The 57,671-nt window shown below is 50.6% G+C and carries 51 protein-coding genes and 1 pseudogene (1 of these 52 running past the window's edge); 34 read left to right on the forward strand and 18 right to left on the reverse strand.

Annotation, left to right across the window (positions count from 1 at the left end; all coding sequences use genetic code 11):
* Positions 1-93: 93 nt before the first annotated feature.
* Positions 94-387 carry a NadS family protein gene (gene nadS, locus QYE77_RS00005; protein WP_315623043.1) on the reverse strand — a complete coding sequence of 98 codons (294 nt, stop codon included), beginning with the start codon at positions 385-387 and terminating at the stop codon, positions 94-96.
* Positions 380-700: a type II toxin-antitoxin system RelE/ParE family toxin gene (locus tag QYE77_RS00010; RefSeq protein ID WP_315623044.1), complete on the reverse strand. Its 321-nt coding sequence runs from the start codon at positions 698-700 to the stop codon at positions 380-382. Before QYE77_RS00010 ends, nadS begins: the two co-directional genes overlap by 8 nt.
* A gap of 114 nt (positions 701-814) precedes the next feature.
* Here QYE77_RS00010 and QYE77_RS00015 point away from each other — a divergent pair, with 114 nt between their 5' ends.
* Positions 815-1,171: an A24 family peptidase gene (locus QYE77_RS00015; RefSeq protein WP_315623046.1), complete on the forward strand. Its 357-nt coding sequence runs from the start codon at positions 815-817 to the stop codon at positions 1,169-1,171.
* An 80-nt stretch (positions 1,172-1,251) separates the two neighbouring features.
* On the opposite strand, the gene QYE77_RS00020 is transcribed toward QYE77_RS00015, so the two are convergent.
* The 3 genes from QYE77_RS00020 to QYE77_RS00030 all read right to left on the reverse strand — a co-directional run bounded on the left by QYE77_RS00020 (position 1,252) and on the right by QYE77_RS00030 (position 3,143).
* On the reverse strand, positions 1,252-1,482 hold the full coding sequence (locus QYE77_RS00020; RefSeq protein WP_315623048.1) for a hypothetical protein: 231 nt from the start codon (positions 1,480-1,482) through the stop codon (positions 1,252-1,254).
* Positions 1,483-1,664: 182 nt separating this feature from the next.
* On the reverse strand, positions 1,665-2,252 hold the full coding sequence (locus QYE77_RS00025) for a DUF3267 domain-containing protein (RefSeq protein WP_315623050.1): 588 nt from the start codon (positions 2,250-2,252) through the stop codon (positions 1,665-1,667).
* Between the two features lie 126 nt (positions 2,253-2,378).
* Complete coding sequence (locus tag QYE77_RS00030) at positions 2,379-3,143, reverse strand: hypothetical protein (protein ID WP_315623051.1); 765 nt, start codon at positions 3,141-3,143, stop codon at positions 2,379-2,381.
* A gap of 225 nt (positions 3,144-3,368) precedes the next feature.
* Between QYE77_RS00030 and QYE77_RS15290 the strand changes: the two genes are divergently transcribed.
* From QYE77_RS15290 to QYE77_RS00070, 9 genes are all read left to right on the forward strand, one after another.
* Positions 3,369-3,572 carry a phage integrase N-terminal SAM-like domain-containing protein gene (locus QYE77_RS15290; RefSeq protein ID WP_399389862.1) on the forward strand — a complete coding sequence of 68 codons (204 nt, stop codon included), beginning with the start codon at positions 3,369-3,371 and terminating at the stop codon, positions 3,570-3,572.
* Positions 3,573-3,792: 220 nt separating this feature from the next.
* Positions 3,793-3,972: a hypothetical protein gene (locus QYE77_RS00035; protein WP_315623052.1), complete on the forward strand. Its 180-nt coding sequence runs from the start codon at positions 3,793-3,795 to the stop codon at positions 3,970-3,972.
* Positions 3,973-3,982: 10 nt separating this feature from the next.
* Positions 3,983-4,387, forward strand: a complete 405-nt coding sequence (locus QYE77_RS00040) for a hypothetical protein (protein WP_315623054.1) — start codon at positions 3,983-3,985, stop codon at positions 4,385-4,387.
* Positions 4,387-4,827, forward strand: a complete 441-nt coding sequence (locus tag QYE77_RS00045; RefSeq protein ID WP_315623056.1) for a pilus assembly protein TadG-related protein — start codon at positions 4,387-4,389, stop codon at positions 4,825-4,827. Before QYE77_RS00040 ends, QYE77_RS00045 begins: the two co-directional genes overlap by 1 nt.
* Positions 4,828-4,902: 75 nt before the next feature.
* A complete protein-coding gene (locus QYE77_RS00050; protein ID WP_315623057.1) occupies positions 4,903-5,043 on the forward strand; it encodes a hypothetical protein in 141 nt (46 codons plus the stop codon).
* Positions 5,044-5,112: 69 nt separating this feature from the next.
* Positions 5,113-5,547, forward strand: coding sequence for a hypothetical protein (locus tag QYE77_RS00055; protein WP_315623059.1), 435 nt, complete (start codon positions 5,113-5,115; stop codon positions 5,545-5,547).
* Positions 5,537-6,730 (forward strand): hypothetical protein, encoded by a 1,194-nt coding sequence (locus tag QYE77_RS00060; protein WP_315623060.1) that lies wholly within the window; start codon positions 5,537-5,539, stop codon positions 6,728-6,730. Before QYE77_RS00055 ends, QYE77_RS00060 begins: the two co-directional genes overlap by 11 nt.
* 319 nt (positions 6,731-7,049) lie before the next feature.
* Positions 7,050-7,226 carry a hypothetical protein gene (locus tag QYE77_RS00065; RefSeq protein WP_315623061.1) on the forward strand — a complete coding sequence of 59 codons (177 nt, stop codon included), beginning with the start codon at positions 7,050-7,052 and terminating at the stop codon, positions 7,224-7,226.
* 221 nt (positions 7,227-7,447) lie between these two features.
* Positions 7,448-7,681, forward strand: a complete 234-nt coding sequence (locus tag QYE77_RS00070; protein ID WP_315623062.1) for a hypothetical protein — start codon at positions 7,448-7,450, stop codon at positions 7,679-7,681.
* 20 nt (positions 7,682-7,701) lie between these two features.
* Here QYE77_RS00070 and QYE77_RS00075 read toward each other — a convergent pair whose 3' ends face one another.
* The gene (locus tag QYE77_RS00075) at positions 7,702-8,115 is read right to left on the reverse strand and encodes a ribbon-helix-helix domain-containing protein (protein ID WP_315623064.1); all 414 of its coding nucleotides are present in this window, start codon (positions 8,113-8,115) and stop codon (positions 7,702-7,704) included.
* A 183-nt stretch (positions 8,116-8,298) separates the two neighbouring features.
* Here QYE77_RS00075 and QYE77_RS00080 point away from each other — a divergent pair, with 183 nt between their 5' ends.
* The 5 genes and pseudogenes from QYE77_RS00080 to QYE77_RS00100 form a co-directional block, all read left to right on the forward strand.
* On the forward strand, positions 8,299-8,511 hold the full coding sequence (locus QYE77_RS00080) for a hypothetical protein (RefSeq protein WP_315623066.1): 213 nt from the start codon (positions 8,299-8,301) through the stop codon (positions 8,509-8,511).
* A gap of 81 nt (positions 8,512-8,592) precedes the next feature.
* On the forward strand, positions 8,593-8,868 hold the full coding sequence (locus QYE77_RS00085; RefSeq protein ID WP_315623068.1) for an SWIM zinc finger family protein: 276 nt from the start codon (positions 8,593-8,595) through the stop codon (positions 8,866-8,868).
* A gap of 1 nt (position 8,869) precedes the next feature.
* Positions 8,870-9,142 carry a hypothetical protein gene (locus tag QYE77_RS00090; RefSeq protein ID WP_315623070.1) on the forward strand — a complete coding sequence of 91 codons (273 nt, stop codon included), beginning with the start codon at positions 8,870-8,872 and terminating at the stop codon, positions 9,140-9,142.
* Between the two features lie 281 nt (positions 9,143-9,423).
* Complete coding sequence (locus QYE77_RS00095; RefSeq protein WP_315623072.1) at positions 9,424-10,206, forward strand: Rad52/Rad22 family DNA repair protein; 783 nt, start codon at positions 9,424-9,426, stop codon at positions 10,204-10,206.
* A gap of 675 nt (positions 10,207-10,881) precedes the next feature.
* Positions 10,882-11,301: pseudogene (locus QYE77_RS00100) on the forward strand (beta/alpha barrel domain-containing protein); the annotation flags it as partial.
* 295 nt (positions 11,302-11,596) lie between these two features.
* On the opposite strand, the gene QYE77_RS00105 reads toward QYE77_RS00100, so the two are convergent.
* From QYE77_RS00105 to QYE77_RS00130, 6 genes are all read right to left on the reverse strand, one after another.
* Positions 11,597-16,543, reverse strand: a complete 4,947-nt coding sequence (locus QYE77_RS00105; RefSeq protein ID WP_315623076.1) for a hypothetical protein — start codon at positions 16,541-16,543, stop codon at positions 11,597-11,599.
* 41 nt (positions 16,544-16,584) lie between these two features.
* Positions 16,585-19,329, reverse strand: a complete 2,745-nt coding sequence (locus QYE77_RS00110) for a phospholipase D-like domain-containing anti-phage protein (RefSeq protein ID WP_315623078.1) — start codon at positions 19,327-19,329, stop codon at positions 16,585-16,587.
* Positions 19,316-22,204 (reverse strand): anti-phage-associated DUF1156 domain-containing protein, encoded by a 2,889-nt coding sequence (locus tag QYE77_RS00115; protein ID WP_315623080.1) that lies wholly within the window; start codon positions 22,202-22,204, stop codon positions 19,316-19,318. Before QYE77_RS00115 ends, QYE77_RS00110 begins: the two co-directional genes overlap by 14 nt.
* 88 nt (positions 22,205-22,292) lie before the next feature.
* Positions 22,293-22,952 (reverse strand): DUF3780 domain-containing protein, encoded by a 660-nt coding sequence (locus QYE77_RS00120; protein ID WP_315623082.1) that lies wholly within the window; start codon positions 22,950-22,952, stop codon positions 22,293-22,295.
* Complete coding sequence (locus QYE77_RS00125) at positions 22,949-26,035, reverse strand: DUF499 domain-containing protein (RefSeq protein WP_315623084.1); 3,087 nt, start codon at positions 26,033-26,035, stop codon at positions 22,949-22,951. Before QYE77_RS00125 ends, QYE77_RS00120 begins: the two co-directional genes overlap by 4 nt.
* 14 nt (positions 26,036-26,049) lie before the next feature.
* Positions 26,050-26,955, reverse strand: a complete 906-nt coding sequence (locus tag QYE77_RS00130) for a DUF5655 domain-containing protein (RefSeq protein WP_315623087.1) — start codon at positions 26,953-26,955, stop codon at positions 26,050-26,052.
* Positions 26,956-27,212: 257 nt separating this feature from the next.
* Here QYE77_RS00130 and QYE77_RS00135 point away from each other — a divergent pair, with 257 nt between their 5' ends.
* From QYE77_RS00135 to QYE77_RS00175, 9 genes are all read left to right on the forward strand, one after another.
* The gene (locus QYE77_RS00135) at positions 27,213-28,160 is read left to right on the forward strand and encodes a tyrosine-type recombinase/integrase (protein WP_315623089.1); all 948 of its coding nucleotides are present in this window, start codon (positions 27,213-27,215) and stop codon (positions 28,158-28,160) included.
* 245 nt (positions 28,161-28,405) lie between these two features.
* Positions 28,406-28,825, forward strand: coding sequence for a succinate dehydrogenase/fumarate reductase transmembrane subunit (locus QYE77_RS00140; RefSeq protein ID WP_315623091.1), 420 nt, complete (start codon positions 28,406-28,408; stop codon positions 28,823-28,825).
* Positions 28,826-28,834: 9 nt separating this feature from the next.
* Complete coding sequence (locus tag QYE77_RS00145) at positions 28,835-29,233, forward strand: succinate dehydrogenase, hydrophobic membrane anchor protein (protein WP_315623093.1); 399 nt, start codon at positions 28,835-28,837, stop codon at positions 29,231-29,233.
* Positions 29,234-29,251: 18 nt separating this feature from the next.
* The gene (locus QYE77_RS00150) at positions 29,252-31,045 is read left to right on the forward strand and encodes an FAD-dependent oxidoreductase (protein ID WP_315623095.1); all 1,794 of its coding nucleotides are present in this window, start codon (positions 29,252-29,254) and stop codon (positions 31,043-31,045) included.
* Positions 31,046-31,065: 20 nt separating this feature from the next.
* Positions 31,066-31,776 (forward strand): succinate dehydrogenase iron-sulfur subunit, encoded by a 711-nt coding sequence (locus QYE77_RS00155; protein ID WP_315623097.1) that lies wholly within the window; start codon positions 31,066-31,068, stop codon positions 31,774-31,776.
* 474 nt (positions 31,777-32,250) lie between these two features.
* Positions 32,251-33,858, forward strand: a complete 1,608-nt coding sequence (locus QYE77_RS00160; protein ID WP_315623098.1) for an APC family permease — start codon at positions 32,251-32,253, stop codon at positions 33,856-33,858.
* Between the two features lie 122 nt (positions 33,859-33,980).
* Positions 33,981-34,946, forward strand: a complete 966-nt coding sequence (gene pdhA, locus QYE77_RS00165; protein ID WP_315623100.1) for a pyruvate dehydrogenase (acetyl-transferring) E1 component subunit alpha — start codon at positions 33,981-33,983, stop codon at positions 34,944-34,946.
* Positions 34,947-34,961: 15 nt separating this feature from the next.
* Complete coding sequence (locus tag QYE77_RS00170) at positions 34,962-35,933, forward strand: alpha-ketoacid dehydrogenase subunit beta (protein WP_315623102.1); 972 nt, start codon at positions 34,962-34,964, stop codon at positions 35,931-35,933.
* A complete protein-coding gene (locus tag QYE77_RS00175) occupies positions 35,933-37,225 on the forward strand; it encodes a dihydrolipoamide acetyltransferase family protein (RefSeq protein WP_315623103.1) in 1,293 nt (430 codons plus the stop codon). The genes QYE77_RS00170 and QYE77_RS00175 overlap by 1 nt, the downstream gene beginning before the upstream one ends.
* Before the next feature lie 67 nt (positions 37,226-37,292).
* Here QYE77_RS00175 and QYE77_RS00180 read toward each other — a convergent pair whose 3' ends face one another.
* Positions 37,293-39,560 carry a tetratricopeptide repeat protein gene (locus QYE77_RS00180; RefSeq protein ID WP_315623105.1) on the reverse strand — a complete coding sequence of 756 codons (2,268 nt, stop codon included), beginning with the start codon at positions 39,558-39,560 and terminating at the stop codon, positions 37,293-37,295.
* Positions 39,561-39,918: 358 nt separating this feature from the next.
* Here QYE77_RS00180 and QYE77_RS00185 point away from each other — a divergent pair, with 358 nt between their 5' ends.
* From QYE77_RS00185 to QYE77_RS00225, 9 genes are all read left to right on the forward strand, one after another.
* Positions 39,919-41,304, forward strand: a complete 1,386-nt coding sequence (locus QYE77_RS00185; RefSeq protein WP_315623106.1) for a cytochrome ubiquinol oxidase subunit I — start codon at positions 39,919-39,921, stop codon at positions 41,302-41,304.
* 18 nt (positions 41,305-41,322) lie between these two features.
* On the forward strand, positions 41,323-42,339 hold the full coding sequence (gene cydB, locus QYE77_RS00190) for a cytochrome d ubiquinol oxidase subunit II (protein WP_315623108.1): 1,017 nt from the start codon (positions 41,323-41,325) through the stop codon (positions 42,337-42,339).
* A 98-nt stretch (positions 42,340-42,437) separates the two neighbouring features.
* Positions 42,438-42,842 carry a RidA family protein gene (locus QYE77_RS00195; protein ID WP_315623109.1) on the forward strand — a complete coding sequence of 135 codons (405 nt, stop codon included), beginning with the start codon at positions 42,438-42,440 and terminating at the stop codon, positions 42,840-42,842.
* A 66-nt stretch (positions 42,843-42,908) separates the two neighbouring features.
* Entirely contained in the window at positions 42,909-43,910 is a 1,002-nt protein-coding gene (locus QYE77_RS00200) for a glycosyltransferase family 2 protein (RefSeq protein ID WP_315623110.1), read from the forward strand.
* 3 nt (positions 43,911-43,913) lie between these two features.
* Positions 43,914-45,344, forward strand: coding sequence for a sugar transferase (locus QYE77_RS00205; protein ID WP_315623112.1), 1,431 nt, complete (start codon positions 43,914-43,916; stop codon positions 45,342-45,344).
* Between the two features lie 3 nt (positions 45,345-45,347).
* Positions 45,348-47,234: a polysaccharide biosynthesis protein gene (locus QYE77_RS00210; protein WP_315623114.1), complete on the forward strand. Its 1,887-nt coding sequence runs from the start codon at positions 45,348-45,350 to the stop codon at positions 47,232-47,234.
* Positions 47,234-48,229 (forward strand): lipid II:glycine glycyltransferase FemX, encoded by a 996-nt coding sequence (locus tag QYE77_RS00215; protein WP_315623116.1) that lies wholly within the window; start codon positions 47,234-47,236, stop codon positions 48,227-48,229. Before QYE77_RS00210 ends, QYE77_RS00215 begins: the two co-directional genes overlap by 1 nt.
* Positions 48,226-49,344 carry a lipid II:glycine glycyltransferase FemX gene (locus tag QYE77_RS00220; RefSeq protein WP_315623117.1) on the forward strand — a complete coding sequence of 373 codons (1,119 nt, stop codon included), beginning with the start codon at positions 48,226-48,228 and terminating at the stop codon, positions 49,342-49,344. The genes QYE77_RS00215 and QYE77_RS00220 overlap by 4 nt, the downstream gene beginning before the upstream one ends.
* Positions 49,341-50,300, forward strand: a complete 960-nt coding sequence (locus QYE77_RS00225; protein ID WP_315623118.1) for a D-cysteine desulfhydrase family protein — start codon at positions 49,341-49,343, stop codon at positions 50,298-50,300. The genes QYE77_RS00220 and QYE77_RS00225 overlap by 4 nt, the downstream gene beginning before the upstream one ends.
* Positions 50,301-50,312: 12 nt before the next feature.
* Here the strand turns inward: QYE77_RS00225 and QYE77_RS00230 are convergent, their stop codons facing one another.
* Complete coding sequence (locus tag QYE77_RS00230) at positions 50,313-52,490, reverse strand: WD40 repeat domain-containing serine/threonine protein kinase (RefSeq protein ID WP_315623119.1); 2,178 nt, start codon at positions 52,488-52,490, stop codon at positions 50,313-50,315.
* 134 nt (positions 52,491-52,624) lie between these two features.
* Here QYE77_RS00230 and QYE77_RS00235 point away from each other — a divergent pair, with 134 nt between their 5' ends.
* The gene (locus tag QYE77_RS00235) at positions 52,625-53,620 is read left to right on the forward strand and encodes a hypothetical protein (RefSeq protein ID WP_315623120.1); all 996 of its coding nucleotides are present in this window, start codon (positions 52,625-52,627) and stop codon (positions 53,618-53,620) included.
* Positions 53,621-53,644: 24 nt separating this feature from the next.
* On the opposite strand, the gene QYE77_RS00240 is transcribed toward QYE77_RS00235, so the two are convergent.
* From QYE77_RS00240 to QYE77_RS00255, 4 genes are all read right to left on the reverse strand, one after another.
* Positions 53,645-54,568, reverse strand: a complete 924-nt coding sequence (locus tag QYE77_RS00240) for a pseudouridine-5'-phosphate glycosidase (RefSeq protein WP_315623121.1) — start codon at positions 54,566-54,568, stop codon at positions 53,645-53,647.
* 2 nt (positions 54,569-54,570) lie between these two features.
* A complete protein-coding gene (locus QYE77_RS00245; RefSeq protein ID WP_315623122.1) occupies positions 54,571-55,518 on the reverse strand; it encodes a carbohydrate kinase family protein in 948 nt (315 codons plus the stop codon).
* Entirely contained in the window at positions 55,515-56,753 is a 1,239-nt protein-coding gene (locus QYE77_RS00250; RefSeq protein ID WP_315623124.1) for a hypothetical protein, read from the reverse strand. The genes QYE77_RS00245 and QYE77_RS00250 overlap by 4 nt, the downstream gene beginning before the upstream one ends.
* A gap of 149 nt (positions 56,754-56,902) precedes the next feature.
* On the reverse strand, positions 56,903-57,671 hold the 3' portion of the coding sequence (locus tag QYE77_RS00255; RefSeq protein ID WP_315623126.1) for a hypothetical protein. Its footprint extends 305 nt past the window's final position; only the last 769 of its 1,074 coding nucleotides appear in the window; its start codon lies beyond the right edge, outside the window; it ends in the stop codon at positions 56,903-56,905.

A 57,671-nucleotide genomic window follows, 5' to 3' on the forward strand; every position in this document is an offset into this window, starting at 1 on the left:
GCGTGCAGGGCAAGCGCGACCCGGGTCCGGCGCTCAACCTGTTCTGGGAGCGCAACGGCAATCCGCCCAGGGAGGCGGTGTTCCCGTGAGGCTTCAGGCAGTTTTCAGAATGTCCAGAATGGTTTCGGGATGCTTGGCGGCAATGAGAAGGAGTGTCCTGGCCGCTCCGCGGGGTTTGCGGCGGTTTTGTTCCCAGTTTTGCAGGGTGTCAATGCTCACGCCCATCAATGCGGCAAATTGGCGCTGTGAAAGCCCCAGGCGCTCACGGATCGCCTTGACGTCCTGAAAGGTAATATCAAACTCGCGAGAAGGCGGGCGTCGTCCGCGAAGAATGTCAGCCCCTTCCTGGACACTGGAGAGTAATTCGGTAAAAGTATCGTTATTCATGGTATTCCTCCTCGACAATCCGGCGTAAGATACGGAGTTGATCGGGGGTAAGGTCAGAGCGCTCGTTCTTTCGGAAAGCAAATAAGAAAAGGATGGTTTCTCGATGGACAACCCAGTAATAGATCAGCCGAACGCCGCCACGTTTGCCTGTTGTGCCGCTCCGCCATCGCACTTTGCGCAATCCACCGCTTCCCGGAATGATATCGCCTGCATCTGGCTTGGCACTCAGAAAGATTTGCAGGGCCCGATATTCATCATCGCTCATTAATTCCAGGATACGGCGGGTGAAGACGGTGGTTTCGATGAAGTGCATCGCGGTCTTGGAACAAAGGGATGAAGTTTCTGTACTGCAGATTATACGCCAATGGCGTATGAAGGTCAAGGCGTTTGCAGAAGCGCTATGTCGGTTGATGGGATTGTTCGAATCATGATTCTCCTGTGGCTTTTGGTCTGCGCACGGTATGATCTGCGCAGGCGGGAGGTGCCGGACTGGCTGACGCTGCCTGCGGTTGGGCTGGCACTGGTGTACCGCCTGCTGACGCCTGAGGGCTGGCTGCCGTGGGTGCTGGCGGGGGTGAGCGTCCTGCTCACCCTGGCGGGAGCATTGCCCGGCGGGGACATGAAGGGGCTGGTGGCGATGGCATTCTTCGACCCGCGCCTGTATCTACTGGCATGGCTGGAGGCGGGGGTGGTGTATCTGCTCTGGCGGGTGTTGCGGCGTGAGCGCAGGATGCCGGGCTATGTGGGGTTTGTGGTGGGGGGAGTGGCCTGGATGTTCGTTTGACGGCTTGCGCTTGATCTGTGGCGCATAGTGCGGCGGAGTGGCGTCAGGGGCAAGCGCATGTTGGGCAGCGTTTTTGTTCTTCAAGAAGCATTCGCTGTCGTCAATGCACGTTCCGCTATCTCTGGCAACTCAATGGGCACAAAAATAGACGCGGGATAAAGATAGCCATCAGGTTCTGACTTGTCTTCATCCACGATGCGATACAAATTGTGTGGCTCGGCTTCAGGGTCGGGCAACCGACGGTAAACTTTATCCACGATCAGGCTAACCGGATTGCTTGCGTTATTGATACAAAGCACAAACTTGTTCATCGAATCAATCTTTATTGGCAATACAACAACGGCAATGCGATAAGTCGCCTAACGGTGTGCGTTACCCGCGGGTGGGCAGGAGGAGACAACGCCGTTTTGACTGAAGCAGCTTCGAGCCATGCAAACTGCCCAAAAACGCGCAGGTTCCCATCCGTTGGGTGCACACTGTGTTGGGTGGCTGCCTATTGAGCAGGTTTCCAATAGGTCCTCCAACCTTTATTGCGCACAACCGCTGAACGTGGTATTTGGAAGAAAATTATTCCCACGCATACCAAATCGCCAGATGCCAAAATCGTTCCAAACAGGGAGATCCATAAGAGGCTTTGTGTCCATTCCGGTCTCATCATTATTAGGAGCGTTGGCAAAACCCCTAAAACAATTAGGGGCATTACAAACACTAACAAGAAGCGATTTCGGGACATCTCACCTTCATAATGAGCATAAAACAAACCTTTCGATAGCCATAAACCAATAATTGAATTTGATGATGTTCCCCAGCCGGGATGAGTAAAGGCATGAAGGAGTTCGTGCACCGGGATAATCAACAATAAAATGAGCAAGGTATTAATGTCGGCTCTGAAAGCTTGAAAGGGAGGCAAATCTTGTTGAATTGAAAAAAGACAAACTGCCCAAACGGCAAGGAGAATCAATGCTACAGGAATGGCAATGACCTGCATGGCGATAGGTCCGGGTTCACGAATACTAAGCCATCCTTCTGCTTCAGGGTTGAAATCTTTGTTTTCGGGTATGCTTCCATAGTGAAAACGCATGATTTACCTCGTTAATTTTGTTCAAAAAATCATCCAAACACATTTTCAAACAGCGAGCCGCCCCAACGGAACGCGCTTCAGCCGCAGCGCCGGAGCGAGCGGAGCGCTCTCGGCTCCACGCGCGGGTTAGCCAGCGCCCTTTTCATCTTTAGAGGTACAGTCTACCGATGTAATAGCAAGTTCTCTTAGGGAAGCAATGTTATTCCAGAGTGGTTTGAATCCCCAGAACAGAAGTTCTAGACCCAAGAAACCAAAACCAATAATCATATTGATTGCGGAGACTAGACGTTCTCCCCTACTCACTGGGAGAATTTGGTCAGGTGCTCCCCATAGTATTGCCATCGCCGCAGCGAGGGCACTGGCAAGTGCTGTTGCTGCTGTAAACGCCTTATCAAGGTAGGCCTTACATTCCTCAAAACAGAAGTTAATCGCAAAGTTACGAGCCGAAGGGTTGTTCAATCGTCGAATTTGCGCAATAGCGTGCTCAAGGAAGCTAAAGTTATCTAGGAAAATAATGCCAGCCGCTGCACTCCCTAAGATAAAGTACCAGGCTGTTGCAATAATGCTGAGATCATACGCGATCGCCTGTTTGACTAGGGTTGCTGTAAGGAAAGCGGTTAAAGTTACAATGGATCGCCACAGTAAGGAACGGTTCAAAACAAGAAGGAAGGTGGCTATCAATGTCGCAATGACTGGAATTAGCTGCCGCACGAGATGAGCACTTGTAATCGGTGCTACACCGATGAAGTAGAAGCCCAAGATTGCTACAAAATCAAAGATCTCCACTGCCAGAAGCGTGAACCAGAGTACCCGATAGTGAAAAGGGCATCTAAGCCTAATGCTGATGTGCAATTTTGGCCTTTGTTTGTTCTGCTTGCTTACTCTACCCATAATTGCTCCCTAGATAAGGTATTTCGAAAAGATCTGCGCTCGTGAAGCGCTGGCTAACTATTAATATACAGACTTCTGATCCACTGCATTTTTGCTGTATATCAAGACCAATGAAGTGGGTTATATACCGCGATTATGCCTGGTTATCAGAGACCCCCCGATAGAATAAATGCTAGAAAAATTATATATTCAACCAGGGAAAAAGTTTAACTGCTTTTATCCCTGATCCATCCTCTCCAAAACCCGAAAAAACTTCTCGACCGATTTCGAGATGCCATTCGCCTGAAGCACTATTATCCATACAGCACTGAGAAAACCTATCTTCACTGGGTCAGGTGCTATATTCTTTATCAAAACAAACGCCATCCGGCTGAAATGGGTATCGTTGAGATCGAAGCCTTCCCCCATCTTGTGAACCTCCAGGGCTGAAACCCGCAATACAAGACGTATTGTATTGCGTAAATTGCCCAAAAACGCACGAAAACTGCGCGTTTTCAGCCCCGTAAGGGGCAAAAAACACGCAATACAACTGAACGGCTTGCACCGGCGGTTTGATTCTGGTATGCTACGGGCAGACGTGCACCGCAAGCCCTGCCCCGGGGAGGTGTGCGTTTTGCTTTAATTCAATCTTTACACGAGGAGGTGCAAAATGACACTTACAGATCGCTTGACGCTGATGTATCTGCGGCTGCGCAACCGCACCGCCGAACTGGACGAGAAGGCACTGCTGATCGCCCTGTTCGTGCTCGCGGCTGTCGTGGGCTTGTCCCCACTGGGACAGGCCATCGCCGCCAAGTTCCAGCAGATGGCGGCGCAATTAGGCAGTTAAGGGGACGGAGATGTTCCGACGGCTGTGCCGCAGGACGGCCGAATTGGACGAAGCAGCGCTGGCCCTGCCCGTCCTGCTCCTGGTCAGCCTGGCGCTGGTGAACCTGGCACTTTTGGGCTTTGCGGCGGTGAACGCCGGGAATGCCGCCGAATACGGGGCGCGGATGGGCAGCGTAGCCCTGGCGAACCAGCCCGGTGCAGCCTACTCGGCCGCGCTCACGAAAGTCAACGCCGTGCGGGTCGGCAGTTACACGGTGAGCGTGAGCGGCGGCGGACGTCCGGGGGCACGCATCGAGGTGGCGGTGACCTACCGCGTGCCGAACTACTTCGGCGGACTGGCAAGCCTGTTCGGAGTGAGCACGCCATCCCAATTCCAGGGGACGGCGCGGGCGTATTTCCGTCAGGAGGGCTGGTGATGTGTTTTCACAAGCCTGAGCGAGGGTCAAGCCTGGCCTGGGCAGCGGTGTTCCTGGCGGTGGTGGTGGTTCCGCTGATGCTGCTGGTGGGCGACGGGACGCGGCTGTGGTACGTGCGCACGCGGCTTGCTCAGGCGGCCGATGCCGCGTGTGCGGACGTCTCGTGGAGCGTGGGCGACCGGCTGACCTGGCAGCGGTTGCGGGACGACCGCTACCTGGCGAACTGGTATCTGGTGGGGCGGGCGCAGAACACCTTCTACCAGATGCTGGCGGAGAGGACGGCGGTTGAGTATGTGCCGTCGTTGGCGCTCAGCCTGGACTGGGACAACGCGCGGGTGCAGTGTCGGGCGCAAGCGCGGGCGCGGCTGACGATGATCCCGAATCAGGAGGTGGCCGTCCGAGCCACGATATACGCCAGGATGCGCTTTGCCACACCCTGATGTCAGACCGTTCCCCGGGGCAGTCTGACGTCACTGGGGCGTCGGATGCTCACACTCCCGACGTGGAGGTGAGCGATGACAAAGGCGCTGGCAGGCGCGATGTGGGCGCTGCTGGTTCGGATGGCGCTCACGGTGATCGTGGGACGGTTGATTGTCGAGGCGCTGATGGGCTACTATGCGGGCATTACCCGCACCCTGATGCGGTTGCTACAGTGACCGGCAAGGGAGGGTCGGCGCTCACTGGGGGCGCACCCCTCGACCACGACCGTATCGGCAGGAGGTGCAATGGAGATTGACGTGAGTGAGATCAAGAAGGGTAACCTGATTCTGGTCGGAATCGGGCTGGCGCTTTTGCTGGGGCTGATGTTCCTCGGACGGGCGTTCACGCCCGAGGGCAACCGCCTGCTGACGTGGCAGGAATGGCAGGTGCGCAAACTCCGGCAAGCCTATCGCGCGGAACGTTTGCGGCTGCTGGAGGACACCAATCGCTTGGCGGAACTGCTGGAAAGCGGTGTGCCCGACCCGGCGCGGGCGCAGGTTGTGGTGCAGGGCGTACGCCATGACCTGGCGGAGGGAAAGGTGGAAACGCTGGCGGATGAGCGACAGCGGGTGGCGGACGCGGCGCAGGCGGTGCTGGATTGGGCGAGCGGGATCGGTGATTACAACGCCGCGGTGGAAGCGGTGCAGAAGGCGTTAGAGGTGCTGGACGATGGTGGATGACCTGCGGCTGCGGATGCTGGACGATTTGCTCGCGGCGGAGCGCAATTTTCGCGACCTGGCGGAGCGCAAGGTACGGGCGCTGACGGGGGTGCTGACCGAACTGGCGTACCGCCTGGCAGGGGAGAAGCTGGAGCAGATGCGGCAGTTGGACCCGTCCGCGCCGAGCAGTTGGAAGCCGGAGGAGTGGCGCAGTTTCTTCCTCTCGATCTCGCTTACTTCGCAGGGGGAAGGCTGGGGCAAGGCCAACGGCAGCGGACAGGCGGCGGAGATTGCCGCTTTGCAGGCGAAGATCGCCGCGCTGGAGCGGGAACTGGCGCGGGTGCGGGAAAGGGGGTATGAGGTGCCGCCGGTAGAGCGGGTGGCGCAGGTGAACCCGCTGCTGGTATCCGCCGGGGAAGGACGGCTGGCGGGCTTCACGCTGCCGAAAATCCCAAAAGCCTGGGAGCACCGCTGGCAGGTGCGGGCGGAGATGAGCAAGGCGGATGCCGAACTGCACCTGAAGCGGCGAGGGATGGTGCTGAAGTGCCTGGCAGAGGGCTTGAGCGTGCAGGTGGAAATCGGGCGGTATGTGGGCGGTGCCACCGGAGCGCAGTACCGCAGCGGGGCGATCCGCAGGGTGTTCGAGGCGCTGGAGGAGAGCGGGCTGATCGTGCGCCAAACGCTCACCCTGCAGGTGACGGGCAGCCTGCCGACGCGCCTGGCGGTGGCGCGGCTGAGCGAGGAGGGGAAGCGGTTTTGTCGGGCGCTGGGCTGGCCGGTGGTGGAAAGCGATTGGGAGCGCCTGATCCGCTTGCATGAAGGCGAGAAGCAGGAGGGGCACACCCTGGCGGTGCTGCTGTTCGCGTCCGCTGCGCGGCTGCGGGGCTGGACGGTGGAGGTGCTGCCCGAGGTGCAGGGCAAAGCCCGTCCCGACATGGTGATCACCAGGGGAGAGCAGCGCTTGTATGTCGAGGTGGAGACCGGGACACGCCTGCACGACGGCAATGCCAAATGGCGGATGAATGCGGAACTGAACGGCGGGCGGGTGGCACTGGTGGCGCGCAACGTGGAAGAGCGCGGGGTGCTGGTGGCGGACTGCCGTCATGCGGCAGAACACGGACACGCCACGGATGTGGAGACGTTGATCGCGGGCAGGCTGGTCGCGGTGAGCGAGGGTGATCCGCTGTGGGCGGAAGAGTGGTGAGTTGCATGAAGCGAAAAGTTTGTTATAATCTGGTTAGCAGATTAGGGACGACCACAAGTCTCCCCGATGCGCTGGCTACCCGCCAGAGCCTGCCCTGTCCGCTTGAGGGCGTGATCAAAGGCTCTGGCGTATTTCATTTTAGGCCCGGCAGAGTGCCGGAATGCGGTGCAAGTCCGCACGGGTCAACTCCGCACGGTGGCCACAAGCCCTGTGAGGACGTGGAACGTTAACAACGGGTGACGCGGGCGCTCCGCTTTGGGATCCCCGCCTGCGGTGAGGGGGGACGGCGGACGGGGATCCCAAAGACAGGAGGTGAACCGTGAATCCCCAAATGGCGTTTGCGCTTGCGGCGCTGTTGCTGGTCGTCACGCCGATACTGTTCCTGGGCGGCTTGCTGGCGCTCAAGGTGCTGCTCATCCTGGCACTGAGCCGGGATAACGAAGAGCGCAGAGCGGCGCTGGTGAGCGTGCTGGCTGGGGCGCTGAAGCGCAGATAGTTTGTTCCACGAGATGGGCTACCCGCTCATCTCTCTCTTCACTCCGCACAGTGCCCTGTGCGGGTGCAAATCCCGCAGGAGTGACCTGCCCGCAAGGGCGCAGCACATTAACAAGTGAGATCGAGGCTTTTTCAAGGTGATCTTTCGCCGCCTGATTACTTGGGCGGGGGAAGGTCACCCGCCAGGACGGTTGCCGCCCCAATTCCTTCTGGAGGTGCGGTATGCCTAAGAACCGGGACTGGCAAGAGCGTGGGGTGCGCATCGGTGGACGTGTCCTTTCGGAGAAAGAGGCGCATGAACTCGTCCGTGAGCTTCGCAAGCGCATTCGAGACCCGAAGGTCAGGAGGGAGGTGGAAGAGTTTCTTGCAGGTCAGAAGGTCGAGATTTCGCCCGAAGGACTGGAGACCCTCCGCCTTATCCTGGTGTCCATCGAGATGATGCGCCCCAAGACGTGACTCTTGCCCCATGAGGGGCGCTACCCGCGCCCCTCATCCTGATGGCTTTCGTTGTTTGTTAGGGACGGGAGCGACCAACCGATCAGGTCATTCAGAGCCTGTTCATCCATTTGGACGGGCTCACCGACGCGGGCAATGGTGAAGATGAGATAGATCATCGTCTCCATGGGGTCAGCGGTACCGTGCTCTAATTGGAGCAGAAGCGCTTCGGGGAGTTCGGTCAGCAAGCGGTCGGTGCAATACACCACAGGGCGGTCGTTGAGATATAGAACCCGTTCATGTAACCGGAAGCGGGGGAGCTGTGCAATTTCCTGCTGGAACATTTCGGCGACGGCCATGCGAACGATGTCGGTGGCCGTTACTCCCTTACGTTTGGCCAGCCAGGCAATCTGGGACTGGGTTTCTTCTGAAAGCCTAAAGCCTTTGATCTTCATGAGAATGTCTCCAAGCTGTTGTTTGTTGTAACAATGTTATAACAAACAATTACGAATGTCAACATCCGCACCTTAACAAGGTTATATCGCTCGCCTCAAGTCCGACTTCGGGCAGCCGCACCTGCCCGCCGATCCATACCCCATGGGTCGGCGGTGCGGCGCCGACCCGAAGGAGGATAAACTATGGGCACTTGGTTCTGCCGCGTCTGTGGCAAATGGCATCGCCACGCGGTCATGGCGAGACGCGAGGATACCGGGCAGGACGAGGATATGTGCGTCAAGCAGTGGCAAAAACGCTGCCCGCACGAGTATCCCAAAACCGTGCAATCGGGAAACAGCGTGTTCACCTATTGCCCGTATTGCTTCAAAGTCCTCTCGCGCAAGCGTCTCCGCTAATCCTTTCCAACCCTGCCACTCCAGGGAGATCACACAAATCTCCCTGGCGGGGTGGCGCCAGGGAGAGAAAGGAGAATGACCATGAACGGCGAAATAGCCAAGCGATTACTCAAAGCCGCTCGGGGCGCTGAAACCGGCGACATCCGCTTGCGGGATCGCTTCACGGTGCGCCACAACGGTCAACCGGTCACGATTTTTGAAGTCTGGTCGTGCCAGACCAACCGGCGCAATCCGCGCACCTACCAGGTCGTCCATCTTCCAAAAGGCTGGCGCTGCACCTGCCCGGACTTCGAGAAACACGGGGAAAAATTCCCGTGCAAGCACATTCTATATGTGCAGGCGCTGGGGGAGGTGTGACATGCCCAGGATTGTTTTGTGGAACCCACCCGCACATCGCCCGGCATACCGCCTGATGGACTGGGATGGCAACGTCCTGGAAGAGGGTCCAATGCTGACCGCGGACGAGGTGTATTGCGACTTGTGTAACAAACATGTACCGCTGAATCCGGCGCCGATGGTCGGCAGTTATGTTCTGTGTCTCGACTGTCTGGAAAAGGTCGAACCGGGCTGGCGGGAGCAGATCACTCCATTGCTGGAGACGATCTGGCGAGATCAAATGGCGAGCGAGTAACACCCCGGCAGGGCCTAAGGCCCTGCCCATCCGCAAACTCCACCCTGCAGAGTGCCTGTGGGCGGTGCAAGTCCGCCGGGGTGATGTCCCGCAAGGGGTAGCACTTTAACAATCGCATAGGCGGAACGGACATGATCACCTCAGGCCGCACGGTTCCTCTCCGTCCATGACCGCGGTCATGGGTGGAAGGGAGCCGTGTGGTCTCCCCCTGACGCCGCAGGGCAAACACCCATTGCCCCCGGCGGCGGACGGGGGCTCGAAACCATTCGTGGAGGTGGATCATGTTCAAAGACCTTTTGGCACAATTAGCCGTCCCATTCCACAGCGGACTGGTGGAATGGAAACCGCAGGCGATCAGTGCGGACAAGCAACGCGCCCTGGCCGCCGCCTACGTGGATATGCGCGATTATGAAGACCGCCTGGATAAGGTCTTCCCCCAATGGACCTCCTCGGCGCAGTTCCTGCTGACGGGCGACAAGGTGGCGGCAGTTGTATCGCTGACATTGGACGGTGTGACGCGGGTGAACGTGGGTGAGGCCAAACTGAGCGATGAAAACGCCTTCACCAGCGCTTTTGCGCAGGCATTCAAACGCGTCTGTTCCGACTTTGGTCTCGGGCGCTATCTCTATCGCTTGCCCCAAGAGTGGTGCACGTATGACGAGAAGCGTCGAGCGATCATCAACCCACCCGAGTTGCCGGTGTGGGCACGTCACCCTGATGAGATCGCCGTCGAGACTCAGGTTACCGCGCCCGCCAAGCCTGCCGATGAGACGCTGGCCGAAAACCTGTGCAAACTGGGCTTTGAGCCTGAGCCAGCGGAAGCCGAAACTGAGCAGGCGGAAGTCGCCGCAGCCGAGCCCGGGTCAACGGTCGTCCACTTTGGACGATACAACGGCAAGAGCCTGGCGGAGATCTGGGCGTTGGGCAAGGAAGGTCAGGGCTGGGTGCGCTGGTGTGCATCGTTGGACGGCAAAGGGTTCAACACCAAGAACGACACGAAGAACGTCCATTTGCAGCGCATGGCGCGGACGTTCCTCAGCCTGCAATCCGCCTATGCGGGCTAGTCCCTGCGGGAATAGAGCCGGGCTTACCCAGCCCGGCTCTAGTAATTTACACATTACTCAAGGAAAAGTTTGTTTTCGGGACCTTTGCTAGAGATCAAATAACACCAGCCTGTAATAAAGCCCATATTGACTGCAATTATAATTTGAGGCAACAGCGTTTGTCGTAGAGTTTTGCGGAAAGTATCGAAGCTTATGTGCTGAAGTTGATCTGCTCGATTAACCCGGAACACAAGCGGATGGTCATCTCCCCATGCCCTTTTGGGGCTGAGGGCAATAATTGGAACGGCACGATATTAAATTGAGGTAAACGGTTCAAAGTAGATCAGATTGGAGAGGTTATCTCGTTTGGAGGCGTTGACGAATTTAAGCGTAGGAACGAGCTTCCCATAGGTTACACAACGCTAAGGTAGAAAGTGATTCAGTCGAAAAATATCTTGCAGGATTTTTATTCTGGAGAAAATACCACGAGGGGCCCGGCCTGGGCGGTAATAAAATATCAGAAATCCCTTGTTATATGGATGCCACGGTCCTAGTGCTCGACCAGTTTATATTCGATGTTCGGCACATTGGGGTTGTTTTGCTGAAAATAGTAAACCATGTGCCATTGACAAAATCCCATCAGGATGTGGATTTGCTGTTTGATGTTACCAATCCAAGCCAGATGAATTTGAATAATCCACCCTAGACGATCTTCGTGAGATGGTAGAGATATGCCATAAGTACGGGCTTCTGGTGGATGCCTATATTGCTCATCCGTCAGATCGCCACTTGTTTGGTATACCTGCGGAAACACCAGCACAAGTGGGGGAAATCGCCAAACAAATGCAGGATATCGGGGTGGATATGATCGGGTTGATGACGGGTATGAGTTATGAAGGGGTCGCCGCGGGTGAAATTCATCCCGAAGTAAGGCGGCGCTTAGAAGCCCTTCTGAAATCTGTCAATGTACCAACGTTAGCCGAGGGTGGGATTAACGATAAGAATTTTCGCGCCTTTATAGGTACGGGTGTCAACATTTTGGTTGTTGGGACCGCTTTCGATGATGTTGCTAGAAATGCCGTTAGAGAGATGGTGAAAACGTTTTTGGGTAGATGAGTTGTAGGTACGTCCAAAAGATCTTTGGTTAGGGTTACGCCAAGGTTGCGTAACCCTAATTTTTCCGTTTTCTGTTGGAGTCGAAAACCGGAATTTTGACATTTTGATTCTCCAGGGCTTGCATGCGCATCCAGCCGAAATTATTTAGGACATTCGACGTAAATTAACGTGGCTCAATGTATGGCCAGTTGAAAGATTGCTGTATGGAGGCGGCAATGACAAAAGTTAGCCTCTGTGCTGCCACTCGTATGGTTGCATACTCCTTTATATCGGTTTCCACCAACACGCCACGGCTCTAAAGAGTAAATGAGTTATACAAGATTTTCTCTCCGTTATACATAGGTTCTTTTTCAATCACAAATCGACGGATTTGGACCTCCCTCTCATTAGCCTCAGACCGACTTAGTTCCGTTATTTCGGAAATTCTGGTCTCTCCAATGCTGTGCAAGGAAGTGCCAATTCGTAACCCCGAATCCCTTGTGATCAACCAACGATCGTGGATGGGGGATTTTCCGCTCGATTTCAAACCCACTATGACTATTTCCGTTGGAGGAGGCTCCTGTTGAGAAATATGGAGGCGCCAATAATTCATGTATTCTTCTTGCCATGGTTGGCGATATTGCTCATTATGTTCCTTGCTGGTCAGAATGTAAACGCGGCAATTCGGATTAACAGCATTTATTTCGTGCAGTATCCAAAGATCCTCGATTCCAAAATAACCGTCAGCGATAAAGAGAAAATCAGAGAGTTTTTCTTTTAACCAACGAATGATTATCTCCCTTGCTTCATGTGTGCTTGCTCCCTCTAAGACTCTGCTAAATTTTTCTGTTTCGTCTTTTAGGGAGACAAACAAGGTTTTTTCCTTTGAGATAGAGAGTTTTTCCGATATCTGAAGGATTAAGTTGCAACTGGTTATGGCGGCTTCAAACAATGGCCGAATATACTCACTAGCGTGAGGTGTGTTCTGATAAAATGATACGCCGTTTTGGATCAGCCAAGCGAATATAGGGTAAGATTGAGTAATGGGGAGCCTTAACCCTTTTAGGGTGTAATCGCGTGCTCGCTCAAAGCGGATAGGCGCAATTTTGCCAGCATTTAGAGAACCTAATAACTGCCATGCCACTTGGATGTAAAGGTCATCATCTTGCTTGGCGACCTCATCGTTTGAAACTTCAGACTTAATAATTTTATCTTTTAGTTTTGCGGCTTCCAATCTTCTTTGTATCATTAATCGCCGTGCTTCTTGCCGCGCTGGATCATCATCGGCGAGAGATGCTAAAGAAGCCGCTAGATCGGGATCTATTTTGTAAGCAAAATCTATGAGTTCCCTTAGTTGATCTGTGGCATCCACCTCTTTTGAAGTATAACCTAATTGATAACCGAACTGGATATACTTTTTTGCCAATGTAGAGGAGAACTCAGCAGCGATGGAGGCAAGCACCTCACAACGACCAATTTGGTCGTGTATACTGGGAATTGACTCGATTTGATGAAAGGCTTCTTCAAGAATCTCTTCTTTTCTCTTGAATTCCTTGTTAGGTAACGATTCGGCAATCTGGGAAAGGATGAATACTCGATCGGCAGTATTTTCGATCTTTCGCGCACGTTCTAGTAAATTAAGCCAATCCAAGGTTTTAGCCGATGGCTTTATTCTAAGCACTTGGGCCTGGGAAACCAGAATGTATCCCTCATGACATATATATTTCGGATTGGGAAATTTTTGAGGAATTATCTGTTCAATTCTTCGGGCGATCTCTGAACGTTGCTGACTAGTGAATTTATTACGGTCTTTGGTAACACTTTCTGCTATTGCATGGACAAAATGAAAGATTCTTGCATCTTGATCAATCTTTTCAAGCAAAGCGATTACATCTACAATATCTTCGTAGGTCAATTTTAGCCAGGGTTCTGGCTTGATTTCGTTATAAGGCTCATCGTCAAGTCTGCGAAATAGGATGAAATTGGCTATTCGAGACAAAGCACCATCCCTATAATCGTCCGGTAATTTTTCAAGTTCAATCAGCGCAGAAGAGGGATGAGAAAGGTAGAGCGCTGGTGCTGCCACATAGATGGCAATCCATCGCTCATGGTCATTTTCCGCAGGAATATTTTGGATTTCGGGTTTTATTCTTGTTCTTACGATTTCTGAGAACTTATCCCCTTCTTCATTAATCTTGAATCGCAAGGCAAGTTCACTATAAAGTGCAATCCGATGCAGCCTTGATGTAACGGCGCCAATGGTTTTGAGTACACGATTTAGGTCATCTCTCGTGTCCAGGTTTTCGGGTAGAAGTCCACTGAAGGCTCTTAATGCTAAATAAACGGATAATAAATAGGCTTTAGCCGTTGAGTCCGCGGACAATTTACCTGTCTGGAAAGAGTTTGTTACATTTTCCAAGAATTTATGAGCCAGATGAGGGGTATCTTTTAAGGCTTCAACGATCTTATACCCGATATTGATCTTTTCCCATTGGGTTTCGATTTGGTTCCAGCTGGCCTCTAATAATTCTAGAATGCGATTTTGATACGAATCTCGGTGTTCTTCAAATAACTTCAGGGATGAAAGGGCCAAAGTGCAAACATTACAACGAATTGCTGGATTTTTTATCACTCTGATATTTTCCAGTAAAAACCGAGCAATTTTTCTATTTTCCTCTGACCCTAAAGCATCTAAATCGCTGAGGCGCGAGATCATCTCTAGATATGCTCTATCTTGATAGTCTGGGTTAGTAAGTTGATCAAAGCACTGCTTTATGAACAAAAGATTAAGTCTCTCATCCGGCACATTCAAGTAGAGGGTAATCAAATCGAGGATTGCTTGGTTTCTCCTCTCCACACCATTTAAAGCGGTGGCGATCTTGAGGGCTTTTTCTGGCCTTCTCTTTGACAAAGCCCGAATAATACCCCGGGTGACTGTGTAATGATCGGCACTCTCGCTCAATAATTTATTTACTGCGTTATCCAAATCGGTTTCCACTAAACTATGGAAACCATCATTCTCTTCTAATTTTCTTTCCGGATCAATGAATTGCAGGGCGCTAACCAATCGGGCGAAACAGATACTTTTAGTTTCCAGGTTTTTTATATCGCTTATATACAGGTACGCCTCTTCAAGTCGCGCTTTACATGCAATAAAGTCTATCCTTTTCTCAGCAGCTGCAAGGGTGAGCAACAATCGAACATAATCTTCAATCGGGCCTAAACGCTCAACAGTTCCTTTCTGACCATCAAAGATTTTGATCAGAGTTCTAAGTCTTTCCGTATCCTTGATGTAAGGCAGTGGTGTGGCTAATTCTCGATAGTCTCGCGCGCTGGGGGCGTATTCGGTTGTGCTGATAGCAACGTTTAGCGCATATTCCACTACCTCTGCCGCATCGTTAGATTCGCGGTTTTTTAAGACCCACGGACGAAGAATGAATAGTTTTTCACTGGCACGTTCAGCTTTTTCTGCTTCGTAGATAATCTGTGAGGCGGAATAATCTAGAAAGGTGATGTTGGAATTACAAAATCTTCTTAACTCCGGATTCTTGATCCGGTTTTGGATTTTATCCATCAAATCAGACCTGGAGGATGTTTCACCTTGGGTTCGACTGGCCTTAAGCGACAATTTTAGAAAGGCAATATCGAGGGCATGCTCATCATCCTCGGAATCGGTGGTCTTTTCGACGATCTCAAACGCCATATTTGGCAAGACATGGATCAGATTTGCGGCAATATCAATAGCCCGATCTCCAAGTTTCGACACCTCAATTTGTTCATAGAGTCCTTTTATTTGATCTTCGATACCAGGTATATCCAACTGATGCCGTTGTTTGGCATTAGCCAGAACGGATAAAAGGAAAAATCTTTCTTCTCTTGAGGGTGCTCTCTCAACAAGCGCAATGGCAGATTGCACGTCTCTTAACGCAATTAGGGCATTGATTTCTGACTCAAGCACATCAGATTGCAGCATCTGAAGAAAAACAGACGTATTAAGTGCATATCCGACAAAATCACCATCCTTGTTGAGTTTTTGGGCAGCGAGAGCACAGTGTTTGGCTGCTTCGCTTAATAGAATAATTGACTGACTTGCATCTAATACTTTAGCCAAGTCTGAAGGAGGTAGAAGATCCAGCAGTTCATTATATTTCCCGGTTTGGCTGTAAAGGACTGGTAAGTAAGCAAACGCGCGCGGGTCATCACGCTTATTGCTTAAGAACTCTATAATCTTGCTCTCAATAGCGTCTTTTATCCGCGAAAGTTGAGCCGACGCAAACTTGCGGAAATGTTCATTCACATAATAAATATGAGTGGCATCTTCACTTAATACCAAAAAGCCGAGGGCCGAGACCATGTCTCCGATTTTGTCGGCCCCAATTCCTACAATTTCAGCAATGTCCTTGACTGTGAGATCAATGCGAGAAAAAGCTAGAACCGCGAGTAAGTTCAAAAGGTCTTTGTTTGAGGTGTCCACTTTTTTCCATTCAAACTCAAATGCCTCCGGGCAGTTTTTTGGCAGATCTGCCATTATTTCTTCGATGGTCCGCCCTGAAGACAATATGCGTCGGATACTGGCAAAAAAACCAGGCATTTTATTAATTTGGTATAAGCGCTTTATGTCATCGCGCTCTAATTCAAAATCTGCCAAAAATTGAGTGGCTTCTTCAAGACCTAACCCTGGTAGTGGGAAGGCTTTATAGTTCGTTTTTTCCAATGCTTTTTTCAATTTAGGGGAGAGTTTATTTTCGTCACACGAAATTAAGAATTTGAAAACATCCCCGCTTTCAAAGGGTAATAGATCAAATATCATGTCTTGATATTGAATATCTTCGTCTGGGATCTCGGTTAAACCATCAAGAATGAAGTAATAGGTACGACGGTAGTTTCTAGCATGCTGATGCAGTTTCCACTTCGTTTTGCCCCACGCTTCTTTTGGGTCTATCTCTTCGAGGTTTTCGATCTCTTTTTTGGTCAGGATCCAATTCGCCTGATTAAGCAAATCCAAGCGAATTTGATCTGGGTCGTAGGAAGAACGTGTTATAGGCTTGATAAACACGGAAAGGGTACACTCTGGATTCTCACGTGCAAATTGAGCCAAAAGCGTAGTCTTCCCTATCCCCTCTTCTCCCTCAACGATAACAACAGAATAATCTGTGAACAGTCTTTTTATCATATCTAGGAAACTCTCGCGGATGATCTCAGGTTGGGGAGTAGGTGGAAAATAACGACATAGTTTTGTGGTATCCATCACTTCAACGAGCATCCTTGTATCCTCCTGCGGTTGCTGAGATTCCGTCCCATCATTTACTTCTCTCGCCACCCTTTTTGTAAAACCTCTCTGCGGGCTTTTTCATAAAGGACCTCGGCGCAGGTTTCCCAATCTACTTTTTGTACTTTCGTGTACCTGATTTCAAATGGGTGTTTCTTAGGCACGGCGTCTATGATTTGTTTGGCTCTTTCCTGCTCTCCATAAGCCATAGCCACCCAAACATCTTCAAGAAAATCGGGTAATTGGCCAAATATGTTGTAAATGACTTCCAATCGTTCCGAAAGTAAATTGTGTACTCGGTCTTCTACCGAGTCTCGATAACGTAGGTTACAGATGTACACCTCGTCAAATCGCTGACCAATGCGTTGAATGCGCCCTTTTCTTTGTTCCAGTCGAGTTGGATTCCATGGCAAGTCCAGATTGATTAGGCTTCCCAACCTCTGCAAGTTCAAGCCTTCGCTGGCAGCATCTGTTCCCAGCATTAAACGAACTCGTCCTTGCATAACCAGTTTCTTCAACTCTTCGCGTGGCATAGGAAGCCATTTCTTCTGATGATATATTCCTGAAGATTGAGCCCCCGAATACACGGCAATAAACTCGTTGGGAATCTCCTCCATTAACCGAGAAGCGAGCCATTCAATTGAGTCGCGGTACTGGCTAAAAATGATGCAACCACGTTCCTCCAACCAACCTTCGTCGAACAAATACTTGCGCACTCTTTCATACTTGGGATCGCCATCACGGTTGTTCTGTAATGCCTTCCATAATCTCCGCAAGATCTCAGTTTCCCGATCGCTAATCTTTTCCGCCAATTTGGAAATATTATCATCCGTTTCTTCTTCCTCTTCCTCCGCTACTTCTTGTAATCTCTGCCCTAAGATTCTTTCCACGGTCTTTTGTCCGGCATAAATTGAACTTCCAATCCGCCGTAAAAGCAGAGTTTCCAGAAAACCTCTGGCCCCATGCAACTCGCGGTATACTTGGCAGAACTCTTCTGCCATTTGATAAGCCTGACGCAAGTACCCCGATAAGGGAATAGCGTCCTCGCTGGCTTCGCCAAACAATTTGACCGTAATTTTTCGAAGATAGGGTTCTTTTGTTTCTGGGTCTATTTCATTTTCCAATTGTTCACGCGTACGACGCACCACGTGACGAATGAGGGGGTTGTAATATTTAACAAAATTTTCAAAGTGATTCTTAATCCGCTGTTGGTCTGAATGCCTTAGTGAGGTGATTCGGTCGCCAGGTACAACTGCTTGATGGTTTGCTAATTCAAGCCTTTGACGTAGAATTTCAAATGTATGCTCTTCACTTGCGGGGGGTAAAGGATTTCGAATCCACTCCCATTGCTCTTCTAGAGTTTGGGGTAAAGGTTCCTGACCGGTGATCAGATTGATGGCTTTTTGAGCATTTCGCCATGGGCTGTGACTATTTCCTAACACAAACTCATTTCCTTCTGCCAATACCTCCAGTAGATCCCAAACTTCCACAGGGTGCAATTGCACGGGAGTTGCCGTTGCTAAAAGCAGGCTGCGCGTGCACCGGGCAATTTTGTGCATAAATGCCAGCAAGTTATTCATCTCCGGCGCGTCTTCAGGGCTTTGAGGATTCTTCCGCCGCGCGCGATGGGCTTCATCCAAGATCACACACTCATAGCGCTGTTTCAACAATAATTCTGCTGCGTAGGAGCCTCTAGTCACCAGTCCAGTGGAGATAACGCCTACCTTGCGTGGGCATTTGAGGATATCATCTTCTCCATTGGATGGATACTGAAGCCCATTCTCATCCACCCATTGCCGCCCATTCCAGACTGCCGATGGCATATCCAGCAAATCGCGCATTTCTGTTTGCCATTGCCAAAGTAGGGTTTTAGGGGCAAGGATAAGGATGGGGTTCTCCCCAGTTAAAGCCATAAGCAGAGCTGAGGTTGCCAACTGCAAGGTTTTCCCTAACCCTACTTGATCGGCAAGGATAAAGCGTGCCTGTTGATAAGGACCATGATGAGCTTCATATGCCAACCGGATGAAGTATTTTTGATGTTCCCAAAAACCCTGATCCTGCCGGTAAATGGGGAGTTCTACTACGACGGGTGCAGGTTCGGGGGCTTTTTCCTTTACGTTCTTTTGCCACTCTGGAATTTCATAAATCACTTGTCGGTGGGACAAGCGTTGTATATCCTCAATAATCGCTTCTGCCAGCGGAATGGCAAAAGGTGAGCCCCACAGGGCGTCAAATTCTTCCTGCACCCACTGCACCCCTTCCGGAGAAGAATCTTCCCAAAGCAATTCGTAATTGAGTTGCCACCCCTCGCGCGATTCGTTTACGCTCCCCAGGAAACTGGTTTTTGTCCCATCGGCTAAGGTGATGACGCCCGCCTTACCATGGATGAGCCCGAATGCAGAATCGGGCAGAACCTTCACCTGCATTTTTCCTTCTCTCAAAAGGCGGTACAGTTTTTCATAGCGCTTTTTCAATGGCTCACTGTCAGGACTGTTTAAAGACAGTTCGGGGCGCGCACTGGTCCATGCCAAACGCAAATTGTCGCGGGCGGCTTGGGCGGTGATGACATCACCGGGCATCAGGGAAGAGTTGCAGACGATGCGCGCCACCCCCTGCATACTTTCTAGTTCCTCTCCAGCGACTTCCAAGAGAGAGGACGTAAAATAACCCGCAATGCGGTCATAAGCCAGCGCACCGCGCAATCTCTCCGTTAGGAATGAGCGGTCCAGCCGCTGGCGCCGTGAAGAAAATCGTCGAATTGGGGACTCAGAGGGTATCATGGCGCACACGGACGCTTAACAATTCTGCCATTTCTCCCGTCTCCCGCCAGTGAGGCATGCCGCTTACTCGGCGGAATTTGGAGAGATAGTTGAGCAGTGCAACGATTTTCTCGCGCTGTTTCCAATAATCCGAGAGTTCGGTTTTCAGGTAGTTCAATCCTGCTCCGGGGTCCTCCTGTTCTATGCTCTGGAAGATGGCAAAAAGCACGTGGCGCAACACTGTCCCGCCAAAGCCGCTGCCACCGAGCATACGGCGGCCAAATTCGCGCGCGGTTTTCAGACGGGTCTGGTTGGCAACTTTATTTGCTAATAGAGCCGTGTAATCGGCGACGCCAAAGCCGCGTGCCAGTTCCTGATATACGCCGTTGCGGTACTCACCATGGGATTCGATCTCCAAGCCCTTGAGGTAAAAGCGTTCTTCCGGGGTGAGCGTGCGCCACACATACCCCTCAATCCCCTGTGGAACCAGGTAATCACAGGCGATTTTTACCGCGTCGCGAATCAGGCGTTCCAGGATGCTCACTTCCCCAGGCTTACGCACGCGGGTGATTTCACGCTCGACATCTATCTCTTCTATGGGTTGTGCCGTGAGCACACGCAGGGCCGCGGCATAGGCGGCAAGCTGGTAATCGGCATCGTTGAAGTTAGGCTCGCTGGCGTCGTCCAAAGCCAGCATGCTTTCCAACTGCTGTTTGACCTCGCGCTCGATGCGCGGCACCAGTTCATCCAGGAAAAGCGGGGTTTGTTCGGTGCGCTTGCGGCACACCAGCAGGACGGTGCCTTGCACATAATTACCCTGCTTGAGAGCAATGTCAGTTTCTGTAGCAATAGTCCAAGCGGCTGTGACGCGTAGACCGGCTGCCCACAGAATTAAAGTGAGGTCTGCCCAGACTGCGGCGTCCTGGTGAGTGAACATGACGATTTGCAAGCCGTTATCGGGCATGTGGGCGGTCAGATTGCGGTAGGCGGCAACCATGCTGCGGCGGAACTCGAGCGGATCACTGCCGCGGATGGCTAGGGCGCGCTTGGAATCGGCATACCAGTCGGGGAAAAGCCGCGGCAGGTGCTTCTCGTACCAGGCGAGGAAAAACTCACTCAGTTCGTGGTAGTTGACCGCGTCGGCGTAGGGGGGATCGGTGATCCAAACGTCGCAAAAACTTTCAACGTTTTTCGCATCTCTTGGAATAACGATTACTCGTTGCAAAGCATGGCGAGTGAAGAAAGTAGAATATTTATAGAAAAAACTTATCCAAGAATAATTTCCAACTCGAATTCCATAATTCAAGATTGTATTCAGGGCTTGATTATAGAAGGTTTGCTCCGTGCCTCCTGGACCTTTAGAAGAATCCGGATTCCACCTGCATAGTTTTGAATTCGAATCAGCAAAGGCCCCTATTCTTAGCAAAACTGCACTAAAGTTTTCTGATATCCTAAGCTTTGATAACTTTTCTCCCAACAGCCCCAACACCAGCAGTTGGCGCGGGTGGAAAAGGTGGTGCCAGTACGTCCAGCCGCGGGTGCGTATTGGTTCGTTGGTCTTATCTCCCTGTTCAATCCGCCGCGATGGCAGGTAGCCTTTTTCCTGCCATTCGGCAAAGCGCTCTATCAGCAGAGCCAGCACTTTTTCCTCACGGCGCAGGTCTTCGCGGGTAGGGGCGCGGTAATGGCGGCGGGTGCGCTCTTTGCCGTCTTCAATAAAAGTCTCTACCCAGCGAATGCAGTACAGCCGTTCCTGGAAGACATCATCCGGGCGCGGTGCCACATCATGGTTCTCCCAGAGGCGCAGATTGCGCCGCATCACTTCCATCGGCGTTTCCATGCCGCAGTGAGGGCAATGCAGGCGAGAGTCTTTCACCGTACCATTCCGCTCAGCGCGTTCCAGTCTTTCTTTAGAAACGCCCTCATGAATTTCCACCCGGTAACATTTCTGTTCTTCATCCGGCAGCCACTCGGCCACCACGCCGTATTTTTCAGAAATCACCCATGAGGGCGCCAGCGGCACCATCCAACCGCATTCAGGGCAACGCGCTTCGGTGCAGTACAGGTACACATCGGCGCGCCAGCCCAAATCGTTGTGCTCAATGCCCCATTCGGTAATTTGCTCATCTACGGCCTGAAAGACCTGCTCCTGAGTCCGGCGTATATCTTCAATAACCTCTTCCCCACTGCCTAGGATGTTAAGTGCCGCCCAGGTTAACAGGGCTGCCACCGGGTTGAGATCCGAAGCATATACCTCACAGCCCATCCGCGCGGCTTCGAACGGGATGGAGCCGCCTCCACAAAAGGCATCTCCCACGCGAGGAATATGTCCAAAGCGGCGTTGCCCCAGTTCAGCCACCAATTCCGGAAGGCTATGGGCATTTGTACCCAGGTGAGCGTTTATATCTTTCCATGCCTCAGGAGAAGGTCCGTCAATTTGCTCGGGGCGCAGGCAGTAAGTCAATTTTTCTGAGTAAGGCAAATGTTCAAAAACCAGTTTTTGCAGAGTCTCACGTTCTGATTTAGAAAGTGGGCGTAGTTCCCAGGTCTTGGTTTCAGGATTTTGGGTTGCGTAACGACGACGATCGGAGGGAGGCATTTTCTGAAGTGTTTCCAGTATAACTGTTGCAGGAATAGCTTTATTCTTCCGTCGCCACAGCCCTTCCTCGTCCATTGTCATCAGTTTGAGAAAGATTTCCATATCCTTTTTAGGGTTTTCGCTGGCTGGTAAAAGCAACCCCAATAACGCCGCACGCACTAGCACCAGCGGTTTGCGTCCCCACCATTTTCCAAGGCTGGTCAGGGTTTGGCTGCCACCAGCCTTGCGCTCTTTATAGGCTTCGGCGGAAATTTTGGCAACAGGAAATTGGGTTTCGATGAAAGTTAGGTCGTCCATGGTTCATCATTTAGGGTTCAATAATTTTTGATGTCGTATTCTACATTGGCAAGTTCAATGTTACCGCCCGAGTCATGTGGAAGATGATTTAGATATCCTCTTCCTCATCACTTTGTGTTAAGTCTTCGAGTGGAGCGCGGTGATCGAATAGATATCGCTGTCCTGAGGCCTCTGCCCGGGAGTAAAACTCTGGCAGGGAGTCGCCGGCAATGGGGTTTTCGGTTAAAGCAAAGCGTACGGCTTTACGCCAGCCTACAGCCCGTCCCTGGATTGCGTTTCCTGTTGCTGCTGCTGTTTGGGTGTACAACCACCAACGCTCTTCAGGATAAAGACCCAGCCAATTGATAATCGCGTTGCGGATCAGGGAAGGATCAGCATCTTCAATCGCCCACGCCAGTAAGGTCATTTCTTTGCCAAAGTCCAAGCGCACCCAGTTTTCGCCCAGACGCCACATACCCAGAGGTTTGCCTTGCTGACGCAGACGCCGGTTAAACTCCGCCCGTAAAGAGTCAGCAATGGCGACCCATTTTGCCCGTGAGAGGATCACCCGAATTTGCCCATCGGGCACGTTCCCCAAGGTTGTTGGACTGGAACCTTCTCTTTCATTCCATGTCAGGTGCTCACTGATGGTAATTTCACCTTCTCCACGGGGAATGAACACCCGAAAATGATGCTGGCTTTCCTGCGGATCAAAGCCAAACGAGCGTTTGAGAATCAGCAGAGTGGTTCCCGAGGTGACCGAACTCACTGCTCCACCTCATCACGAGTAACCGTGATTTTATTTTGGGCGATCCAGTCGTTAAGATCTTCCCCGCTGGGGAAATGGAGCCCGTGGCATTCCAATGAGACCTGTCCTTCGGTTTGAATGCGGCGCATAACATCCAGTGCTTCTCGAATTTGAGATGGCGTCCATTGCTTTTCTTCATAAGCGGTCATCTCCAACCACTCTTTATATGTGCCGGCCTGGCTGATCATTAATGTGACGCCAAAAATTTTTCCATGTGACTTTTCTACGCTATCCAGCCACTGATAAGTCTCCTGCGTCGTAGAAAGCTTGAAATTCCTCCTCAACGTAGCAGGAAGAAGAGGATCAATTTTTACCTCTTGATCTTTGTGGCTGACATCTATTTTTAGAATGTCAGAGATGATGCCATCTCGTTCTGCGACTGCAAGAACGATGGAAGCATTTGGTGGAATGACAAATTCGCCCTCATACCTGGCACCATTGGTCTTAGGATCGCTGCCATCGGTCGTATAACGGATGTCTGCGGGCGGTGCCGCACGAAGTTCCATCACCTTTTGATTCCCTTTGTTGTATTCTCTATATTTCAAGGTAATGGTATTTGTCCAGATCACCGGTTCCCCTGTTTGGTGTACTCCCGTGCTGTCCACGCAGAGGAAGGAGATTCGTAACTCCTTCGTAGAGAGCTGTTTCCCTTCCAGTTTCTTTGAAGCGGTGGTTGCCCTTCCGCCAACTTCCCAGTAAATGGTATCTCCATGAACGGGTGTGATTCGTAAAGTCACTTCACCTGTATCATCATCGCGAGAGAGTTGTTGGATAGATAAAGTGGTGGTGGGTGGTGGGAAGGGCCCTTTATCCACAAACCCGCCTTGCTCGCGCCACAAATCTTTGTACACGCAATCTTTCTTGAGATCTTCCAGGGCAGAAGGATGGTGCCATTGCCACGCAGGATTGGTAGCCGCACGGCGCTTGATCTCATTCCATGGCATGGATTGTTGAGTAAACAAACGGGCTTCGCACTTTTTACGGAAGATGTCTCCATTAATTTCATCCGTAAATTTCATTTTTTCTTTTAGAACTTTGCGAATTTGCTCCTCTCCATCATATCGGTTGCTATCAAATTGCATGGGCAATTCGGCACTGATCAATCCTTCGCTGGTCGGATACCATAATACCGTAAAGGTCTCGCGGACTGCGGAGTGAAAATTCTGTAAAATTCTATCCCTTAACTCCCACGCTTGAATCATTTGTGGATCGTTATCAGCGGTGTTAGCCGCCTTTAATTCTTCAATAATATGCTGAATTGCGCGTAATCGTTTGCCAATCTGTAGGAGCTCAGAATATGTGTTCTGAGTTCCCGTTAAAATTGCCAAGCGGTTTTTCCATGTGGTTTGCTTATAAAACTCCTTCAAGTGGGGATCCAGTCCATCAATCCGAGGGGTTACAATTAACAACGTGACCTGATCCTGGTTTAATTCGATCTCGTCTAGTGCTGGGAAAATTAATAATTTTTGGTAAACATCTTTTAACTTTGGCTCAAAGATTTCGCTCAATCGAACGCGAAGTTCCTTCAGGGCTTGTTCCTCAAGGTAGGTTTTTACCAGCGATTCCAGCTTGGCAGTCAGATTTTCGACATTTTTGAAGTAAAGTTTTCCATCTCTGGTACTGTGTAAGTACCAGGCTTGTGTCGCGAAATTCTGCAGTACCTCGGTTTTCAAGCGTGCCAAGTCGCGTCCAGGTTCAGCAAGATAATAGATGATTTCGGGGATACTTAGTCCTAAAACCGCATTGGGTACATTTGCCAGAGAGGCCATTAAGAGTAAACGCGCAGCATCTGACACATCGCGGGTGTTCATGGTGTGATCCAACTGTTCCGCAACGGAATTTCCCTCGGAGGCAATATCATGAGCAATGGCATTTTCGAGCGTATTGTTAATTTGCGTGACCTCGGTTCGGATTTGCTGGTCATTTAAGTCTAAATCGTGGGCGCTAATTAATAATTTCGTTTCCGCTTTTCCAGAGTCCCATAACTTTGCCGCCATGATGCGCATCAGGCGGATCAAGCCCCGTGTCTGTTGAAAACCCGGGTTTTCTCGGAAACGGGCGTAAAGGTCACGAATACCAGGGTGAAATGGATAAGATGACAATAAGCGTGCCCCAAATTCCTCCGGCGTTTCTGAAATCAGGTCCATTTGTTTGGCCTTTCTGAGTGTCTCAACGTAAGCCTGTACTACTTCCTGAACTTGTTCTTGGTTTGGTAAACTTTCGAACAACCTTTTTCGCAAGATATGATAGAACTCGTCCGAATTAAGTCGCACAGGCTCTAAAGACATTGCACTACGATTTGTCTCATTCTCAAAGTCTCTTAAGACATCAGCAATTTGAGCACTGCCCGACTCATAGGAAGCCGCCAAGTCCGTAATCACCAGAGCAACTTGTTCACACCCTGGTCTTCCAATTGCAACAAGCAGATTAGATAATGCAGTGGCGGTTACCTGGGATAAATTGGAATGTCCAATTGGAACAGCATGGGCATATTGAAAATAAGGGGGTAATTCATCCAATAAAATAAGTAACCGTTCTCCCGCAAGTAATCGGCTCCAGGCATTTTGTCCGGGCGCTTGTAATGGTGAATATAAATCCTTGAATAGTTCAAACTTTCCTAGTTGTTTAGCTAGTTCACCCCAGAGCCCATAAGGGGTATCCGTTTCCCGACCACTAAAGGCGATGACTTTGACTTCGCCAAGGTTTGGGTCGGGCAAGTAGAAATTCCCCATGACCTTCTCGCGCAATTCTGGATGCTTTGCTAACAAGCCTAGGGCGATTAAGTTGTGGGTTTTACCACCTCCCATGGCTTGTTTCAAGCGGAAAACACCTTGTTCTGACTTGCCTTCTAATCGTTTGAACGTATATTCCAAAAGGGTCTTCATCCCTTCAGTAATGTAGTTTTCTTCGAAAAAGGCGTAAGGGTCTACTTTACCCGCTACTAGGTCGCCTAAATCAAGAACTGTGTCCCTTTTTTGCGGATCAAAAATGATGGCGCGGGGTTGGCAAAGTGACTTAAGGCTGAGATGTTGAAGCGCGGTCATACGGCTCCTCCCTGTTATAGCGTTTGACGATAGGATTGTTCAATCAAATCTGTTACAGCATTGAATTGTTCTTTAGACCCTAGATTAATTTCAACTTCACCTGTACCCCAATGTCCTACATTTCTTACGTCACGGGCGAGATGAAGAGGATCGGACAAATCTTCGGGAGAGATATCCAGCCAAATTTTTAATTGTTTTGCTTGTATCCAAATCTCAGCAAAATTTTTTCCGTGTTTATATGTCACGTACCGCTTCACGGGTTTCTCAATAATGTCCTCGCCAAGATTCAGGATGAACTCGCGGAGTTCCATAAACAGATCAATAATCTCTTGCGGTTTTCCCTCTAAATGCTTCTCTACCGTGTAAGTTTCTTCTTCAACCTGAGGCTGATCCGCTGATGCCTCTGTTGGCTGGGTCTTGGATTTCTGAGTACTCGAAGTGTAAAGCGGTTCCAGATACAATAAACTCTCACCATACAACCGATAAACCCATAATTCAATGTTTGAACCAATTCGGTTTACTGCATATTTGTCGTACTCGCTGAAATCTTCCGCAATGAGGATAAGGCGCGGATTTTGCCAATTAATCTCCACCGAACCCAATGCTTTTTGAACCGCTAATGTGAAGTCGCCTTTATGATCCATCAACCAATCCAGGTAGAACAAGCCCTGGTTGATAACGTTCTCATTTTTAGACTTTTTATATTCAATGATGACCGGGGTACCATCTTGATCAATCCCTAGAGTATCAATTCGTCCACGTTGATGCCCCCCAGTAGAAAATTCACTGGCAATAAAGCGGATCCCCATCAAAGTGTCCAGGTTTTTTTCCACAAGGCGTTGTAAAGAACGCTCTTTCAAAAAAGTATGAAGTTTGAGCTGTACTACCTTATCCTCAGCCTCAATTCGGTAGAGTGGCATAGGATCCTCCAAGGGCAACACGAAACAATCAATCCGCCCGCGCATTGCGGTCAACTTGCGCGGGCGGCAAAAGTTTGCTATCCTTGATTCTGCCGCAACGCGCCACGACCGCGTTGCCGTCTCAGCCCCGCCGCTGTCCTCGGCGGGGCTGATGGTATTTGTAAATAGTATAGCAAAAATTGAGAATCGTAGGCAGTCCAAATCAGTGGAGAATTAGAGATGGTGACAACTTTAAACCATTGTTGGAGGACTGCGTCATGAAACACACCAAGCCATCAACTCCATCATACACTCTCTCTGAGGCGATTGAACAATTTCTTTACGCCAAAAGAGTTCGTCGTTTAAGCCCCAACACTTTGAAGGACTACGAGCGGACGCTGCGTAGACTAAGCCATTTCTTATCGGGTGATATACCCGTCAATGAAATCACTCCTGCTCACATACGGCGCTTTATGGCCTCTATCAAATTGTCTAATAAGAGCTTGCTCAACATTTATGTTGGGCTGTCTTCGTTCTGGTCGTGGATGGTTAGAGAGGAAATCTGCGATCAAAATCTGATGCGTAAAGTAGAGCGTCCACGTCCTGAAATAAGGGCAATCAGCCCCTTTACAAGGGCAGAGATTGATCAGTTATTTCAATCCATTGAAAAATCCGCGGTGTATTCACGCCCTGGCAAAAAACCATGCGCTCATCGGCTGAAGGACTATTACCGAAGTAAAGCCATTTTGCTCATTCTTCTGGATACGGGTATGCGAGCTTCAGAATTGTGTGGGATAAGGTTTTTAGACTTCCTGAGTCGCACTCAGGTGAGGGTTTTTGGAAAAGGGAACAAGGAGCGTATTTTGCCACTATCAGAGGTCACTGTAAGAGCTATTGAGGAATACGTTGAGAAAGAAAGGCCGCCAGTGAGTAGTCAGCACGAGTATGTTTTTGTGATCCGTTCTGGCAAACGACTGTTTGCCCATGATCTTTACCATCGGATCCTAAGAATTGGTCAGAGAGCAGGAATTCATGCGAATCCTCACCGTTTTCGACATACCTTCGCAATTAATTTTTTACGCAATGGGGGAGATATTTATGCGCTTCAGGCGATTTTAGGTCACACCAGCCTTGAAATGGTCAAGCGTTATCTTGCTATTGCTCGCGCTGATGTAGAAACGGCTCACAAAAAGGCTTCACCTGTGATTTGTTGGAATTTGGGATAATAGCCTCTGTGCCTTTGCGGTTAACGGCCAGCCTTGGCTGTTAACCGCTAGGTTCCAGGTTCGAGTCCTGGGCGAGGAGCCTGAGAGAGATTAAACCGGACGGAGGGTCCGGCTTTGTTTTTTAATCAGGATGAGTAGACTTATTAACCAAAATTCACCCAATTTTGGGAGTTTATCCTCCCCATTATCATGCTAAAATCAAAAAGCACAACCCTTATATATAACTCACCCATCAGGAGGTTTGTATGTCCAACCTTAGAACTACGCTGGTGGGGTATGCCACCTACCGCGGACGTGAGGGACATTGGAGCTTTTTGCTCCATCGAATTACCGGACTGGGGGTCGTCTTATTTCTCACCATCCATATCATAGACATCGCCTTTGTTTATTTCAACCCAACCTTATTCATGAAGGCTATAGAGGTATACCGCTCAACCCTATTTGGTATTGGGGAGATTTTTTTGGTTTTTTGTGTGTTTTACCACGGCGTCAACGGCTTGCGCATCGCTTATCTTGATCTCTTCAAGCCCCAAGGCTGGCACATTGAAAGCCAACGCCGCTCTGCACGCTGGACATTGGGTATTGCTCTACTCCTCTGGCTCCCTTCGGCATTGTGGATGTTGCGCAGTCTTCTTATGCACAATTATGGGCTTTTCGGTGGATAGGAGGTCATTATGGCGACAGCGACTCAAACCACGCGGCAGGTACGTGTAAAACCCAACTATGAGACCATCGCCTGGAAGTGGATGCGTTACAGTGCTTTTGCGATGATCCCTTTAGTATGGGGACACATGATTTTACAGGATGTAATTGTAGGGGTTCATCGCATTGACTTAGACTATGTGGCGATGCGTTGGGCAAGTCTCTTTTGGCGAATTTATGACACTTTACTTTTGGGATTCGCGTTTGCCCATGGGGTGAATGGTTTACGCCAGGTTTTGAATGACTTCATCCACGCGGATCGGGCACGCAAGGTGATGAATTGGCTACTGTTCTTGTTCTGGTTGATTATTACCCTGATCGGTGGTGCGGCGCTCATTGGTGGTGTTAATCAACCATTTCCTTTATCTTAAAAGCAGGGAGGCTATCGTATGGTTCATACCCATACCTTTGATGTGGTAATTGTTGGGGGAGGCGGGGCTGGCCTGATGGCGGCCTTATACGCCTCGAAGAAAGCGCGCACGGCCGTCGTCAGTAAACTCTATCCGACACGCTCTCATACCGGTACGGCGCAAGGTGGAATTGGGGCTGCACTGGGCAACTTGGAAGAGGACCACTGGGAGTGGCATGCCTTCGATACGGTGAAGGGCAGTGATTATTTGGGAGATCAGGATGCAATTGAATTCATGTGCCGTGAAGCTGTTCAAGCCGTTTACGATTTGGAGCACATGGGATTACCTTTCTCCCGCACTCCCGAGGGGCGTATTGATCAGCGTTTTTTTGGTGGGCACACTAACAACGTTACTGGCAAACCAGTGCGTCGCTCGTGCTACGCCGCAGATCGTACCGGACATATGATCCTCCAAACCCTCTATCAGCAGTGCATCAAGAACGGTATTCGCTTTTTTGATGAATTCCAAGTCATGGACTTGCTCATACAAAATGGCGCGGTCGCCGGAGTCGTTGCGGTGGAATTGGCCACGGGGGATTTGCATGTATTCCATAGTAAGGCAGTGGTTTTTGCTACAGGTGGCCATGGTCGTATGTGGGAGGTGACTTCCAATGCCTATGCTTATACCGGCGATGGAGTCGCAGTTTCCCTTCGTCGTGGCATCCCGGCAGAAGATATGGAATTTTTCCAATTTCATCCTACTGGCATATATAAGTTAGGCATCTTGATTACCGAGGCGGTGCGGGGTGAGGGCGGTGTGCTGATCAATGGCAAGGGGGAGCGCTTTATGGAACGGTACGCACCGCGGATAAAGGACTTGGCTTCGCGTGATGTGGTAAGCCGGGCGATTTACTTGGAAATTAAAGAGGGCCGTGGCGTAAACGGGAAGAATTATCTTTACTTGGATGTTCGCCCTGAGACGGTCAATTACTACGCGGAGAAAGATGGACGCACCCGTCCGGATGGATCGCCTTATCGGGTAACAGCAGAAGAGATTTTGGCAAAAATTCCGGATATTACGGATTTCTGCCGCACCTATCTGGGCGTAGATCCGGTCAAAGACTTGATTCCGATTCAGCCTACCGCGCACTATGCCATGGGAGGTATACCGACCAACAAATTTGCCGAAGTAGTTATCGACTCTAAAAACACTATTTTGCCCGGACTTTACGCGGCGGGTGAGTGTGCTTGTGTTTCCGTTCACGGGGCAAACCGCTTGGGCACCAATTCATTGGTGGATTTGGTGGTATTCGGTAAATATGCCGGGATAAAAGCAGCCGAGTACGCGAATGGCGCAGATTTCCAACCTCTGCCTGAAGACCCGACAGGTTTCACACGGCAGCAGATTGAAGCCTTACGTCATGGTGATGGGCGAGAAAAAGCAGCCCAGATTGGCCGTGAGTTGCGTCATCTGATGTTTGATAAAGTGGGCGTATTTCGAACTGAAGAGGGTTTGCGTGAAGCAGTGGACAAGATCAAGGAACTCCGTGAACGGTTTCGGCATGTAAGAGTTAGTGATGGTGGGCGTGCTTTTAACACTGAGTTGTTGAACACTTGGGAGTTGGGAAATTTGCTCGATTTGGCACTGGTTACGGCAGTTTCAGCCCTGGCGCGCAAGGAGAGCCGAGGGGCGCATGCTCGTGAAGACTATCCTAAACGGGACGATGAAAATTGGCTCAAACATACCCTGGCATGGTTGGATGGTGATGAGGTGCGCTTGAATTATAAACCGGTGGTGATCACGCAATATCTCCCTAAAGAGCGGGTTTACTGATTCAACCTGAGGAGTGCACTATGGAAATCCGTGTTCGCGTGTTTCGCTTCAATCCTGAAATTGACCGCAAGCCGCGTTACGATGTGTTCACAATTGAAGCCGAACCCATGGATCGTGTGTTGGATTTGCTTGAATATATTCGCGGTGATATTGATGGAACGTTGGCCTTTCGTCGCTCATGTGGTCATGGCATATGTGGTTCGGATGCCATGCGTATCAATGGGCGAAATATGCTTGCATGTAAAGCATTGGTAAAAAACTTTGAAACAAACGAGATCACCGTAGAACCGCTTCTTGGTCTGCCAGTGCTCAAGGACCTGATCGTGGATATGGAACCGTTCTTTGAACATTATCGTTCGGTGTTGCCCTATTTGATCAATGATGAGCCTCTTCCGGAAGACGGTAAGGAACGTTTGCAATCGCCAGCAGAGCGGGAACGGTTTGACGATACAACAAAATGTATTCTTTGTGCAGCGTGCACGACTTCGTGCCCCTCATTCTGGGCAGATGGTCGCTATGTGGGACCAGCGGCGATTGTCAATGCGCACCGTTTTATCTTTGACAGCCGTGATCGTGCTGCCGCTCAGCGGTTGGAGATACTTAATCAACAAATGGGTGTTTGGCGCTGTCGCACAGCATTTAATTGTACTGAAGCCTGTCCACGGGAGATAAAGATTACTCAGGCGATTGCCGAGGTTAAGCGGGCGATCCAAACCGGGCGTTTGGATTAACTTCAAAAAAGCCAGATGCCAGGGTGAGGGGGGCACCCTGACATCTGGTGTTTTAAATTTATCACATTTGCTTTCATAAATCAAGAGCCGATTGGTTTTGGGCGCGGCCAAGGGCTAATGGTTCAACAAATGGTTGAACACAGAGTCAACCAAACTGCGTAACTCCTCAACTGACATGTTGAGGTCATTATTGTGCTTTTTCGAACTGGAATACAACTGCGGTGGGTGCACGCTTTCTTGGATTGCGGGTCGGTCAATCATTGCGCCGCTTCTCCCCAATTTCGGAAATGTTCATCCATCTCCCTGTGTGCCAATGATCAAAGAGCTGCTTCAAGCGCTAATATCATTTGCCCGTTCAATTTGCTTTTTTGTAAAGTGATTGTAAAAACTCAGTGTTTAGGGTACGGATATAATAATCACAGAGTCCTTGGGTGAGTCGAAGATCCCCCCATTATCACCGAGATGAGGTCATATATGGCGTCTAAACGCGGCGTTTATCACCAGGATAGTTCCCTTTCTGATAAGAGTGGTCAATTTTCAACCGGAATTGCCGTAGGCACATTGGCGCTTGGGGCGATTGGGGTAATGCGAGCCGATTGGTGGTTCACCACATATATACCAAGCCAGTGGCCTGGAGCAGATTGGATGGTGCTCCTGATCGGGGCTTTAGCAGGGGCTACATTATGGACACTTGCCTATTATGCTATTGCCTATCGGGTTGGTACAGCGGGTAATGATTACCAAATGGCCACTCGTCATTTCAATACCCCTATTGGCTTTGCTGGGTCATTCGTGCTCATGGCTTCTTCAGCGCTTTTTGTGGGAGGGGTTGTCATTGCTTTCTTCCGGAGTTGGTTGCCGGGTTTATTGCGAACAGCGGCTCTAGTGTTACCTCAATACGGGTTGGATTCTCTTTCTGAAGCCATCCAAGCACCTCAATTAGCCATACTGTTGGGGGTTATTGTTATTCTTATGGCTTTCCTAACGGTATTGTTCTCGCCGCGGGGCATGAAAGTTTTAATGGTGATAGGCATGGTGTTGGTGGCTGTTTGGGGTATAGCATGGACGGTTTCTCTTTTTGTGACTCCCACCGGGAAATTTGCACAAATGTATGAAGGGTTATATGGAAGCGGAATCATTGATCGGCAGATCAATTTGGCGGTTTCGTTTGGGTTGATTCTGACTCGGCGCCCTTGGTCATCTTTTCTACTTGGAATGGGATTTAGTGTCTGGCTGTTTCAAGGGATAGTGGTCCCTCTTTCAGGACTGAGTCTCAACCGTGTTAAGTCCTCTTCGTTATTAGGATGGCTTATTGGGGAGCTGATGGTCATTGCAATGGTGATTGGGGTAACCGTTTTATTTTTACAACAGAGTCTACCTCCTAATCTTTTAGCGGCCCACGGTTGGTTGTACCTTCGGCAAGCAACTCAACCCGAATTCTTCTTACCTTGGGCCGTGTTTTATTTTGTTATCACCCATCCTTCCCTTCTGTTGGTCATTGGCATTGTCCTTACGTGGGGTGTGTGGCTTATTAATTTAATCCAGGCCTATTTTTTTGCGATTGCTCAGGGGATTGCAGCATGGGCAAAGGATGGTCTGGTATCGTCCAGTTGGGGCTACCAGCAACGGGGGCAACAAGTACCCGCGGTGGGGCTGTTTGGAGCGGCCCTTCTGGCGCTGGTGGGAATGGCGATTGGTTTAGGTGGTAATTGGGTACATCTTGTGCTTTATTATCCTTATGCCTTTGCCATGGCAAGCATTGGGCCGTTGATTGGTTTGATCCGATACGCGTGGTATCAACGTAAGGGACCCGGCCACTCCTCGAAGGAAATTCAAAATAGTAAGGGATGGATATGGGCTTTTCTCGTCGGAATAGCGGCATTGGCAATTATGAGTGGAGTTATTGGGAGTGCATGGGTGCTGCCGCGAGAAATGCAAATCTCTCGCGATTTTGGGGTTGGTCTCATTTTACTGTGGGTGATCGCTTTGGGATGGTACTGGCGTCGAGTAAACTTCTGGCGCCAGCGAGGCGTCAATCTGAATGAGACCTTGCACAGAGCATCGAGCCATTCCGGGGGATAACTTTCTCCCACTAAGGTTGACCAGGAGTGTAACCCAATAAGGGTATGCCTCAAAACCCGCATGAAAGGCGGGTTTTGATATAATTGCGTGGGTTTGAATATGCCAAAGTGAGGGCTTATGTTATGGAAAAACAAGAGTATCTAGACCTTTATTACCAAATGGTAGTCATTCGCCGTTTGGAAGAACGCGCTGCTGAACTCTACCAGCAAGGAAAAATTGGTGGATTCTTGCATCTCTACATTGGACAGGAAGCCGTAAGCACGGGGATCATTTCGGTGCGACGCCCAGAGGATCGCGTCATTACGGCCTACCGTGATCATGGCGTAGCCATTAATTGCGGGGTTTCAGCCAAAGAAGTAATGGCGGAGTTGCTAGGAAAGGCTACAGGTTGCTCCAAGGGGAAGGGCGGTTCTATGCACTTGGCGGATGTCTCCAAGAATTTTTGGGGCGGTCACGCGATTGTGGGCGCGCATTTACCTATTGCCGCAGGATTGGCTCTAGGGGATGTTTACCAGAATCAAAAGGCAGTGACGATTTGCATGTTTGGTGATGGGGCAACCAATATCGGCTTTTTCCATGAGGCACTTAACCTTTCAAAGGTCTGGAACCTCCCTGTGTTGTGGGTATGTGAGAACAATAAGTATGGGATGGGCACGGCAGTGGAACGCGCTTCTGCGGTGCCCGAGATTGCGCTCAAAGCTGAGGGCTACAAGATGAAGTATGCCCAAGTGGATGGCATGGATCTCATGAAAGTGCGTGAGGTGGCGGCTCAGATGATCGAAGAGATTCGCTCCGGTAGCGGGCCGCAATTCTTAGAAGCATTTACGTATCGGTTTAGAGGTCATTCTATGGGTGACCCAGAGCGCTACCGTACCTCGGATGAGGTGCGTAAGTGGCAGCAGGACGACCCAATCGGAATTTATCATAACTTCCTCTTACAGCAGGGAATTGCTAATGAAGAGGAATTACAACGGGTTATTCGAGAGGCGGAAGAAGAGGTAGAAGAAGCCGTACGTTTTGCTGAGGCCAGTCCAGAACCGGCGCCCGAGGATCTTTACAAACATGTTTACGTCTCAGAAACTTGCTGATCAGGGGATGATACTATGGCTAGACTGACGATGCGTGAAGCCATTTCCCAGGCCTTGTGGGAAGAGATGGAACGAGACCCCAAGGTCTTTATCATGGGTGAAGAGGTGGGCGTTTGGGGGGGAACTTACGCTGTCACCCGTGGTTTTTATGACCATTTTGGGCCTGATCGTGTGCGTGACACCCCTATTTCGGAAGCCGCAATTGTGGGTGCAGCCATCGGTGCGGCTCTGGTGGGGTTGCGTCCGGTAGCCGAGATCATGACCATCAACTTTGCCTTTGTTGCCATGGATCATATTGTCAACCAGGCGGCAAAACTGCACTATATGTTCGGTGGGCAGATGGTCTTGCCGCTAGTCATCCGCACCGTAGGTGGAGGTGGGCGGCAACTGGGAGCAACTCATTCGCAAACTCCCGATGCGGTTTTTGCTCACTTTCCCGGGTTAAAAGTAGTGGCACCGGGCACACCGGCGGATGCGAAAGGGTTGCTCAAGGCAGCTATTCGATGTGATGATCCGGTGTTGTTTATCGAGCATGCTACCCTATATCAATTGCGGGGCGAGGTGCCTGAAGGTGACTACACCGTTCCTATTGGACAATCCAAAGTGCAGCGCGAAGGTCGTGATGTGACGGTTGTGACCTATAGCAAGATGCTGGACACATCATTGAAGGCAGCAGAGGAACTTGCGCGCGAAGGGATCGAAATTGAAGTCGTAGATTTGCGCACCTTGCGCCCCCTTGATATGGGGCCTGTTTTAGAGTCGGTTAAAAAGACCAACCGCGCAGTTGTCGTCGAAGAAGGTTGGAAATCTTACGGTGTAGGGGCGGAAGTCGCGTCGCGAATTTACGAAGAGGCATTTGATTATTTGGATGCACCGGTCAAACGTGTTGCCCAAGTTGAAGTGCCTTTGCCTTATAACCGAACCTTAGAGCAGATGGCCCTGCCTCAGGTTAAGGATGTGATCCAGGCGGTAAAGGAGGTGCTCTAATGGCAGAAGTTATTACTATGCCCAAGTTGGGCTTCGATATGGCCGAAGGCACGCTGATACGTTGGTTAAAAGCCGAAGGTGAGGCCGTCACCAAAGGTGAAATCCTCGCCGAAATTGAAACGGACAAGGCTACGGTTGAAGTTGAATCTACCCACAGCGGCGTAGTACGCCGTTTATTGGTGGAAGCTGGCGCTGTGGTACCGGTGGGCACACCGATTGCGGTCATTGGTGCGCCAGATGAGAGCATTGAGGATGTTCTCCCAGGGGAGAAAAAAGGCGAACAGGCGGAAGAGAAAACCCCTACGCCAGCGGTATCTTCTAAGACTACCGAAATGACGCCTTTACCAGTTACCGAATCGGGTGTTCCCATTGCAGAAGGGCGAATTAAAGCCTCGCCATTGGCGCGACGAATGGCACGGGAACATCAGTTAGACCTGCGTCAGATCCGCGGTAGCGGGCCGGGTGGACGGATTGTGCGCCGTGATATTGAAGCCGCATTGGCGGCACAGCCTGAAGTTGTGACACCACCAGCGGTCAGTGCTAAACCCAGTGAGGTGGTTCCGCCAACACCAGTTGTGTCGGCTTGGAAACCAGTTGGGGAGGTGCCAGAAGACCAACACATTCCTGTGGATCGCCTGCGCAGCATTATCGCCCGCCGTATGGTGGAAGCCAAACAGCAGGTGCCCCATTTTTATATCACCCGCGAGTATGATATGGGGGCATTAATGGAACTCCGCAAGGCGCTCAATGCCGAGTTGCCGGAGGAGCAGAGACTCTCGGTGAATGATTTTGTCATTAAGGCTGTAGCACTCACCTTACGCCAGTTCCCGGCGCTCAACGCCGCTCTGGTGGGCAACGAGATTGTCCGCTATGGGCATGTAAATATCGGAGTAGCGGTGGCACTGGAAAGTGGGCTGATGACAGTCGTTTGTCGGGATGCGGACTTGAAGCCATTGCGTCTTATCTCTCAGGAGATGAAAGACCTGAGTGCCCGGGCGCGCCAGGGCAAGGTGCGCCCCGAAGATATCGAAGGTTCTACGTTTTCGATCAGCAATTTGGGTATGTTTGGGGTGGAACACTTTATGGCGATCATAAATCCACCCGAGGCAGCCATCTTAGCCGTTGGGGCAGTGCGAGAGGTGCCCGTGGTGCAAAATGGCGCGTTAGGAATCGGACTGCGCATGAAGGCGACGCTCTCAGCCGATCATCGCGTAACGGATGGCGCAGAAGCCGCGCGCTTTATGCAACTCTTGGCTGACTTTTTGGAGCATCCATACCGTTTAGTGCTTTGAATAAAATGCGCTAGTTTTGGGCAAAATAAGGTTGGGCGAAGGCTTGCTTAAGCCTTCGCCTTGTTTTTCAGGGTTTACGCTCATAGATCCGAGTGTAAAGTTCGAGGAACTCGGCTACTTGACGAATGTAATTTTGCGTTTCGGGGAAACGAATGATTTCAAGGAAGAGATCGGGATCATCCCCAGCTAGGTCAAGCCAAATTTTGGCGTTGCCGGGGCCGGCATTATAGGCAGCCAAAGCAGCGTACCAGTTGCCGTTGAAATAATCACGCTGCAAAGCCAGGTAACGTGCCCCTAGGCGGATATTGACTCCTGGGTTGAGTAAATCTTGTTCCTGAAAATCCGATGGCCAACCATAGCGATTGGCAAGATCAGCCGCGGTGGCGGGCATCAGTTGCATCAGTCCGTAGGCACCGGCTGAGGATTGGATAAAACTCTCGAAGAACGACTCTTGACGAATAAGGCTGAACAGCAAGAGGGGGTGCAGGTTCTCACGAGTCGCAGCTTCCATGATCAAGGGTTTGTAGTAGAGACCAAAACGAATATGATTGAAAAAAGAGGGGGCTTCCAGGGTTTGGGCTGGGGTTAGGCTCGCTAGATCCAATAAACGCCGGGCTGCAAAAATAGCCGTGCGAAAAGCACCTAGTTCAAGTGTGTGATTCATCAGACGATAAAGATTGACCGGATCATTTTCAAGCGACTGCCGCAGCGCTTCGAACTCGCTTCGGGCTTCAATGAAATACCCGAGTCGCCAGAGAAGATCAGCCCGTTGGAATTGAGGCGAATTAGCCAATTCGCCCAGATCCTTTAGATCAATTTCAGGGGCAATCCCGAACTTCTCGCGCAACCAAGCCTCAGCCTGGGGACGTTCTTGTTCTAGGTCATAGCCGAGGTCGTAATGGGTGGGTCCGGTAAAAGGAGGGGCATCGTTAAGGAGTTGTTGGGCCCGAATGCCGTAATATTCAAGCGCATCTATAGCCGCGGCTTCCTGCCAGGCCTTATGAGCTTCTTCTAGGTTGCCGTTTGCAATATGACATTTTCCGATCCAGAGCCAGGCGGCTGCCCGGTCAGCCGGTGTATCTCCTAAAACTAAATAGCGTTGAAGGGCTGTAAGTGCCTGAGCATACTTTTGGGCCCGATAGTAAGTAATTCCTGCCAAGTAGAGCGCGCGGTAACTAAGGTCTGAGGAGGGGTAGTCGCTAATCAGGTTTTCCCATAGCGTTGCTGCTTCGGTAAGGTAGCCTCCACGCTCCAGGATGCGGGCTGTTTCAAAGCGGATCTCAATAGCATCGGCGGCTGTGGGGACTTGTTGAAGGTAGGCTTTTAGGGTATTTGCAGCGGCTTCGTAATTCTCCAGGTAAGCCCACTGCGTATAGGCAAGTTCGCGCCAGGCATTAGGCCAAAGCGGATCGTTGGGATGGGTCTGGATCAGATTTTGGAGTTCTTGCACGGCTTCTGTGATCTTCCCCAGTGCGCGCCAAGAGAGGGCACGATAATAATGAGCCCTACCGTCATGGTCAGGGGTACTGTTTATGTAGCGCGTGAAGGCCTCAACGGCGTAACCGTATTGTCCGGCGTAGTAATCCACCAGTCCACGCTGGAGTTCGCTTACGGGCTGGCCTGCATTGACTAATGCCACTAAACCTGAATAAGAATCATAAGAACGGGGAAAGTTATTAACGGAATCAAGAAACCGTGCATAAGCCTGCTCGGGATACCCGAGCTGGAGATAAATTTGCCCAATGCGCAGATTCATTTGGGCTTTAATGTAATCGTTGGTAGAACCTTCGTATATGCTTAGGAATTGAGTTAGGGCGTTGGAATAATCGTTAGCCGCAGCGTAGGCTTCTCCGATCTTGATTTGTAATGCTGTGGTATCCCCTGTTGTTGCCTGAATCGCCGCCTGAAAGGCTTGAATGGCTTCCGAATAGTTCCCCGCCTTCATTAAGGCATCCCCGCGTAAGGTTTGGGCGAGGTCATCAATGATTCCGGGCTTGCGTTCCAAAAAACGGGTGTAGGCTTCAGCAGCATTGGTGTAGTCACCCTGGGCATCGTAAACGCGTCCTAACCAGAAGTAGGCTTCAGGGAGAACTGTTGAGGGTGGGTGTTCTTCAATGATAGTACGGAACGTCTCTATTGCCTCAGTCAAGTTGTTTTCTTGATAGTAACTTTGGCCTATTCCTAAGAGGGCTTGGGCTTGTATTTCTACATCAGCGGTATTCAGGGCGACCTGGCGAAATTCTTCCCGTGCCTGTGTATAGTCGCCTAGAAGCATTAAGGACATCGCATTGCGGAGGTGCTCGGAAGGTGTGGGGGTGGATGTTGATGTTGGCATAGGAGTTGGATTGCCTGAAATCGCCCCCGATTGAGTCGAGGCTCCTTGTTGAGGCATGCCGGGTGTGGATTCTAAGGCGCTGAGGGGAAGATTACAGGCCAACGCAATTCCAAGGAGTAATTCAATGATTATAAGAAATATGCGATTTTTATGCATAGCAACTGCCCTTATACTTGAGGATTGCGCTAATGTCAACCATTAACTTGGTGCTTGCTTAGCAAGATCGAAGGTAGAATTAATTTCAAGGGGTGATACTCATTAGTGAACATTAGCGGTTAGTTTTAAGCGAAAAATCAGTTGTTCGTTCGATGAAAATTGAAGATTATAACGATGATTCTCTTTTGGTAAGGGAGACAGTATGGACAATCAAGCCCTCTTACTTTCACAATGGCAGTTTGCGATCACTTCGGTTTATCATTTCTTTTTTGTTCCGTTGACCTTGGGTCTTTCGGTCTTAGTTGCGCTTATGGAGACTATTTATGTACGTACCGGAAATGATCTTTATTTGCGAATGACGAAGTTTTGGGGAAAGTTATTTGTCATCAATTTTGCAATGGGGGTGGTTACCGGCATTGTGCAGGAATTCCAATTCGGGATGAACTGGTCCGAATATGCCCGCTATGTTGGTGATGTGTTTGGGGCGCCATTAGCCATTGAGGCGCTATTGGCTTTCTTTATTGAGTCCACCTTTTTAGGCGTGTGGATTTTTGGTTGGGATCGCCTTTCGAGGGGAATGCATGCTCTGTCCATGTGGTTAGTCGCTTTGGCATCGAATCTCTCGGCTTTTTGGATCTTGGTGGCCAATTCTTTTATGCAGGCGCCGGTAGGCTATGCAGAGCAAAGTAACCGGTTGATTTTGAAGGATTTTGCCGCATTGTTGACTAACCGCTATGTGTGGGGGCAATTCCCCCATACTGTGTTCTCGGGTTTTACTACAGCGGCATTTTTTGTGCTTGGGATTAGCGCTTATCATTTACTTCGTAAGCGTCATGAGGAAGTATTTAGACGTTCGTTCCAGATCGCCACGGTGTTCGGGATTATTTCCATTTTCATGGTGATTCTTATTGGGCATACCCAAGCCCAGCGGATGGTTGAGTTTCAACCCATGAAGATAGCAGCGGCAGAGGCCTTGCTTCGAACCGAGAACCCGGCTTCATTCTCGCTCTTGAGCCTGGTGGATCAATCCAACATGCGGGAGATTATTTCTATCCGGATACCACGTGTACTCAGTCTGTTGGCTTACAATCGCCTTGATGGCGAGGTGAAAGGGGTGATTGATCTTCAGCAAGAGTACCAAGCCCGTTTTGGCCCGGGTTATTATGTTCCGGATATCACGGTGACCTATTGGTCGTTTCGACTTATGGTAGGAAGCGGATTCCTGATGTTCTTTCTGGCGGCTTACGCGCTTTGGCGAGTCATGCGCCGGGAGGTGATGCAATCCAGATTCAAACTCCTGAATGTTTATCCCTTGGCGTTGTTCCTTCCATATTTGGCGAATATCAGCGGTTGGTTGCTGACTGAGATGGGCCGTCAACCCTGGGTTGTTTACGGAAAGATGCGTACAGCGGATGCAGTATCCCCTAATCTGAGTGGTAGTATGGTGTTGACGACCCTAATCGGTTTTACTCTGGTTTACGGTTTACTGATGCTGGCCGATATTTACCTGCTTGCCAAATATGCCAAAGCGGGTCCGGAGCCTAAGGCGACTGGTCATCCACTTGAAGAACAGGTTTATTGGGAGTAAGGTGAAAGGAGGTGGCGCATGGACTTAAACACGCTATGGTTTGTCCTGATCGCAGTTTTATTTATCGGCTACTTTGTGTTGGATGGCTTTGACCTAGGGGTTGGAATTCTTTTGCCTTTCCTGGGTAAGAATGACACCGAACGACGGATGATCATTAATGCAATTGGGCCACATTGGGATGGAAATGAGGTTTGGCTGATTACCGCCGGGGGAGCAATGTTTGCGGCTTTTCCTCTTTGGTATGCTACGCTTTTCAGCGGATTTTATCTGGCCCTCTTTTTGCTCTTATTAGGGTTGATTGTTCGTGGTGTGGGTTTGGAGTTTCGAAGTAAGGATGAAAATCCCCTCTGGCGGCGCTTTTGGGATTGGGCCATTTGTATAGGTAGTTTTATACCGGCACTGCTGTGGGGGATAGCATTGGCTAATTTTGTACGTGGTGTTCCGATCAATGCAATGAAGTATTTTGTGGGCGAGTTTGCCGATTTGCTTAATCCGTATGCTTTATTAGGTGGGTTGGTCTCGTTTTTGGGGTTTACCTTACACGGGGCTTTGTTTCTGGCCCTTAAAACAGGTGAGCCCATACTTAACCGTGCACGCCAAGCGGCACGAAGGATGTGGTGGCCGACTGTAGTAGTTGTGGTGAGTTTTGCTATAGCGACTTACGCCTTTACGGATATTTATCAGCGATTGGGTGTCAACCCCGGCCCGGTGCCGATTGGGGCTGTTTTGTCGTTATTGGTAGCGGGATGGTTTATTTATCAGAAGCAAGACGGTTGGGGATTTGCAATGACCACAATAACTATTATCCTCGCGGTCAGCACGATTTTTATAACCTTGTACCCGCGGGTGCTTGTTTCCAGCCTGGATCCTAATTTCAGTCTCACGATTTATAACAGCGCTTCGGGGGTCACCACCTTACGCATTATGACCATGGTTGCCCTTCTATTGGTGCCATTTGTATTGGTTTATCAGGGGTGGAGTTATTGGGTCTTTCGGCGCCGGATTACAGGGCGGCAGGAGGAATTGCACTATTAGCCTGGCTACTGGATGTATGACGACTTATGCGTAACCTTTACCAATTGCCCCTGGTGGCGTAGAATTATGCAGGCACTTCGTGACTGATGAGGTGAAGTATGAGTTCTTGGAGTAAACAACCAGTTGTTGCCAGCAATGCACCCAAGGCAATAGGTCCTTATTCTGTGGCTGTTAAGGCGGGGCCGTTTTTGTTTGTTTCGGGTCAGTTGGGTCTTGATCCTGTCACCGGGGATTTGGTCAGCGGGGGGGTGGCAGCAGAAACCCGCCAGGCGTTGTCCAATCTCAAAGCAATCTTAGAATCCGCTGGGTGTGGCTTGGATGCGGTGGTCAAGACCACGGTTTTTCTACGCGATATGGGTGAATTTTCCACCATGAATCAGGTATATAACGAATTTTTTGCCCAAAATCCCCCTGCACGGTCGGCGATTCAAGCCGCTGCTTTGCCCCGAGGTGCGGCGGTTGAAATTGAAGCCATTGCTTTACTTCCCGAAAGCGGGGCATGAGGTCACGGTTGAGAGCAAGAACGTGCAAGTTCTATCTCTCAGATAAGGGATAGAGGCGCGGGTTGAATGAAGTCCGTGTCGGTAATCGTCCCTTGCTATAACGAAGAAGCGCATATTGGAAATCTTTTAGAAGCGCTAATTCGTCAAACATATCCGCTGGAATTTCTGGAAGTGATTATTGCTGATGGTATGTCTACCGACCGCACGCGGGAGGTAATCCACCAATTTGTCCAAAATCACCCGCAGTTGCGGCTCAAGATTGTGGATAATCCTAAGCGAATCATTCCCGCTGCTTTGAATGTTGGTTTGACGGTGGCTCAAGGGGATTACATTGTGCGGTTAGACGCGCACTCAATCCCCGCCGCGGACTACATAGATCGCTGTGTAAACGACCTGGAGGCAGGGCTGGGTGATAATGTGGGGGGCATCTGGCTTATTCGGCCTTCACGGCCGCATTGGATTGCGCGTGCCATCGCCATCGCTGCCGCGCATCCCTTAGGGGTTGGGGATGCGCGCTATCGTCATGGAAGAACCCCGGGCCTTGTAGATACTGTGCCTTTTGGCGCGTTCCGGCGCGAGTTGTTCGATCAGGTAGGAGGATTTGACGAAACACTCCTAACCAATGAGGATTACGAGTTTAATGCCCGGCTACGCAAAGAAGGGAAACGCGTTTATCTCGATCCGGCGATCCGTTCAGAGTATATCGCGCGCCCGACGCTGAGAGCGCTGGCCCGTCAATACTGGCGCTATGGGTATTGGAAGTTCCGTATGCTGCGACGTTATCCTAAAACGTTGCGGTGGCGCCAGGCTCTGCCTCCAGTGTTTGTGCTGGGCACTACTGGGTTGTTGATAATGAGCCTTTTCTGGTCTTGGTCTCTCTATCTTTTGCTGGGAATTCTAATGATTTACCTGGTAATGTTGTTTATAGGGGCGATTCCAGCGGCCTGGAAGAACAAGGATGCCCGTTTGCTAATCGGAATTCCATTGGCCATTACCACAATGCATTGGGCCTGGGGGACAGGGTTTTTATGGAGTCTGATAACTTGGTTAGGAAAAAGGGAACCCTGAACAATGAGCACAGAGCCTGATTTGGTTTCAATACAACCCAAATGGCGTCTACGCCCCTCAGAACGGCGCTCAACGCTTTTTATTGGTGATCTGCTCATTGCCGTGGGATCTTTGGTTTTTGCATTATATTTCTGGGCTTCAGGGGGGGAGTTCCTATCCTTTTCGACCGACTTTTTACGTTATCGCGTTCCGTTTTGGTTCTATTTGTTACCGGTTGTGTGGTTGCTGATGTTGGTTGAATCGTATAACCCTAGCCGGGTGAATATTCGATCTGAAGCCTATCGTGAAGTAACGGTTGCCGCTATTGCTGGCTTTGCTTTCTATTTGATCGTCTTTTTCTTCTCAGAGCCCAATTCTCTCCCCCGCCGCGGTGTAGCAGCATTCTTTGCCTCCGCCTATGTGCTGACTTTGCTCTGGCGGTTTATTTATATCAAATTGTTTACCCTTCCGCTATTTATGCGGCGGGTGCTCATTATTGGTGCAGGGAGAGCAGGATCTCACCTGGCGCAGATCATTCGGGATATGTGGCCCCCTCCGTTCTATCTGGTGGGATTGGTGGATGACGATCCAGACAAAATCGGTACGGAGATCGCGGGATTCCGTGTTTTGGGGAGCGGAAATGATATCTTTCGCCTGATTCGTGAGCATCAGGTAACCGACTTGGTGATTGCGATCTCGGGTGAGATGAATCCCCAATTATTTGCCACCCTTTTGGAAGCCGAAGAGCAAGGGATCGAAGTAACCACCATGCCCACCTTATATGAGGAGCTTCTAGGTCGTGTTCCTATCTTTTTGCTCCAGTCGGATTGGGTGCTGCGTTCATTTGTTGACCAAGCCCACATGGGGGGCTTTTTTGAACTCTCTAAACGATTACTAGATATCCTTGGCGGCCTTATCGGAACTTTACTCATGTTAATGCTGTTTCCTCTTATTGCGCTGGCCATTTATCTGGAGTCGGGACGTCCCATCTTTTATACCCAAACCCGTTTGGGTAAGAATGGCCGCCCTTATAAGATTATAAAGTTTCGGACGATGGTCCAAGATGCTGAAAAGGATGGCATTCCGCGAACCACAGCCGAGAACGATCAACGCACCACCAAAGTTGGGCGATTCCTGCGCCGCAGCCACTTGGATGAATTGCCCCAGTTTATAAATGTATTGCGTGGTGAAATGAGTTTAGTGGGTCCACGATCTGAACGGCCGGAGATTGTCCAAGAATATCAAAAAGCGCTTCCGTTTTATCGTGCCCGATTGTTTGTAAAACCCGGTATTACCGGATGGGCGCAGGTTAACTTTGGTTATGCCGAGGACGTGCGGTCAAATGCCATAAAACTTGAATATGATTTATACTACATCAAGCATCGCAGTCTGACCCTGGATCTGCTTATTTTAATCCGCACTGTTGGCACGGTAATCGGATTGAAAGGACGCTAAGTTGTGAAAAATAAACCCTCTCTGAGCAATCGCTATGTTTTGGTGGGGGATTTGATTCTTGTTGTTATTTCGGTGCTGGGTTCTTATGCCTTGCGACTAGAACTCGGGCCTCAGTTTTTTGATTACCTGCCCTCGGCGTTGTGGATGATCGGGCTAGCCTTTATTATCAAGCCCGTGGTTTATTACCTCTTTGGTCTATATCAGCGGATATGGATCTATGCCAGTGTTGAGGAATTGAAACTTATTGTGGCTGCTGTTACAGCAGCCTCCGTTTTGTTGGCTGGGGGTATGGTCGTTGCACTCTCTTTAGGTGCTTTTGTTGGGCTACCTCGATCCGTTTTGGTTATTGATTGGTTATTGTCATTGATTCTTGTAGGGGGCCTGCGTTTCTCATTTCGGTTGATGGCCGAGAGCCGTGGACCGGCAGCAATCTTGGTTACTCAACCGCGACGTGTGCTGATTGTGGGCGCAGGTGATGCAGGGGCATTGGTTGTCCGTGAAATGCAAAAAAATCCCCAACTCAATCTGCAACCCATTGGTTTCCTGGATGATAACCCGGCCAAACAAAAACAGCAAATACATGGTGTACCTGTTATTGGTACTTTAAGTGATTTGGCTCAGGTATTGGAACGACAAAATGTAGATGAGGTTGTCATTGCCATTCCCAGTGCACCCGGGCGGGTTGTGCGGGTAATTGCCGATATCGCGCGACTAAAAGGTGTACCTTTCCGCACGATGCCGGGGATCTATGAACTTTTAGGCGGTAAGGTAAGTGTGAGTCGCCTGCGCGAGGTGGACATCAGCGATCTACTGCGCCGCGAGCCTCTGCAGGTGAATGAAGGGATTGTGGGAGAGGCGCTGAGCGGCCGTGTGGTCCTGGTGACGGGAGCGGGTGGTTCCATCGGACGCGAATTGTGTCGGCAAATTGCCCGTTGGGGGCCAAAATTGTTGATCCTGCTTGGGCATGGAGAAAATAGTATTTTTGAAACTCTACTCGAATTGCGTGAGAGTTTTCCTACCCTCAATCTGCAACCAATCATCGCGGATGTTCGGGATCGGCCTCGGTTAGAAGTTGTCTTTAATGAGTTTCGTCCAGAAGTCGTGTTTCATACTGCGGCACATAAACATGTACCACTCATGGAGATCAATATTGAAGAAGCGATAACCAACAATGTTTTAGGGACGCTAAATCTGGTTGAAGTGTCATTGACCTACCTGGTGGAACGGTTCGTATTTATCTCTACAGACAAAGCTATTCGCCCAGTTAATGTCTATGGGGCCACAAAGCGTCTGGCTGAAATGATTGTCTTAAACGCTGCGCAACGTTCGGGTGGGCGTTATTCGGTGGTACGGTTTGGAAATGTTTTGGGTAGCCGTGGCAGTGTCGTTCCGATCTTCAAGCGCCAGATTGCGCAGGGAGGACCGATAACAATTACCCATCCGGATATGAAACGCTATTTTATGACCATTCCCGAAGCCGCCCATCTGGTTTTGCAGGTGGCTGGCATGGGGCGGGGTGGAGATACGTATTTGCTCAATATGGGGCAGCAGATAAGGATTCTTGACCTGGCCGAAGACCTCATTCGCCTTTCGGGTTTGGAGCCGGGGCGGGATATCGAGATCGTTTTTACCGGGATCCGGCCAGGGGAAAAACTGAGCGAAGATTTATGGGACGAAGGGGTCTCTTTGCGAGTAACTGATCATCCGGATATCTTCCGAGTTGAACATCAGGAAGTATTAGAGGGAGAAGCACTTTACCGGGTAGTAACCGAGTTAATAAAACTGGCGCGGGAGGGGGAACGCGAGCGGATTGTCGCCTTGTTAGATGAAGTTATCCCTGGCTCTGCAATTCGTAGCACTCCTCCACCAGAACTGACCTCGGTGGTCTGATGGCTTGGTTGAACCGCGCAGAATGGGATGGGTTTATTCAACATCACCCTGAAGCCCACCTTTTGCAAACCTCAATGTGGGGAAGGTTCAAAGCCGAATTCGGCTGGAAGGTGGCCTGGGTGGTGGCTGGAAAAGCAGGTGCGCAGGTACTGTTGCGGCAGTTACCTCTGGGGTTTAGCATTGCCTATGTTCCCAAAGGGCCGGTGGGAGAGGATTGGCGGGCGCTGTGGCCGGAGGTTGAGAGGTTTTGCCGCCATTCACGGGCTATTTTCTTGAAAGTGGAGCCAGATGCTTGGGAGCCGATGGCATTTGATCCTGAGGTTGAACTGCCCGGTTTTAGGCCCTCGGAGCCCATCCAACCTCGCCGTACCATTGAGGTCAGTTTAGAGGGGGATGAAGAGGCTTGGCTTGAGCGCATGAAGCAAAAGACGCGCTATAACATCCGCCTTGCCCAGAAAAAAGGGATTGTCGTCCGTGAATCCCAGGACCTGGGGGTTTTTTATGAACTGATGCAAGTCACTGCTCAACGAGATGGGTTTGGTATCCACGCGCCTGAGTATTATGAACGGGTTTATCACTGGTTCGCGCCCGAGGGTCATTGCGTGCTTCTCATGGCGGAGTACGATGGCCAGCCATTGGCGGGACTAATGGCATTTGCATGGGGAGACCGGGCCTGGTACTTCTATGGGGCATCAAGTGATCAGGAGCGACAACGAATGCCTACGTATTTATTACAATGGGAAGCGATGCGTTGGGCAGCGCGGCGGGGTTGTCGTGTCTATGATTTATGGGGAATTCCCGATGTTGATGAGGCGATTCTTGAAGCCGAGTTCGCTCAGCGTAATACAGGTTTATGGGGTGTTTACCGCTTTAAACGTGGGTTTGGAGGTGTCATTCGAAGATCAGTAGGGGCATGGGATCGGATTTTCCTGCCTAACCTGTATCGCATTTATCACTGGATAAGGCGATTACGTCACCGTGGGGAACCAGCATGATGATTGTTGAGCGCATTCAGCAAGGTGAAGAATGGAATCGTGGGCTGATGCAACTTCCAAGGGCAAATATCTTGCAGACTTGGGAATGGGGAGAGGTAAAGTCAGCCTATGGGTGGCAACCCTACCCGCTGGTATGGCGTGAAGTCAATGGGCAGGTACGCGCAATGGCGTTGGTCTTACGCCGTTCATTAAAAATTGGGAAGATGCCGACCTCATTCAGCGTTATGTATGTACCACGCGGGCCGGTAATGGATTGGGGGGATAGTGACTTAAGACGGCGCGTCCTGGATGATTTGAAACGCTTGGCGCAAACAGAAGGGGCAATATTCTTGAAAATAGATCCCGATGTAGAGTTGGGATGGGGTTTACCGGATGATCCCGAAGCACGGGAGAATCCTATTGCGGGTGATGTGATGGAGGATTTACACACCGGAGGCTGGTTTTTATCTCCTGAACAGGTGCAGTTTCGCAATACATTTATCTTATCCCTCGAAGGTGATGAAGAGGTTTGGTTAGGCCGGATGAAGCAGAAAACCCGCTACAACATTCGCCTGGCTCAGCGTAAGGGGGTTACCGTGCGGCGGGCAGCTTCTGAGGATTTTCCACTTCTTTATCGCATGTATGCAGAGACCTCGGTGCGCGATGGCTTTGTTATTCGCCCGGAGCCTTACTATCATCATGTGTGGGGAACTTTCTTGCGCGCGGGTATGGCCGAGCCTCTGATTGCGGAGGTTGAGAGAACGCCGGTAGCAGGTTTAGTGATGTTCGTGTTTGCCGGGCGTGCCTGGTATTTTTATGGTATGTCGCGTCAGTTGCATCGCGAAAAAATGCCCAATTATCTTCTACAATGGGAGGCCATGCGGCTGGCTCGCTTGCGTGGATGCCAGATTTATGATTTATGGGGGGCACCGGATGAGTTCCGAGAAGACGACCCGATGTGGGGCGTGTTTCGTTTCAAGCAGGGATTAGGGGGACAGGTGGTGCGTTGGATTGGAGCCTGGGATCTGCCGGTGCGCAAAAATTGGTATACTTTGTACACGCGGGTTATTCCTCGTCTATTGGCTTGGATGCGGCGGCATAGCCAAGCCAGACTTCGTCGAGAGGTGACAGTATGATCCCTCGAATTCGTATTGCCCATTTACCGACACCTATCGAGCCATTACCTCGGCTGAGTGCCGTTCTAGGTGGTCCACAACTCTGGGTTAAGCGAGATGATCAGACCGGGTTGGCGCTGGGTGGAAACAAGACTCGAAAATTGGAATTTGTAATGGCGGAAGCGCAAGCCCATGGCGCTCAAATGCTAATTACGGTAGGCGCGGTGCAATCGAATCATTGTCGCCAAACTGCGGCGCTGGCGGCTCGGTTTGGCTTAAAGTGCACCTTGGTGCTTTTCGGGGATGTGCCTCAGACTCCAAGTGGAAATTATTTGCTGGACCGCCTTTTCGGGGCTGAGGTTGTGTGGACTAAGCGTGAAGACTATGAAGAGGTTTTGCAAGATGTTTTCCATAAAGCCTGGTCAGAGGGAAAGCGGCCTTTTCTCATTCCTCTCGGGGCTTCAACCGCGACCGGTGCGGTGGCTTATGCCTATGCCTTCAAAGAGTTTATCGAGCAGGGAGGAGAGGCCGATTGGATGGTATTGGCTTCGTCTTCTGCGGGGACCCAGGCCGGTTTAGTGTTGGGAGCACGATTGAGCGGATGGCATGGACGCATATTGGGAATTAGTGTTGATCATCCGGCGGATTGGGTCAAGGCGCGGGTGGCCGAACTGGCAACCCAGGCTGCGGAGCGCTTGGGTAAAGCGATACACGTTTCTGCTGATGAGATTGACGTCAACGATGAATATATCGGTGCAGGGTATGGCGTTCTGGGAGAAAGAGAAATTGAGGCTATTCATCTTTTTGCGCGCCACGAAGGCCTTTTATTGGATCCCGTCTATACCGGTCGCGCTGCCGCGGGTTTGATTGATCTGATCCGTCGTGGTTTCTTTAAATCGAACGACCGTATTTTGTTCTGGCATACCGGAGGGGTACCGGCTCTATTTGCTGAACGCTATGCGCCTTACCTGCTTTAATATCAGGTTGTTTTAAGGAGATGGTTGACGGAGAGGAGGACGCCAGGCAGCCCCAAAGTCGAAGTCTTTGTCGGTGGTTAGGCGAATGCGGTTGCCGCCATTGATGGTCATAAGATAGATATCGTGATTGGTGCCATCGGGCCAGGATTCAAACGCTAACCACATTCCATCGGGGGACAAACTAACCTTTGAGACCGGACCGACATCAGGTTCATTTTTAGGGGGAATGCGTGCCTCGTTGGGGGTATTGCGGTCCTCATAGCGCAGGCTCATCAGCCAGGGCACATTAGATGAGGGTTTCATCTGGCTGTAAAAGATCACACTTCCATCCAGACTCCATGCAGGCCATAGATTATTGAATTCACCACTCATAGTAAACCGTTGGGGGTATTGACCAGTATCTGACATAAGCCAGATTTGACCATAGGGTGCTTCGCGGACGAATGCAATCTGAGTGCCAGTGGGGGACCAGGCGGGTTGTTTCTCCACATAGCGTGTATCAGTGAGGCGGAGCAAGATGCCATTTTCAAGATTATAGACGTAAATATCCGGCTGGCCTCCTCGTAAAGAAGTGAACGCAATTCTACGACCATCGGGGGACCAGGCGGGATCAAAATCGGCGGCCGGGCTGGGAGGCAAGGGAAGCAGTTCGGGTGTTCCACCGTTGGCAAGATCCAAAATATAAATTTTGGTGCCCTCATAGAGATTGCGTTTTTCGCGACAAGGTGAGATAAATGCCAAGCGTTGACCGTCGGGTGACCATGTGGGTTGGCAAGCGCCATCGGGTAGACTGGTGATGGGGCGCTGATTGGTGCCATCGGCATTCATGAGCCAAATTTGCATGATACCGGTGCGGTTTGATGCAAACGCAATCTCGCCACTCCCGCCGAAGGGAGTTGGAGATGAAGTGGGGGTTTCGGTGACCCCAAATGAAGTGGGAGAAGGCGTGATACCCTCAGGCGAAGGGGTGAAGAAGGGAGGGGTGGTGGTTGCGGTGGGGATATCTTGAGCAACGGAGAGGACACTGGTCAGTGATGGTTCAAGCGGGTGAGTGGGCTGAGGGTAAGTTGGCGCGGGTGGCGTGAGGAAGGTTAACCCATTCGGAAGTGCTAGAATTTGGCCTCGTACCCATTGTGGAATCGCTGGGACCAGGACAAATAAAAAGGTGATCAGGATAACCATCCCGATTGTTCCAAGCACGCGCCAGACACGACGACGGTTTTTTCGAAGAACGGTTCGTGGTTTTGAGTGGTAAATAGGGCTTGAGGTGGGAAGAGGTTGGGTAAGGATCTTCTCCCCTTGCTGAGCAGGGCTCGCAACGGGAAGAGCGGGCTCATCCTGAGGCGGGGGAACGACGGTCAATTCTTCCAAGAGAGGGGGTAGGTTGCTGGCGTCCATCAGGGCCCGCTTGAATTCTGTCGCGGTTTGAAACCGATTTTCAGGTTCTACCGCCAGCGCTTTTTCTATCGTGTTGGCTAAGCGACGTGACACTTTGGGTGCCAATTGGCGGATTGGGGTCAACTCGGCATGACTAGTGAGGCGGGCCAAGCCATCTTCGGGGATAACACCTGTCAGAGCCGCATATAATGTTGCCCCGAGAGAGTAAATATCAGTCCGAGCATCGGTGGGAGCAACCCCATATTGTTCGGGAGGTGAATAACCCGGCGTCATGGCACGAGCGCCCGTGGTCGTGCGCTGATCTTCGAGCATGAGTTTGGCCAGGCCAAAATCCACCAATACCACTTTTCCTTCGGGGGTGATCTTTATATTTCCGGGCTTGATGTCGCGGTGGATGATGGGGGGCTTGCGGGAGTGGAGGTACTCCAGAGCGTTGCAAATGGCGATGCCGATCAGGACAACTTCGTTTTCGCTCAACGTGCCCAAGCGTTCGATACGTTGGCGTAAATCCTCACCCTCAATATAGTCCATAACCAGGTATTGACCCTGGTTGGGTATAGAAAAATAATCTATAACGCGAGGTAGATTAGGGTGACGCAAACTGGCAAGAATATTGGCTTCGCGCTGGAATTGGCGCGCATATTCTTCAGCCAAGAACAGATTTTCCTTAACGGCTACTTGAATTCCTAGGTTCTCATCAACAGCGTGATAGATAGCCCCCATTCCCCCTTGGGCTAAGATTGAGGTTATCCGGTAGCGTCGGTTGAGTAGCGTGCCTGGAGTCAGTGCCATTGGTTCAATTTTAACGGTTTCCCGGCAAACTTCACAATAAACTTGAGATTAAGTTTATCAGTTCTGCTAGGGGTTTAAGAATGCTTTTCAACCCATGCTATAATCGAAAAGCCATTTTAGGAGATCATTTGCCTATGTCCCTGGATATCCGTTCTGCTGTTCAAACCGCCCTTGTCCTGTTGGTGTTGGGTCTGATTTTAAGTTTCTGGCTAGGGGTACGCACAATCAAAGGCGCACGCCGTTTGACCTATTTTCGCATTCGCCGTGCGCGGGTGGCGCGAGGGTGGCGACTCATCTTTCTGGCTTTGGCTTTAGGGGGCATGGCTTTCTTGACCAACCGATACGCGGAGCCCACCCTTTATCGCGTATTTCCTCCCTCGCCCACGGTTACGCTTACCCCAACGATTACGTTGACACCTACGATTACCCTGACCCCAACCATCACCTTAACCCCTACAATTACGGATACTCCTTCGATTACGCCAACACCCTTCTTGCCCGAAGATATTGCAACTCAAATCCAGAACACCATTACGCCGAATCCGGGCGCGGTGTTCAGTCCGCTGCAGTTTGCCCGTGCGGTGGATGATACTTTTCAACCGGTCAATCCTCAGGTGGAGTTTCAACAACCCATTAAAACGCTCTATGGCACTTTTTCGTATGATCAAATGGTGCCGGGTTCGCAGTGGACGGCTATTTGGTATCGTCTAAGTGATGGGCAGCGAATCTGCTATGAGACGAAACCCTGGGATGGTGGAACCGGGGGTTTCGGCTACACCGATTGCTCACCGCAACCGGAGGATTGGCAGGCTGGTGAATATGAGGTCCAGATTTTTGTGGGTTCGCAATGGAAGACTTCGGGTCGCTTTACAGTGATTGGAAACCCACCTACCTCGACGCCAACTCGTTCACCCACACCAACGGTGAGCGCTACGCCAACGATAACACTTACTCTGACCTCAACCCGAACCCCATTGCCTTCGCCGACCCCGACTGTTACACCAACACCACGGCCTTCGCTGACACCGACAGCAACGCGAACGCTTCCCCCAACCTCCACACCCAGACCAACTTTAACTCCACGCCCGACGGATACCCGCTGGCCAACGGCTACGTTTGTGAGCCCTTAGGTAGTGGATTGGTTGTATTTTTATCTAGACGCTATAGAGGGGTCGCGGTATATAAAGATGATGTGCGATCTGGGCGGCCAATTGGGCATTATTCTTGAGCAGCGCCAAATTGGCTTTCAGGCTCTCGCCTCCGCTAAGTTCACTGACCCGTGCCAGCAAAAAGGGGGTGACTTCAGCACCGCGGATGCCTTGGTCTAAAGCCTCATGAACAGCCCGTTGGATGATTGCTTCGATGGCTGCTCGAGGAAGGGCGGTTTCGTGTGGGGGTGGATTGACCACAAGAATGGCGTTGTTCAACTGACACTCCCACTGGGCTTTAGCGATTGCGGCAATGTCCTTTGGATCTTCCGCGCGCACGTTGACGGGTAAACCGCTTTCACGGGAATAGAATGCCGGGAACTCATCTGTTTGATAGCCGATGATCGGCACCCCCATGGTTTCTAATACTTCAAGGGTGGCTGGCAGATCTAAAATTGCCTTTGCCCCTGCTGAAACAACAACCAGGGGTGTTTTGGCAAGGGTGGGGAGATCGGCTGATACATCAAACGGGGCTTCACGGTGGACACCACCGATGCCACCAGTGGCAAAGACTTTGATGCCACTCTGGTGGGCGATATGGAGGGTCGTAGCAACTGTGGTTCCGCCGGCTTCTTTGCGCGTCAGGGCAATGCCGATGTCGCGAATACTGATCTTGCGTTTTTGGGTGGCGGTGGCTAAGCGCTCCCGTTCTTCGGCGCTTAAGCCAACCCGAATGAACCCATCCAAAAGCGCAATGGTCGCCGGGATAGCCCCTTCCTTGCGAATGGTTTGTTCTAGTTCCTCAGCAAGTTGAACGTTTTCGGGATAGGGGAGCCCGTGGGTGATAACGGCGGACTCTAATGCGACAACAGGTTGTCCATACTCGAGGGCGTGGCGGATCTCAGGATGAATACGGAGATAATTTTTCATAATTAGATGATTAACCTTTCATAGAGACTTTCAAGTGAAAGTTGAGGGGAGACTGATCCCGGGTGACTGAGGGTTAAACTAGCCGCAGAAACCCCCAGACGGACAGCTTCGTCAATATCCATACCGTTGGTCAGTCCGAAGATGATGGCTGCGGTCATGGCGTCACCGGCACCGGTTGGGTCAATGACACGTGTACGGATGGCCGGCACGTGTCCACTGGTTTCAGAGGTGGCATAGCATACCCCAAACTCGGCTAAGGCGATGATAGCAATTTGTACCCCCATACGAACGAACGTCCGCGCGGCCTCAAGGGCTGAGAAACGGTCATTAACCTCAATAGCACCTTGTAGAAGTGCAGTGGCTTCTAACCGGTTGGCGGTGAGGAAGGTAAGGCGAGGTAAAAATGGGAGTAGTTTCGGGGCGAGAGATACTGAAGTTGCATCTGCGAAGATGGGTAATTTTGCTCGTCGAGCCAATTGAAAGACGGCTCGTAATGCTGGTGTAGAAAGGTTGGCGTCTACGAATATAAGACTGGCGCTTTGGAAAAGGGCTGCCTGGGATTTTATATATTCTGCGCTCAGGCGGGAAAGGATGCGCATATCATCCAATCCGTACCGCAGGTCACCTTCTTTACCAAGCAGGGCGATATAGGATGCTGTTCCATAATCTCCTACCCTGAGGCAAGCCGAGGTGTCCACACCTATCTTGGCGGTGTATTCTAATAGCTGTCGTCCAATAGGGTCATCCCCAACAGCGCTGATCAGACTAACCGGCAAGCCCAATCGGGCCAGATTTTCGGCGACATTACGGGCCACTCCTCCAAAGGATGGCCGAACTTGACCGGGAACCGACGTCCCGGGTTGTAAATTCTCAAAAGGGCGGCCAACCGTATCCAGGGTGGCTGCACCAAGTACAAGCAAGCGTTTATCAGAAGATGCGGTTAGGATCATGATAAGAGTCGAACCTGTCCATGTTGTCTCATATAAGCATCCAAACACCTTTTGATCACATCCAAAGCATTGCGTACCCTAGGTGGCATTGACGGTTGATTATAGCCTTGAGCAGCATTTCTGAGGAGACCATAATAGAGGCTCAACAATTGAAACAAGCGCTCCTCGGGTTCAGCAGTAGGTTGATTTAAAACCGCAGAAATCATAATGAGGGTTTCGCGGAGGTGTTGGGCAAGCGCTTGATCGATATTCTGCTCACGCCATTTGTGTAATGCCATAGGGTTGCCCAGGCGCAAGTTTTCTCGGGTTATTTTTAGCGCTTCAAGATGTTGTTCCCAGATTATGGGCTCGGGGGTACTCCAGGTTCCAACGTTAATCCATTCCAATTGCACACCCTGGTTGTGACCCAGGTGATGAAATTCATGCGTAAAGTCATCAAAAAAGCGCGTGAGATCGGGACGCGTCATGCGAGTGGGAATCGGGATGGGAGGTGGTAATTGAGCATTATAGATAAAACGGAGGGGACGGGTTAAAGGATTAGCCCATTGAATTTGGGTGATCTTGGTTTGCAGGTCAACAAATTGACGAATTTCGGGTTGACCAATCCCAGCAAACAGTTCCCCGAAGGGTCGCGACTGCAGCAGATTCTGGATCTGGCGCATAATCATCTGGCGCGTTGAATTGACCCATGAACCGGGCAATTGCAGATAAGTGAGAAAGTAAAGGTGTTGGCGATAGGTAGGATAAGGATTCTGAAGGTTGTAGGAGCGGGGAAAACGGCGCCAAATACTGAATAACGCCCGCACATCTTGGAGTGAGATACGGATCCCATCTCGGCTGCGGCCTTGAATGTCTTCGTATTGGCATTCATGATCTCTAAGATCAAAGGTTTGACGCAGGCGTTCAAAAGGTGCAATGTTCGCCCTCATACCCGGAAGGATAAAACGAGGTGTGCCGTCAGGACGTTCAAAGACAGCAGCCATTTCGGCAGAACAAGTTACTACACCGGGGCCTCCAATCAACAGAATTGGGTTTTGCCTGTGATGTGTGCTGGGTTCTTCACTATTGATATTTAAAGATGGTGGGGGCACAAGACCGAGGCTGGTATAGAGTAAAAATTTGCGACTAATACCTGGGTGAGGCAGAGAAAAGATTTCGCTTTGGTAATGGGCTGCCCATTCCAATCCTAGCCAGAACGGCAGGAAGACCACGACCAATACATGAGGTGCGAACATGGAAGCCACTAAAAGGCGCACGGTTTGGTGCAAGGGATCTTGTCCTATCCCCAAAGGAGAGGATGGTAAATTAATCCACGCAACGCCTAACCAAAAGCAGAGCCATATGGGTATCAGGAGCAAAAAACGGCGAATGGGTGGGCTAATTCTCATAGGTATCGGGCTTCAAGGAGCGTGATCAATTCTGTAATTTGCTTTTCCTCATCGTAGGTTAACGTCTTTAGGTTTGGACGTTCATGCAGGAGGGTAAGGTGACCACGCAAGAGACGGAGTAAAGTTGAACGCATGGTCTCGGTAAGGGTGGCATTGTAATCGGAACTGGGGGGCGAAGCGAATAAGGAATCGGGGAGAGATGGTAATATCTCGTCGCCAAAATCGCAGGTTGCTGTTTCGATAAAAATATTCCATGCCTGATGGCGGGCTTCTTCGACCAGGGTTCGACGCAGGATGTCAATTTGCTCGCGCTCCTGGCGGGCGTAGGTAAGCCATCCTGAGTTCCAGCGGTTGACAAGTTCGCGGTCTGTTTCAGGGCGCAATTTTACGTTAAATAAGTTAACCGAAAGCACCTTGATCCCTCGACTTACGAGAATTTGATATTCTCGACTGGGCGCTTTGCCGTTTTTTTGATTACCAGTGATATCAAGATCCAATACTTCCGGTTGGGTAAGACGCTCATTGATTATTTGAACCACGTTTGCTAAGCCCTGAACCCGTTGTTTTTTGAGGGTGAGGGGAAAAAGGTCATCCAGGGTTAAGCGTGCAACTAGGTCACGCCATACCTCAGCTGCGAGTTGGGCCGGAAGTTGATCCCAGCGGATCAATCGGTTGGGGGTATCAAGAGGAAGGTTGGCATTGACAACTTGCCCAAGGATAGCCCGCTCAACCGCTGAAGGATCATAACCAAACTCAGAATTACCC

It is taken from the genome of Thermanaerothrix solaris (assembly GCF_032334255.1).
GTDB lineage: Bacteria > Chloroflexota > Anaerolineae > Anaerolineales > Anaerolineaceae > Thermanaerothrix > Thermanaerothrix solaris.

Excerpts from the sequence above, each read along its gene's own strand:
- nadS (WP_315623043.1), bottom strand. The coding sequence starts at position 387 with ATGAATAACGATACTTTTACCGAATTACTCTCCAGTGTCCAGGAAGGG.
- QYE77_RS00020 (WP_315623048.1), bottom strand. The coding sequence starts at position 1,482 with ATGAACAAGTTTGTGCTTTGTATCAATAACGCAAGCAATCCGGTTAGC.
- QYE77_RS00075 (WP_315623064.1), bottom strand. The coding sequence starts at position 8,115 with ATGAAGATCAAAGGCTTTAGGCTTTCAGAAGAAACCCAGTCCCAGATT.
- QYE77_RS00060 (WP_315623060.1), top strand. The coding sequence starts at position 5,537 with ATGGTGGATGACCTGCGGCTGCGGATGCTGGACGATTTGCTCGCGGCG.
- QYE77_RS00235 (WP_315623120.1), top strand. The coding sequence starts at position 52,625 with ATGTCCCTGGATATCCGTTCTGCTGTTCAAACCGCCCTTGTCCTGTTG.
- QYE77_RS00185 (WP_315623106.1), top strand. The coding sequence starts at position 39,919 with ATGGACAATCAAGCCCTCTTACTTTCACAATGGCAGTTTGCGATCACT.
- QYE77_RS00245 (WP_315623122.1), bottom strand. The coding sequence starts at position 55,518 with ATGATCCTAACCGCATCTTCTGATAAACGCTTGCTTGTACTTGGTGCA.
- QYE77_RS00045 (WP_315623056.1), top strand. The coding sequence starts at position 4,387 with ATGTGTTTTCACAAGCCTGAGCGAGGGTCAAGCCTGGCCTGGGCAGCG.
- QYE77_RS00170 (WP_315623102.1), top strand. The coding sequence starts at position 34,962 with ATGGCTAGACTGACGATGCGTGAAGCCATTTCCCAGGCCTTGTGGGAA.
- QYE77_RS00250 (WP_315623124.1), bottom strand. The coding sequence starts at position 56,753 with ATGTTCGCACCTCATGTATTGGTCGTGGTCTTCCTGCCGTTCTGGCTA.
- QYE77_RS00115 (WP_315623080.1), bottom strand. The coding sequence starts at position 22,204 with ATGGACGACCTAACTTTCATCGAAACCCAATTTCCTGTTGCCAAAATT.
- QYE77_RS00130 (WP_315623087.1), bottom strand. The coding sequence starts at position 26,955 with ATGCCACTCTACCGAATTGAGGCTGAGGATAAGGTAGTACAGCTCAAA.
- QYE77_RS00090 (WP_315623070.1), top strand. The coding sequence starts at position 8,870 with ATGCCCAGGATTGTTTTGTGGAACCCACCCGCACATCGCCCGGCATAC.
- QYE77_RS00150 (WP_315623095.1), top strand. The coding sequence starts at position 29,252 with ATGGTTCATACCCATACCTTTGATGTGGTAATTGTTGGGGGAGGCGGG.
- QYE77_RS00200 (WP_315623110.1), top strand. The coding sequence starts at position 42,909 with ATGAAGTCCGTGTCGGTAATCGTCCCTTGCTATAACGAAGAAGCGCAT.
- QYE77_RS00110 (WP_315623078.1), bottom strand. The coding sequence starts at position 19,329 with ATGATACCCTCTGAGTCCCCAATTCGACGATTTTCTTCACGGCGCCAG.
- QYE77_RS00055 (WP_315623059.1), top strand. The coding sequence starts at position 5,113 with ATGGAGATTGACGTGAGTGAGATCAAGAAGGGTAACCTGATTCTGGTC.
- QYE77_RS00140 (WP_315623091.1), top strand. The coding sequence starts at position 28,406 with ATGTCCAACCTTAGAACTACGCTGGTGGGGTATGCCACCTACCGCGGA.
- QYE77_RS00085 (WP_315623068.1), top strand. The coding sequence starts at position 8,593 with ATGAACGGCGAAATAGCCAAGCGATTACTCAAAGCCGCTCGGGGCGCT.
- QYE77_RS00125 (WP_315623084.1), bottom strand. The coding sequence starts at position 26,035 with ATGACCGCGCTTCAACATCTCAGCCTTAAGTCACTTTGCCAACCCCGC.
- QYE77_RS00175 (WP_315623103.1), top strand. The coding sequence starts at position 35,933 with ATGGCAGAAGTTATTACTATGCCCAAGTTGGGCTTCGATATGGCCGAA.
- QYE77_RS00195 (WP_315623109.1), top strand. The coding sequence starts at position 42,438 with ATGAGTTCTTGGAGTAAACAACCAGTTGTTGCCAGCAATGCACCCAAG.
- QYE77_RS00030 (WP_315623051.1), bottom strand. The coding sequence starts at position 3,143 with ATGGGTAGAGTAAGCAAGCAGAACAAACAAAGGCCAAAATTGCACATC.
- QYE77_RS00050 (WP_315623057.1), top strand. The coding sequence starts at position 4,903 with ATGACAAAGGCGCTGGCAGGCGCGATGTGGGCGCTGCTGGTTCGGATG.
- QYE77_RS00035 (WP_315623052.1), top strand. The coding sequence starts at position 3,793 with ATGACACTTACAGATCGCTTGACGCTGATGTATCTGCGGCTGCGCAAC.
- QYE77_RS00105 (WP_315623076.1), bottom strand. The coding sequence starts at position 16,543 with ATGCTCGTTGAAGTGATGGATACCACAAAACTATGTCGTTATTTTCCA.
- QYE77_RS00240 (WP_315623121.1), bottom strand. The coding sequence starts at position 54,568 with ATGAAAAATTATCTCCGTATTCATCCTGAGATCCGCCACGCCCTCGAG.
- pdhA (WP_315623100.1), top strand. The coding sequence starts at position 33,981 with ATGGAAAAACAAGAGTATCTAGACCTTTATTACCAAATGGTAGTCATT.
- QYE77_RS00160 (WP_315623098.1), top strand. The coding sequence starts at position 32,251 with ATGGCGTCTAAACGCGGCGTTTATCACCAGGATAGTTCCCTTTCTGAT.
- QYE77_RS00225 (WP_315623118.1), top strand. The coding sequence starts at position 49,341 with ATGATCCCTCGAATTCGTATTGCCCATTTACCGACACCTATCGAGCCA.
- QYE77_RS00040 (WP_315623054.1), top strand. The coding sequence starts at position 3,983 with ATGTTCCGACGGCTGTGCCGCAGGACGGCCGAATTGGACGAAGCAGCG.
- QYE77_RS00080 (WP_315623066.1), top strand. The coding sequence starts at position 8,299 with ATGGGCACTTGGTTCTGCCGCGTCTGTGGCAAATGGCATCGCCACGCG.
- QYE77_RS00205 (WP_315623112.1), top strand. The coding sequence starts at position 43,914 with ATGAGCACAGAGCCTGATTTGGTTTCAATACAACCCAAATGGCGTCTA.
- QYE77_RS00145 (WP_315623093.1), top strand. The coding sequence starts at position 28,835 with ATGGCGACAGCGACTCAAACCACGCGGCAGGTACGTGTAAAACCCAAC.
- QYE77_RS00070 (WP_315623062.1), top strand. The coding sequence starts at position 7,448 with ATGCCTAAGAACCGGGACTGGCAAGAGCGTGGGGTGCGCATCGGTGGA.
- QYE77_RS00135 (WP_315623089.1), top strand. The coding sequence starts at position 27,213 with ATGAAACACACCAAGCCATCAACTCCATCATACACTCTCTCTGAGGCG.
- QYE77_RS00015 (WP_315623046.1), top strand. The coding sequence starts at position 815 with ATGATTCTCCTGTGGCTTTTGGTCTGCGCACGGTATGATCTGCGCAGG.
- QYE77_RS00215 (WP_315623116.1), top strand. The coding sequence starts at position 47,234 with ATGGCTTGGTTGAACCGCGCAGAATGGGATGGGTTTATTCAACATCAC.
- QYE77_RS00230 (WP_315623119.1), bottom strand. The coding sequence starts at position 52,490 with ATGGCACTGACTCCAGGCACGCTACTCAACCGACGCTACCGGATAACC.
- QYE77_RS00220 (WP_315623117.1), top strand. The coding sequence starts at position 48,226 with ATGATGATTGTTGAGCGCATTCAGCAAGGTGAAGAATGGAATCGTGGG.
- QYE77_RS00155 (WP_315623097.1), top strand. The coding sequence starts at position 31,066 with ATGGAAATCCGTGTTCGCGTGTTTCGCTTCAATCCTGAAATTGACCGC.
- QYE77_RS00095 (WP_315623072.1), top strand. The coding sequence starts at position 9,424 with ATGTTCAAAGACCTTTTGGCACAATTAGCCGTCCCATTCCACAGCGGA.
- QYE77_RS00010 (WP_315623044.1), bottom strand. The coding sequence starts at position 700 with ATGCACTTCATCGAAACCACCGTCTTCACCCGCCGTATCCTGGAATTA.
- QYE77_RS00025 (WP_315623050.1), bottom strand. The coding sequence starts at position 2,252 with ATGCGTTTTCACTATGGAAGCATACCCGAAAACAAAGATTTCAACCCT.
- QYE77_RS00180 (WP_315623105.1), bottom strand. The coding sequence starts at position 39,560 with ATGCCAACATCAACATCCACCCCCACACCTTCCGAGCACCTCCGCAAT.
- cydB (WP_315623108.1), top strand. The coding sequence starts at position 41,323 with ATGGACTTAAACACGCTATGGTTTGTCCTGATCGCAGTTTTATTTATC.